Annotated in this window: 50 protein-coding genes (1 of these 50 running past the window's edge); 16 read left to right on the forward strand and 34 right to left on the reverse strand. The window is 61.5% G+C overall.

The features are described from left to right. The first annotated feature begins 55 nt into the window (after positions 1 to 55). The 6 genes from rfbA (at position 56) to ACQKRQ_RS21615 (ending at position 6,721) form a co-directional block, all read left to right on the forward strand. Positions 56 to 949: a glucose-1-phosphate thymidylyltransferase RfbA gene (gene rfbA / locus ACQKRQ_RS21590; RefSeq protein ID WP_427479790.1), complete on the forward strand. Its 894-nt coding sequence runs from the start codon at positions 56 to 58 to the stop codon at positions 947 to 949. 488 nt (positions 950 to 1,437) lie between these two features. After that, positions 1,438 to 2,928: a lipopolysaccharide biosynthesis protein gene (locus tag ACQKRQ_RS21595; RefSeq protein ID WP_342960092.1), complete on the forward strand. Its 1,491-nt coding sequence runs from the start codon at positions 1,438 to 1,440 to the stop codon at positions 2,926 to 2,928. A 9-nt stretch (positions 2,929 to 2,937) separates the two neighbouring features. Beyond that, the gene (locus ACQKRQ_RS21600; protein ID WP_427479291.1) at positions 2,938 to 3,939 is read left to right on the forward strand and encodes a glycosyltransferase family 2 protein; all 1,002 of its coding nucleotides are present in this window, start codon (positions 2,938 to 2,940) and stop codon (positions 3,937 to 3,939) included. Beyond that, a complete protein-coding gene (locus ACQKRQ_RS21605) occupies positions 3,936 to 4,586 on the forward strand; it encodes an acyltransferase (protein WP_132375822.1) in 651 nt (216 codons plus the stop codon). The genes ACQKRQ_RS21600 and ACQKRQ_RS21605 overlap by 4 nt, the downstream gene beginning before the upstream one ends. Further along, entirely contained in the window at positions 4,583 to 5,737 is a 1,155-nt protein-coding gene (locus ACQKRQ_RS21610) for an NAD-dependent epimerase/dehydratase family protein (RefSeq protein WP_427479293.1), read from the forward strand. The genes ACQKRQ_RS21605 and ACQKRQ_RS21610 overlap by 4 nt, the downstream gene beginning before the upstream one ends. 75 nt (positions 5,738 to 5,812) lie before the next feature. Continuing rightward, the gene (locus ACQKRQ_RS21615; RefSeq protein WP_427479295.1) at positions 5,813 to 6,721 is read left to right on the forward strand and encodes a glycosyltransferase family 2 protein; all 909 of its coding nucleotides are present in this window, start codon (positions 5,813 to 5,815) and stop codon (positions 6,719 to 6,721) included. Positions 6,722 to 6,962: 241 nt separating this feature from the next. Here the strand turns inward: ACQKRQ_RS21615 and rffA are convergent, their stop codons facing one another. Next, positions 6,963 to 8,135 carry a dTDP-4-amino-4,6-dideoxygalactose transaminase gene (gene rffA / locus ACQKRQ_RS21620; RefSeq protein WP_342960091.1) on the reverse strand — a complete coding sequence of 391 codons (1,173 nt, stop codon included), beginning with the start codon at positions 8,133 to 8,135 and terminating at the stop codon, positions 6,963 to 6,965. Positions 8,136 to 9,734: 1,599 nt separating this feature from the next. On the opposite strand from rffA, the gene ACQKRQ_RS21625 reads away from it, so the two are divergent. Both ACQKRQ_RS21625 and rfaE1 read left to right on the forward strand, forming a co-directional pair. Further along, complete coding sequence (locus ACQKRQ_RS21625; RefSeq protein ID WP_427479297.1) at positions 9,735 to 10,883, forward strand: glycosyltransferase family 9 protein; 1,149 nt, start codon at positions 9,735 to 9,737, stop codon at positions 10,881 to 10,883. Then, complete coding sequence (gene rfaE1, locus ACQKRQ_RS21630) at positions 10,846 to 11,907, forward strand: D-glycero-beta-D-manno-heptose-7-phosphate kinase (protein WP_116142685.1); 1,062 nt, start codon at positions 10,846 to 10,848, stop codon at positions 11,905 to 11,907. The genes ACQKRQ_RS21625 and rfaE1 overlap by 38 nt, the downstream gene beginning before the upstream one ends. Positions 11,908 to 12,070: 163 nt before the next feature. On the opposite strand, the gene ACQKRQ_RS21635 is transcribed toward rfaE1, so the two are convergent. The 11 genes from ACQKRQ_RS21635 to ACQKRQ_RS21685 all read right to left on the reverse strand — a co-directional run bounded on the left by ACQKRQ_RS21635 (position 12,071) and on the right by ACQKRQ_RS21685 (position 26,150). After that, positions 12,071 to 13,207: an AGE family epimerase/isomerase gene (locus ACQKRQ_RS21635; RefSeq protein WP_427479300.1), complete on the reverse strand. Its 1,137-nt coding sequence runs from the start codon at positions 13,205 to 13,207 to the stop codon at positions 12,071 to 12,073. A 110-nt stretch (positions 13,208 to 13,317) separates the two neighbouring features. Continuing rightward, entirely contained in the window at positions 13,318 to 14,553 is a 1,236-nt protein-coding gene (locus ACQKRQ_RS21640) for a glycosyltransferase family 4 protein (RefSeq protein ID WP_427479302.1), read from the reverse strand. 309 nt (positions 14,554 to 14,862) lie between these two features. Further along, positions 14,863 to 15,726: a sugar transferase gene (locus ACQKRQ_RS21645; protein WP_427479792.1), complete on the reverse strand. Its 864-nt coding sequence runs from the start codon at positions 15,724 to 15,726 to the stop codon at positions 14,863 to 14,865. Positions 15,727 to 16,689: 963 nt separating this feature from the next. Further along, positions 16,690 to 17,424 (reverse strand): ABC transporter ATP-binding protein, encoded by a 735-nt coding sequence (locus ACQKRQ_RS21650; RefSeq protein WP_427479304.1) that lies wholly within the window; start codon positions 17,422 to 17,424, stop codon positions 16,690 to 16,692. Positions 17,425 to 17,453: 29 nt separating this feature from the next. Next, a complete protein-coding gene (locus tag ACQKRQ_RS21655) occupies positions 17,454 to 19,394 on the reverse strand; it encodes an ABC transporter permease subunit (protein ID WP_427479306.1) in 1,941 nt (646 codons plus the stop codon). A gap of 8 nt (positions 19,395 to 19,402) precedes the next feature. Further along, the gene (locus ACQKRQ_RS21660; RefSeq protein ID WP_132375813.1) at positions 19,403 to 20,278 is read right to left on the reverse strand and encodes a branched-chain amino acid ABC transporter permease; all 876 of its coding nucleotides are present in this window, start codon (positions 20,276 to 20,278) and stop codon (positions 19,403 to 19,405) included. Between the two features lie 118 nt (positions 20,279 to 20,396). Beyond that, positions 20,397 to 21,614, reverse strand: a complete 1,218-nt coding sequence (locus tag ACQKRQ_RS21665; RefSeq protein ID WP_342960084.1) for an ABC transporter substrate-binding protein — start codon at positions 21,612 to 21,614, stop codon at positions 20,397 to 20,399. Between the two features lie 223 nt (positions 21,615 to 21,837). Then, complete coding sequence (galE, locus tag ACQKRQ_RS21670) at positions 21,838 to 22,860, reverse strand: UDP-glucose 4-epimerase GalE (RefSeq protein ID WP_132375810.1); 1,023 nt, start codon at positions 22,858 to 22,860, stop codon at positions 21,838 to 21,840. 12 nt (positions 22,861 to 22,872) lie between these two features. Beyond that, on the reverse strand, positions 22,873 to 24,021 hold the full coding sequence (locus ACQKRQ_RS21675) for a glycosyltransferase family 4 protein (RefSeq protein WP_427479309.1): 1,149 nt from the start codon (positions 24,019 to 24,021) through the stop codon (positions 22,873 to 22,875). Positions 24,022 to 24,060: 39 nt separating this feature from the next. Next, positions 24,061 to 24,891: a glycosyltransferase gene (locus tag ACQKRQ_RS21680; RefSeq protein WP_427479311.1), complete on the reverse strand. Its 831-nt coding sequence runs from the start codon at positions 24,889 to 24,891 to the stop codon at positions 24,061 to 24,063. Continuing rightward, a complete protein-coding gene (locus tag ACQKRQ_RS21685; RefSeq protein ID WP_132376960.1) occupies positions 24,888 to 26,150 on the reverse strand; it encodes an oligosaccharide flippase family protein in 1,263 nt (420 codons plus the stop codon). Before ACQKRQ_RS21685 ends, ACQKRQ_RS21680 begins: the two co-directional genes overlap by 4 nt. 292 nt (positions 26,151 to 26,442) lie before the next feature. On the opposite strand from ACQKRQ_RS21685, the gene ACQKRQ_RS21690 reads away from it, so the two are divergent. The 4 genes from ACQKRQ_RS21690 to waaA all read left to right on the forward strand — a co-directional run bounded on the left by ACQKRQ_RS21690 (position 26,443) and on the right by waaA (position 31,489). Next, the gene (locus tag ACQKRQ_RS21690; RefSeq protein ID WP_427479313.1) at positions 26,443 to 27,837 is read left to right on the forward strand and encodes a phosphomannomutase/phosphoglucomutase; all 1,395 of its coding nucleotides are present in this window, start codon (positions 26,443 to 26,445) and stop codon (positions 27,835 to 27,837) included. Between the two features lie 341 nt (positions 27,838 to 28,178). Continuing rightward, a complete protein-coding gene (gene waaC, locus ACQKRQ_RS21695) occupies positions 28,179 to 29,174 on the forward strand; it encodes a lipopolysaccharide heptosyltransferase I (RefSeq protein WP_427479315.1) in 996 nt (331 codons plus the stop codon). Positions 29,175 to 29,223: 49 nt separating this feature from the next. Then, on the forward strand, positions 29,224 to 30,108 hold the full coding sequence (locus tag ACQKRQ_RS21700) for a Kdo hydroxylase family protein (RefSeq protein ID WP_132375803.1): 885 nt from the start codon (positions 29,224 to 29,226) through the stop codon (positions 30,106 to 30,108). A gap of 70 nt (positions 30,109 to 30,178) precedes the next feature. Further along, on the forward strand, positions 30,179 to 31,489 hold the full coding sequence (gene waaA, locus ACQKRQ_RS21705) for a lipid IV(A) 3-deoxy-D-manno-octulosonic acid transferase (RefSeq protein WP_408254991.1): 1,311 nt from the start codon (positions 30,179 to 30,181) through the stop codon (positions 31,487 to 31,489). A gap of 36 nt (positions 31,490 to 31,525) precedes the next feature. Here waaA and ureG read toward each other — a convergent pair whose 3' ends face one another. From ureG to urtA, 15 genes are all read right to left on the reverse strand, one after another. Beyond that, positions 31,526 to 32,179 (reverse strand): urease accessory protein UreG, encoded by a 654-nt coding sequence (ureG, locus tag ACQKRQ_RS21710; protein WP_427479318.1) that lies wholly within the window; start codon positions 32,177 to 32,179, stop codon positions 31,526 to 31,528. A gap of 11 nt (positions 32,180 to 32,190) precedes the next feature. Then, positions 32,191 to 32,871 carry an urease accessory protein UreF gene (locus ACQKRQ_RS21715; protein ID WP_427479795.1) on the reverse strand — a complete coding sequence of 227 codons (681 nt, stop codon included), beginning with the start codon at positions 32,869 to 32,871 and terminating at the stop codon, positions 32,191 to 32,193. Further along, positions 32,858 to 33,547 carry an urease accessory protein UreE gene (gene ureE / locus ACQKRQ_RS21720; protein ID WP_427479320.1) on the reverse strand — a complete coding sequence of 230 codons (690 nt, stop codon included), beginning with the start codon at positions 33,545 to 33,547 and terminating at the stop codon, positions 32,858 to 32,860. The genes ACQKRQ_RS21715 and ureE overlap by 14 nt, the downstream gene beginning before the upstream one ends. A 3-nt stretch (positions 33,548 to 33,550) precedes the next feature. Then, positions 33,551 to 35,257, reverse strand: coding sequence for an urease subunit alpha (gene ureC / locus ACQKRQ_RS21725; RefSeq protein ID WP_427479322.1), 1,707 nt, complete (start codon positions 35,255 to 35,257; stop codon positions 33,551 to 33,553). 58 nt (positions 35,258 to 35,315) lie between these two features. Next, complete coding sequence (locus tag ACQKRQ_RS21730; protein ID WP_408179412.1) at positions 35,316 to 35,621, reverse strand: urease subunit beta; 306 nt, start codon at positions 35,619 to 35,621, stop codon at positions 35,316 to 35,318. Positions 35,622 to 35,650: 29 nt separating this feature from the next. Beyond that, positions 35,651 to 35,953, reverse strand: coding sequence for an urease subunit gamma (gene ureA, locus ACQKRQ_RS21735; protein WP_011487082.1), 303 nt, complete (start codon positions 35,951 to 35,953; stop codon positions 35,651 to 35,653). A gap of 175 nt (positions 35,954 to 36,128) precedes the next feature. Next, positions 36,129 to 36,932 carry a transporter substrate-binding domain-containing protein gene (locus ACQKRQ_RS21740; RefSeq protein ID WP_132375792.1) on the reverse strand — a complete coding sequence of 268 codons (804 nt, stop codon included), beginning with the start codon at positions 36,930 to 36,932 and terminating at the stop codon, positions 36,129 to 36,131. Positions 36,933 to 37,188: 256 nt separating this feature from the next. Beyond that, the gene (locus tag ACQKRQ_RS21745) at positions 37,189 to 38,292 is read right to left on the reverse strand and encodes an acyltransferase family protein (protein ID WP_427479325.1); all 1,104 of its coding nucleotides are present in this window, start codon (positions 38,290 to 38,292) and stop codon (positions 37,189 to 37,191) included. Between the two features lie 35 nt (positions 38,293 to 38,327). Continuing rightward, positions 38,328 to 39,797, reverse strand: coding sequence for a hypothetical protein (locus tag ACQKRQ_RS21750; RefSeq protein ID WP_427479327.1), 1,470 nt, complete (start codon positions 39,795 to 39,797; stop codon positions 38,328 to 38,330). 608 nt (positions 39,798 to 40,405) lie between these two features. Continuing rightward, entirely contained in the window at positions 40,406 to 41,287 is an 882-nt protein-coding gene (locus ACQKRQ_RS21755; protein ID WP_427479329.1) for an urease accessory protein UreD, read from the reverse strand. 116 nt (positions 41,288 to 41,403) lie between these two features. Further along, on the reverse strand, positions 41,404 to 42,096 hold the full coding sequence (gene urtE / locus ACQKRQ_RS21760) for an urea ABC transporter ATP-binding subunit UrtE (protein WP_132375787.1): 693 nt from the start codon (positions 42,094 to 42,096) through the stop codon (positions 41,404 to 41,406). A 59-nt stretch (positions 42,097 to 42,155) separates the two neighbouring features. Continuing rightward, positions 42,156 to 43,019, reverse strand: a complete 864-nt coding sequence (gene urtD, locus ACQKRQ_RS21765; RefSeq protein ID WP_132375785.1) for an urea ABC transporter ATP-binding protein UrtD — start codon at positions 43,017 to 43,019, stop codon at positions 42,156 to 42,158. Next, a complete protein-coding gene (urtC, locus tag ACQKRQ_RS21770; protein WP_342960082.1) occupies positions 43,016 to 44,200 on the reverse strand; it encodes an urea ABC transporter permease subunit UrtC in 1,185 nt (394 codons plus the stop codon). The genes urtD and urtC overlap by 4 nt, the downstream gene beginning before the upstream one ends. Position 44,201: 1 nt before the next feature. Continuing rightward, positions 44,202 to 45,863 carry an urea ABC transporter permease subunit UrtB gene (urtB, locus tag ACQKRQ_RS21775; protein WP_427479332.1) on the reverse strand — a complete coding sequence of 554 codons (1,662 nt, stop codon included), beginning with the start codon at positions 45,861 to 45,863 and terminating at the stop codon, positions 44,202 to 44,204. Between the two features lie 201 nt (positions 45,864 to 46,064). Next, positions 46,065 to 47,363: an urea ABC transporter substrate-binding protein gene (gene urtA, locus ACQKRQ_RS21780; RefSeq protein ID WP_132375782.1), complete on the reverse strand. Its 1,299-nt coding sequence runs from the start codon at positions 47,361 to 47,363 to the stop codon at positions 46,065 to 46,067. A gap of 350 nt (positions 47,364 to 47,713) precedes the next feature. Here urtA and ACQKRQ_RS21785 point away from each other — a divergent pair, with 350 nt between their 5' ends. Then, positions 47,714 to 49,045: an aspartate aminotransferase family protein gene (locus ACQKRQ_RS21785; RefSeq protein WP_427479334.1), complete on the forward strand. Its 1,332-nt coding sequence runs from the start codon at positions 47,714 to 47,716 to the stop codon at positions 49,043 to 49,045. 76 nt (positions 49,046 to 49,121) lie between these two features. Here ACQKRQ_RS21785 and ACQKRQ_RS21790 read toward each other — a convergent pair whose 3' ends face one another. Then, entirely contained in the window at positions 49,122 to 50,294 is a 1,173-nt protein-coding gene (locus ACQKRQ_RS21790) for a DUF3443 domain-containing protein (RefSeq protein ID WP_427479796.1), read from the reverse strand. Here ACQKRQ_RS21790 and ACQKRQ_RS21795 point away from each other — a divergent pair. Then, on the forward strand, positions 50,234 to 50,470 hold the full coding sequence (locus tag ACQKRQ_RS21795; protein ID WP_427479819.1) for a hypothetical protein: 237 nt from the start codon (positions 50,234 to 50,236) through the stop codon (positions 50,468 to 50,470). The genes ACQKRQ_RS21790 and ACQKRQ_RS21795 overlap by 61 nt on opposite strands. A gap of 273 nt (positions 50,471 to 50,743) precedes the next feature. Here ACQKRQ_RS21795 and ACQKRQ_RS21800 read toward each other — a convergent pair whose 3' ends face one another. The 6 genes from ACQKRQ_RS21800 to ACQKRQ_RS21825 form a co-directional block, all read right to left on the reverse strand. After that, on the reverse strand, positions 50,744 to 51,196 hold the full coding sequence (locus ACQKRQ_RS21800; protein ID WP_427479336.1) for a DUF2844 domain-containing protein: 453 nt from the start codon (positions 51,194 to 51,196) through the stop codon (positions 50,744 to 50,746). A gap of 145 nt (positions 51,197 to 51,341) precedes the next feature. Next, complete coding sequence (locus tag ACQKRQ_RS21805; RefSeq protein WP_427479338.1) at positions 51,342 to 52,661, reverse strand: DUF3443 domain-containing protein; 1,320 nt, start codon at positions 52,659 to 52,661, stop codon at positions 51,342 to 51,344. 30 nt (positions 52,662 to 52,691) lie between these two features. Beyond that, entirely contained in the window at positions 52,692 to 53,162 is a 471-nt protein-coding gene (locus ACQKRQ_RS21810; protein ID WP_427479340.1) for a DUF2844 domain-containing protein, read from the reverse strand. A gap of 331 nt (positions 53,163 to 53,493) precedes the next feature. Continuing rightward, the gene (locus ACQKRQ_RS21815) at positions 53,494 to 53,727 is read right to left on the reverse strand and encodes a hypothetical protein (protein WP_427479342.1); all 234 of its coding nucleotides are present in this window, start codon (positions 53,725 to 53,727) and stop codon (positions 53,494 to 53,496) included. Between the two features lie 13 nt (positions 53,728 to 53,740). Beyond that, positions 53,741 to 54,064, reverse strand: a complete 324-nt coding sequence (locus ACQKRQ_RS21820; protein WP_064269005.1) for a rhodanese-like domain-containing protein — start codon at positions 54,062 to 54,064, stop codon at positions 53,741 to 53,743. A 57-nt stretch (positions 54,065 to 54,121) separates the two neighbouring features. Further along, positions 54,122 to 54,775 (reverse strand): protein-L-isoaspartate O-methyltransferase family protein, encoded by a 654-nt coding sequence (locus ACQKRQ_RS21825; protein WP_132375767.1) that lies wholly within the window; start codon positions 54,773 to 54,775, stop codon positions 54,122 to 54,124. 318 nt (positions 54,776 to 55,093) lie between these two features. Here ACQKRQ_RS21825 and ACQKRQ_RS21830 point away from each other — a divergent pair, with 318 nt between their 5' ends. Both ACQKRQ_RS21830 and ACQKRQ_RS21835 read left to right on the forward strand, forming a co-directional pair. After that, entirely contained in the window at positions 55,094 to 56,173 is a 1,080-nt protein-coding gene (locus ACQKRQ_RS21830; RefSeq protein WP_408179430.1) for a LacI family DNA-binding transcriptional regulator, read from the forward strand. A gap of 3 nt (positions 56,174 to 56,176) precedes the next feature. Continuing rightward, positions 56,177 to 57,347, forward strand: partial view of a sugar ABC transporter ATP-binding protein gene (locus ACQKRQ_RS21835; RefSeq protein WP_427479345.1) — the 5' portion only. It continues 317 nt past the right edge of the window; only the first 1,171 of its 1,488 coding nucleotides appear in the window; its start codon is at positions 56,177 to 56,179; its stop codon lies beyond the right edge, outside the window.

Consider the following 57,347-nt stretch of genomic DNA (forward strand, 5'->3'; position numbering starts at 1 on the left):
GACTATCGCAAGTGGGTTGAGACCAACTACGCGCAGCGCGCGTAAAGGCACGGCAATGGCGCGCAAAGGCATTATTCTCGCGGGCGGCTCGGGCACACGCCTGTATCCGATCACGCATGTGGTCTCCAAGCAGTTGCTGCCCGTGTACGACAAGCCGATGATCTACTATCCGCTCTCCACGCTGATGGTGGCGGGCATTCGCGACGTGCTGATCATTTCGACGCCGCAGGACACGCCGCGCTTCGAAGCGATGCTGGGCGACGGCAGCCAGTGGGGCATGAACATCCAGTACGCGGTTCAGCCGTCGCCGGATGGGCTCGCGCAGGCGTTCATCATCGGCCGGGACTTTGTGGGCAACGATCCGTCGGCGCTGATTCTTGGCGACAACATTTTCTACGGCCACGATCTCGCCGCGCAGCTCGAGCGCGCAAATGTGCGTGACAGCGGCGCGACCGTGTTCGCGTATCACGTGCATGACCCGGAACGTTACGGCGTAGTCGAGTTCGATAAGAGTTTTCACGCGCTCTCCATCGAGGAGAAGCCCGAAAAGCCGCGTTCGAACTACGCCGTCACGGGTCTGTACTTCTACGACAACCAGGTCTGCCACATCGCTGCGGACATCAGACCGTCGCCACGTGGCGAACTCGAGATCACGGACGTCAACTCGTGCTATCTGCGGCGCAATGCGCTCGAAGTGGAAATCATGGGCCGTGGCTACGCGTGGCTCGACACAGGCACGCATGATTCACTGATCCAGGCGGCTACGTTTATCGAAACGCTGCAAAAGCGTCAGGGTTTGGTCGTGGCGTGTCCGGAAGAGATTGCATTCCGCCGACATTGGATCGACGAGGAGAAATTGCTCCAACTCGCTAAACCGCTCGCCAAGAATGCGTATGGCCAGTATCTGCTCAATCTTCCGAAGGATCAGGTGGCGTGGCCAAGCCGTTGACCCCGTCATGTTCGAATGGAGCGAAGCTGCTTCCGACTTCCATGCGATAGCTCATCCGCAACTTGCTGAACGTGCGCCGCCGCACATTTAAATTGAAGCTGCACAGGTACGCTTCAAGGCGTAGACCGCAGTGATGCGCATCGTAAGTTGGCTTGCGCATAAGTGTTCATATGCGCGTCTGTTCACGCAGTCGAGGGGCGTTTGCCGACAGCCAAAATACGCCGTGAGACCGCATCAAATACTTTCGTAATACATCAAGTTTCACAAGTAGTCATTTTTCCCTATCGTCGAAACGCGTTGTGGTCAGCGCGAATTGTCATTCCGGCATCGACCGGCCGGAATGGAGGTGGCATCTTTCGGTCGTTTGGCAGATCAAGCGCTCGCCCTAAGACACGTTCGCGATGAGTTGATATTAACGATGTCGATTCAGAATTCGCGGCGACTCTGGCGGTACCTTCAGCCCTTACCTAATTTACTGGCAGACCGCGATGTTGAGACGAACCCTGCTCGCAAATTTCGTTGGACAGATGGTGACCGCGTTGCTCGGCATCGTCATGGTCCCGATATACGTGCGTCATCTCGGGGTCGAAGCTTATGGACTGATTGCGATCAACGCGGTGGTTCTCGCATGGGTACTCGTTCTCGACTTCGGGCTTTCGCCCACGTTGTGCCGGGAGCTCGGCAGCCTGCGGGCCGGTACCGGTTCGAAAGCTGAAGTCGGGTTGTTGCTGGAATCACTGGAAAAGCTGATTCTCGGCACCAGCGCCATCCTGTTCGTCTTGTCGATCTTCATCGCGCCTTATTTCGCCGAACGATGGTTGAACGCGTCCACACTGCCTCCGAGCGTGATTCGTACGGCATTTGTGTTGATGATGCTGACTGCCATCGGGCGGTGGCTCGGTGCGCTATACCGTGGGGGTGTGGTCGGCATCGATCGACAGGTTGCACTCAACGGAATTGTCATCACCTTTGCCGTGATACGCACTGTGCTCGTTGTGCCGATCATCATGATCTGGCCGCGTATCGAGTTCTTCTTTGTTTGGCAACTTTTGGCGATTGTCGTAGAAGCGGCCGCGATGCGAACACTGCTCGGCCGTACGATCGACATACCGTTTCTGTCGACGCGTTTTTCATGGAAGGTACTGTCGTCGCGCGCGAAGCTGTCGCTGTCGATTGCATTGGCGACGGTGATCTGGGCCTGCACCACACAGATCGACAAGATCGCCCTTTCGAAAATTTTGCCACTGGCGGATTTTGCGGTGTTCAGCCTGGCGACTCTGTTGGCGAGCGGAATCTTGTTGTTGGCCAATCCGATTCAACAGGCGTTCATTCCACGGCTGACTACAGAAAGCTTCGGCGGCGGGGAACGAATTCGCCAGATGTATGCACTGGCCACTGAACTGACGTCATTGGCCGTGATCCCGGTTGCAGCAGTGTTCATCTGTGCGCCCGAGGCCGTGCTTCGATTCTGGTCCGCAAGCGCACCGTTGAGTCCCGACGCCTTGCGAACGATGCAATGCTATGCGGCAGGAAACGCATTTTCAGCGATCGCTTCGCTGGCGTTTATCGTGCAGTACGCGAAAGGGGACCTGTCTCTGCATCTGAAAGGCAATATCGGCTTTCTTGTCCTCTATGCGCCCGCGGTCCTATTTGGCGGCATTCATCTCGGTGCGGTCGGCGCTGCCTATGCGTGGGCGGGAATGAACTTTCTGCTCCTGTTCGGCTGGGTTGCGATCGTACATCGAAAGTTTATCCCCGGTATCAACGCCAGTTGGTATCGCGGCCTCGCTGCGCGTATCGCTGCGCTCACCCCCGTCGGACTGTTGTTGAGTTTCGCGGATCTCACAAGCTGTTCGCGTATTGGTCTGTTCTTTGTTCTATCAGGAGCGTGGCTCGCTATGGCCGCATTGACCATCGCGGTCTCGCCGATTATTCAACGAAAGGCTCGCCACCTGGCCGGGCGGCTGGTCCTCAACTGAGACAACAGCATGGATACTAACCTTTACCCTCCGGTCCAGGAGCAAGCCACGCCCGTACTATCGGTCATCGTGCTCTGCTACCGGCAAGGCGAGTATGTCGGTCCGTGCCTCCAAAGCGTACTCGACCAGAAGCTCGATGTGCCATTCGAGGTGATCGTGGGCGATGATAATTCGCCAGACAACTCCCTCGACGTCATCGAGTCGTTTCGATCGCGCTATCCGGATGTGATCAAGGTCATTTCGCACGACGCCAACGTCGGCTTCGCGGCGAACTTCGCCGATACCGTCGCGATGGCGAAGGGCGAATACATCGCGAACATCGACGGCGACGATGTCATGCTTCCTGGCAAGCTGCAGCGCCAACTCGATTTCTTAAGAGAGCATCCTGAATGCGGTCTCGTGGTCCATAGGATGCGCACGGTGGATCAGGATACGTTGGAGTCTGTGCCGTATCCACTACCCCAAAATAAGCCCGCAACGTTCGACGCCGAATTCCTCATCAAGAACGGACCGTACTTTTTTCATAGCTCGGAGATGTATCGGGCCCATCTGCGTCATCGCAGCCCCGTTGACGTAGGTCTGAAATCAGTCTGTGATGTGGCCCACCTGCTCCAGGTGGTGTTCGGCTGGCAAGGCTGCTACCTGGACGAAGAGTGGGGCCTTTACCGTGTCAACCGGACCGGCATGACCTCGACACGAATCAACAATCCCGAGCGTCATAGGGAATACATGGCCGACATGATCCAGACCTGCCAGATCGCGGCCGATCTCGGCATGGCGAGCGACACAGTCAACCGGGGGCGCGCAAAGTTCTATCTGACCTCGGCCATCTTCTATCTGGAGCATGGACACGAGGATAACTTCGAGGACTGCATCGAGTCGAGCTGGCGCGCGGCAAGAATCAGCACGAAACAGCTGGTTTTGTACTCGACGCGCCGGTGGCCACGTCTGTCACGCGCTGTCTATACGCGGCTCAAGCAAGTGACCAGACGACAGCGGGCCCACGCATGAGTACCACCGTACAGGAGAACGAGCGTCCTGCCACTAAGAGATTGAGGCTTCTCGATCTGTGTAACCGCGCGCTTCTCGCTTGGTACCGACTCAAGACGCGCCTGTGGTACGCGCATGTGTTCAAGTCGGTCGGCGCGAAAACGACGATCTTTCGTCCCATGCTACTCGTCAACGTGCATTACGCGTCGATTGGCGAGCGTGTACTGATTCGGCCTGGTGCGCGCATCGAACTCGTCGTGACGGATTCTGCTGCGCCGCCGCGGCTCACGATCGGAAGCCGGGTCAATATCGAGCAGAACGTTCACATCGTATGCGGCTCTTCAATCGAGATCGGCGACGGCGCGACCATTACCGGCAACGTTGCCATTGTCGATGTCGAGCATCCGTATGAGAACGTCAACGACACCACTCGCATTGGCGAGCGTATTCGCACGCGAGGTAATTATGTGGTGATCGGGCAGGGCGCTTTTATTGGATTTAGCGCAGTCATTCTGCCCAACGTGAAAATTGGCCGCCACGTCGTGGTCGGCGCGCATTCGGTAGTGACCCGCGACGTTCCCGACTATTGCGTGGTCGCAGGTAATCCGGCGCAAATCATCAAGCGCTACAACTTCGAAACCAGATGTTGGGAGAGGGAGAAACAATGAAAGTCCTGATTACGGGTGGCGCCGGCTTTATCGGCTCGAGTCTGGCGCGCAAGCTCTGCGCCAACAATGCGGAAGTCACGGTCCTCGATAACCTCTCCCCGCAGATTCACGGAGAGAATCCCAGCGTCACGTCTGCGATCTTCGCATCGTTGCCGGAAAGCGTGCACTTCGTGAAGGGGTCAGTGACTGATCGAGCCATGCTCGAACGTGTCATGCAGGGGCAGGACGCGATCGTTCATCTTGCGGCCGAGACGGGTACGGGCCAATCGATGTACGAGGTCGATCGCTATGTCGACGTGAACGTGCATGGCACAGCGCTAATTCTCGACATACTGGTGAAAAATAGCCGCAATTCCGTGCGCAAAGTGGTCGTTGCTTCGTCTCGCGCGATTTACGGCGAAGGCAAGTATCGTTCCCCGGCCGCCGGCATTCTGTATCCTGGTCCGCGGAAGGAAAAAGACATGCTTGAGGGCCAGTTCGAGCATCTCTGTCCGGTAAGCGGCAAAGCGATGGAATGCGTGCCCACCGACGAGGAATCGAAAATCCATCCGACCTCGCTTTATGGCATTACCAAGCAGACTCAGGAACAGATGGTGATGACGACTTGCCGTTCTATCGGCATCGATGCATCGGCGTTGCGTTATCAGAATGTCTACGGTCCGGGGCAGTCGTTATCGAACCCCTACACGGGCATTCTCTCGATCTTTTCGACGCGCATCAAAAACGGCAATCCGATCAATATTTTCGAAGATGGTCTGGAAAGCCGTGACTTCGTCTACATCGATGACGTGGTGGATGCGACCTACGCAGCGCTCACGAACGCGAACGCGGCGGACAACGTGTTCGGCATCGGTTCGGGCGTGCGCACTTCGGTCATGGACGTCGCCAAAACTTTGTGCGAGGTGTATGCCAGCGATGTCAGCGTCACCGTGACGGGCGCATTCCGCCTGGGCGATGTACGCCATGTCTACGCCGATTTGACCAAGGCAAGGGACATGCTCGGATTCGAGCCCAAGGTGTCGTTCAGCGAAGGCATCGCACGGTTTGCCCGGTGGGTCGACCAGCAGGAGGTGATGGCCGATACCTACGAGAAGAGCATCGCCGAGATGCGGGAGAAGGGTCTATACAAGGGCTGTGAACGCGCCGCATGACACATCGGTGACGCCCTCACGCTATGACGGAGGCGCAGCGACGGCCGCCTCCGCAACTCATTTGAAGGACGCGATATGTCAACGAGATATGGTTCGCCGCTGATCGGGATTGTCACCGTGCTGTATCGCTCCGATTCCGTGCTTTCTGATTTTTTCAAGAGTCTCGCGGCCCAGCGCGATGCGAACTTCAAGCTGTACGTGATCGACAACAGCGAGAAGGATACGGGGTGTGCGATATCGCGCGAGCTTGCGGCTCTCAACAATATTCACGCGGATATCGTGTTCAATAACGACAATGTCGGCGTCGCTCGCGGCAACAATCAGGGTATAGAGATGGCGCTTGCAGACGGATGCGAATACGTTCTGCTGGCCAATAACGACACCGACTTCCCGGATCCCGACGTGATCGCGGGACTTGTGCGGCACACCGAGGAGGCGGGTGCGTTGGCCTCGGTGCCCAAGATCACCTATCACGGCACCAATCGGATATGGTGTGCGGGCGGAAGATTCTCGCCGCTTACCGCCACCACGCCGCACGTGGGCGATCGGAAGGAAGATCGCGGGCAGTTCGACGAAGAAATGTTTACAGAATACGCGCCGACCTGCTTCATGTTGCTGCACAAAAGCATCTTTCAGACAGTCGGAATGATGGACGAAAAGTACTTCGTCTATTACGACGACAGCGACTTCGTCTGGCGCATGAAGAGTGCCAATATCCGCCTGCTATACGTGCCGACATCGAGCGTCGGTCACAAGGTGGCGGTGTCTACCGGCGGCAATGAAAGTCCGTTCAGCCTGTTCTATACGGCGCGCAATCGCGTTTATTTCAGCCGCAAGCACCTCGCACCTGCACACCGTGCAATTGCGATTGCCTATGCGGTCGTCACGTTGACGGTCAAATGCGTGAAGTTTTCGCCAGCGGCCAGGTCGAGCGTGTTCAAAGGACTTAGAGCCGGCTTCTCATTGTCAGTCGCCGATCATTGACTGAGAGACTGCGTGGCAGCGCTTCGTTACTCCAGCGTGTTGCCAATTTCCCGGCGTGCACCCCGGCATAAGCGATGGCGGCGAAAGTCTACCGCGCGAGATAGGAGAACTCCGGGACGGAGGTCGGCAACATCATCACCCCCCGCACCTTCCGGTGCGTGAGCACATCCGGACCGCTGCCGACGACCTCTCGTCAACGCCCGGATGCGATTCGCACAAGCACGTCCAGCGTGGGTCAGCCCTATTTCACTAGCGCGCTGAAAATGTCGACCACGCGCATTTGTTGCGTTTCGGTCAAGCCGGCCCAGAGGGGAAGGCGAATCAGGCGTTTTGACTGGTCGATGGTAACGTCCAATGGGCCGCCAGCTTTGCCGTACCGTTGCCCGCCAGGCGATGAATGAAGCGGAACATAGTGAAATACCGAACCTATTTCCTGCCTTCTATATTCATCGAGTAGACGCTGGCGCACGTGTTCGTCTTCAACCAGAACGTAATACATATGCCCATTGTGCTGGCACTCTTTCGGCACGATCGGACGACGGAGCGCGCCTCGGCGCTCGAACGGCTCGAGAAGCGCATGATATCGCTCCCAGTGCGCGAGGCGCGCCTGAGTAATCTTTTCAGCACTTTCCAGTTGAGCCCATAGATAGGCAGCGATCAACTCACTTGGCAAGAATGAAGAGCCGACTTCCTGCCAGGTGTATTTGTCGACTTCTCCGCGGAGATAGCGGCTTCGATCAGTGCCCTTCTCACGGATTATTTCCGCGCGCCTCGTGAGGGCGGGATCGTTCACGAGCAACGCGCCACCTTCGCCCGAGATGATATTTTTTGTTTCGTGAAAACTGTAGGCTCCGAGGTGGCCAATGGAGCCGAGGCCACGGCCCTTATAGGTTGCCATGACGGCCTGCGCCGCGTCTTCGACGACTTTGAGTCCGTGGCGTTGAGCGATGGATACGATCGTGTCCATTTCGCAAGCCACGCCGGCGTAATGCACCGGGACGATCGCTCGAGTTCGCGGCGTGATCGCCGCTTCGATCAATCGCTCGTCGAGATTCATAGTGTCTTCGCGGACATCCACGAAGACAGGCACGCCACCGCGCAGGACGAATGCGTTCGCCGTCGAGACGAACGTGTACGACGGCATGATGATTTCGTCGCCGGGTTGGATGTCCAGCAACAGAACCGCCATCTCAAGCGCGGCTGTGCAGGAGTGAGTCAGCAATGCCTTGCCGGCACCGCTTCTTTCCTGCAGCCACTCGTTGCAACGTCCTGTGAAGGAGCCGTCGCCAGCGAGCTTTTTACTGAAGTGAGCTTCTGCGACGTACTTCAGTTCATTACCCGTCATAGCGGGCGTATTAAAGGGAATACGATTCTCGTTTACCTCGATTCCAATTTGCGGCGTAGATCGGCTCATGAATAGTTCACCTCAACATGATCGAGAATCAATGGTTCTCGCTGCGACACATATTTGGATCTCGAAGCTGCCCGGCTTCAAGGCCCCGCGTTCCGGCGAACTCGCCAGGTGTTTCAATAAGCAAGTTGCGTGAAGTCCCTTGCTGTGGATCTCAACTGGAGATTGTTCTGTAGCGTGACACTTCGTCTGTCTAACAGATGGCGCGTGTGGACTGCGCGGCCTGCTTGTAGATCAGGCAAGGCGGAGCGTCGACTGGTACGAGATCGAACTGCTCGGTCAGTTGAGCAGCGACTTTCCTGAAGTCGTGCATGACCAAAAGCTCTGACGGCCGGGTAGGCGCCGCAAGAAAATAGGAGAAGCTGCGAACGTCGCAAAGGCGATAAATGCCAGCAGTGTCCAGACAGAGTCTCGCAATAGATGAAGCATGTCGCGCAACGAAAAGTTACCCGCTTCGTTGTCTGCGCGAGACGATCCAAAACTGAGAATATGCGTGTTCAAAGGCACCATCTCCAAGATCCGGGTAGCAAGCTTCTCGATGGAGCGACAAGCTTCGCCGCGTCCATCGCGACTTTGCGCAAATGTGATAGGAATACCTCCTTTGCCACGTCGGAGTCTGTGGTTTAGCGCACGTTGCGCGGCGCCGATTCAGTTTAGGTAGGTGGATAGCCGACAGGCGGGCAAACTATTTGTTTCGCAAATAGTGGTGTGGCAGGATTGATTACAGTTGCATTAATAGGTGGTATGAAGTTTCGCCCGATATGAACCACGAAAGCCTGCATAAATTACTGAAGTGGCGTTTCCCGACTAGGCGGCGCCCCTGCACGATGCGGGGTTCAAGTCGTGTCGCCATGCCTGAATCCTCGTGAGGCGGTGTCGCAGTGATTCGCATAAGCGCGGAGAAACAGATAGGCGGCTTCGCGCAGACCGAGTGTCCGTCACGGAACAATTCTACGGACTGGATATGGAAGTAGTACTTAGTATATCGATCGACCTTCCTGTGCCGGTCGTTCTGCGGCAAAAGCTTTCCGCAATGGGTGCCCCACATGCACTCGGGCATTCGAACGTTCGGCGCCGCACAGACAGCGCGCGTTCCAGCACGGATCATGCAGTTGCATCATCGGCCATTGCAGACTTTCGGCGCTCGATGCCGCCGACTGCTGTGATCTTCTGCTTCGGAGTGTGAGCCCTCAAAGGTATCGTCGGACCCGGTGTATGGCCTGACGCGGGGCGGTCGAATGGCAGCGGCGGTAAGCCGAGCACGGTGCCTGTCGAGAGTCACGACCAGCTAACGGGAATCCACCGTCAAGGCACAAATTGACGGGATCAGCGAACAACGGTACAGCGGCGACGTTGGGTAGCCTGGATGACCTGATCCAGCGCGGTGCCTGTCAGATCATCCCCCCAGACGACCGAGGCGGAATTGGCGACATTGCTCGAACAGTACGACAACGTGAAGACCTGTGGTGACAAGCGCACGGGGGCATGCCAAGACCATTCGCCCGGGCGCACGGTCGTCACGCCTATCGCACCCCGGCCGGCGAAGGTATGCAGCCGCTCGGGTTCTAGCTCGACGTTCAACTCGATGTTGCTGGACCTGAAATGAAAAATGAGCGCGGACAGAACCTTCTCAAGCGCGTCGACCTTATTATCGGCGGCGCTTTCTTGTACATATTAGGGGCGCTTCGCAAAAAACGACGCCTGCCGGCTGAGTGCACGACAGCAGGCATTTTTGCCTTCGCTGCGATTGGCGACTCGATCTTGTCGTCGATAATTATTTCTGAGTTGAGGAAAGTCAAAAAGATTTCCAGAATAGTGGTATTTGCATCACGAAGCAACGCGCGTATCTATGATCTGTTCGACGGGCTCGACGAAGTTGTCGTAGTCCCTTTGACCAGCCCGTTGAACGCGCTCAAGGAAATAAAGAAATACGAGGTCGATGTCTTAATCGACACTTCGCAATGGCCAAGGATTTCGGCCATATTGGCAGCTTTCACGAAGACGAAGTTTACGATTGGTTTTAAGACCAGGAATCAATTCCGCCATTATGCTTATGATGCCAGCGTTGAGCATTGCGAAGGCCTTCATGAGCTCGATAATTTCAGAAGGCTATTGCGCCCCCTAGGCATCGAGTCGACGGAACATCCGAAAATCACCAAGGCTATTCGTCCTTCCAATTTGCCGTTCGTCATTGACGATAAATATGTTGTTTTTCACCCGTGGGCCTCTGGAACAAATTTCGCCATGCGCGAATGGCCCATGGAGTGCTGGCGCGATCTTGCGCATGTTTTGATTGATAACGGGCACGCCATTGTCATCACGGGCGGTCCTGAAGATGCCACACGGGCTCAACAATTGGTTGAGCTGATCGGCAGCCAGAAGGTCGTAAGCGTGGCAGCCAAGGTGAGCCTGACTGAAGTGGTCGGAATAGTAAGGCGGGCGGAATGCATAGTTTGTGTGAACACCGGAATCATGCATTTGTCCGCAATGCTGGATACGCCGATGATTAGTCTGCATGGTCCTACCAATCCGTTTCGATGGGGCCCTGTCGGCAAAGAGCGTGGAGTCCTTGCTGTGTCTAAGCGAGAAGGCGGAATGTTCCTGAGCCTCGGATTTGAATATCCGAGAAATGCGAAGTACGTGATGGAAAAAATAAGCGTCGCTTCTGTCGCCGACGTTCTGAGTGAAGTTTATTCGATCAATTTAGGCCGCCATGACAAGAAACCCGCCGGTGAAGCTTTCGCCTCCTGATTTCGACTGCGCTCAACTAATGGTCGTAGGCGACGTCATGCTCGATTGGTATTGGCACGGTTCGACCTCGCGGATCTCGCCGGAGGCGCCCGTTCCCGTCGTCCATGTGCAAGCTGAAGAGACGCGTGTCGGTGGGGCGGGAAACGTCGCGCTGAACGCGGCAGCACTTGGAGCTCGTGTTCGTCTTCTCGGCTTGGCCGGGCAGGATGCGCACGCCGATCGGATCGAAGAGTTGCTGCGCGAAGGCGGGGTTGATTGCGTTCTCCAACGCGTCGCGGGCAGCAAGACGATCACCAAGCTTCGGATTCTTTCCCGCCATCAGCAGATGATCAGGGCGGACTTTGAGGACCATTTTCCCGAACGCAATGGAGATGAGCTGATTTTCAGCTTTGAGCGGCAGTTGCACGAAGTCGATGCGGTGGTCTTATCCGACTACGCGAAAGGGTCACTGCACGATTCGAAGAACCTCATCTCCGCCGCTCGCCGTGCAGGAAAACCCGTCATCGTCGATCCGAAAGGAACGGATTTCGAGCGTTATCGCGGCGCCACCGTCATTACGCCCAACCTGTCCGAATTCGAGGCTGTCGTTGGGCGGTGCGAGAGTGATGCCACGATCGAGCAGAAGGGTGCGGCCCTTTGCGATGCGTTTGAATTCGAAGCGGCGCTCGTCACACGCAGCGAGAAAGGCATGACGTTAATTTCTCGCGGCCACGCCCCTTTGCATTTGCCAACGCGCGCGCGCGAGGTGTTCGATGTGACCGGGGCCGGAGACACTGTCGTTGCCACGCTTAGTGCCGCGCTCGGCGCGGGCATGCCGCTGGACGAAGCAGTCGTGCTTTCCAATGTCGCGGCAGGCATCGTCGTGGCTAAATTGGGAACCGCGACGGTCCGTCGCCCCGAACTCCAGCAGGCACTGCAGCTTGACTTGCATTCCGCACGTCGAGGTAATATTCTCGCGCGAATTTCCCTATTACCTTGGCGAGCGAAACCCCGCTCTGAAAAGCCGAGTAACGTGAGCACCTGACGCGCAGACGTGAGCGGGACGTCGAGAGCCGACACGGTGTGGACTCGTTGTGCCGGCTGGTGGCCCGCTCCTTCGATGCCCACATCGATTGGCATGCCGAAATGAACGAGTTCAGTCCCGCGAGCCGAACGATCGAGCGGACCTTGTCCTTCTCAGGCTGCAATCACGCCGCAGCAATGCTGCGAGGAGCGTCGCGAACTTCAGCCGGTAGCGCCGCGTAAGCGGTGGCGAGATGATAGGGCGTAGTCGACGGCATGTCGGCGCGCGACACGTCGCCCGCGGCCGTCTTGCATTCGAACCAGCCTTGCGCGTGCAGAAACCGCTCGCGGAAGCGCTCGATCTGCCCGGGCAACACCGCACGCGCCGCGTCATCGTTGCGGGTGGCGAGTGCGCGCAGATATTCGCTTTGCGCCCAGATCCGCTGCGTGGCGTCCTTTACTCGACCGGCTTCATCAAGCGACGCGCACACGCCGCCCGTGACCGGATCCACGCCATGTTGCTGCGCAAACTCAAACGCGCGCGAGAGCGAGTCGTCGAGTCCTGATCCGCCCAATAGCGTGCCCGCTTGCCTGATCAGCCAGAACCATTCGAACTGATGGCCGGGCTCCAGACGGTTGTCGTCGACACCCAGCGGCAGTTCCGCGATGCAGCCGGTCGGCGCATGCACGAAGGTGCGTTCGATGGCGTCTGCCAGCTTGCGCAACGCGGAATCGAACACACTGTCCTGGGTCACCTCGCGCGCGGCGAGCCAGGCTTCGGTGAGATGCATCAACGGGTTTTGCACCGGCGTGCCGGTCACCGTCGAAAAATCTGCCTCGAGCGCTGCATTGAACAACCCATGTTGCGCGGCGAAACGCGTTTCGATTAGCGCCGAGGTGCTATGGACGAGCTCAAGTGCATCGCGATTATCGAAGCTTGCGGCATATTCAGCGCACGCGAAGACCAGGAACGCGTGCGTATAGAGATCTTTCGTCGTATCGAGCGGCGCTCCTTGTGCATCAACGCTGTAGAACCAGCCGCCGCGCTGCTTGTCCTGGAAGTAGTGCAGCAGGGCTTCGAACAGCACATGGGCATGGGCTGCTTCGCCGGCTTGCGAGAAGACGAACAACTGCCGCGCGCACGCCATCGCGCGATAGCGTTCAACCGGCATCGGAACGTGGCCCGCGTCGGCGCTGACGGCCTCGTAAGGCAGATGCATCGCGGTATTGAAGCCGGGCCCGCGCCAGATCGGCAGGACGACGCGTGCGAAGTGATCTCGTAGCGTGGCGGCAAGATCGATCGTGGAGGCGGGCGTATTCATGCTGCGAAGCTCCTTCGAATAGGTCGTAAAAAAGGTCTTGCCGCAGTGAGGCGCGACGAGCTTGCAGATCTTTGGACCGGCGCATCGCTATAGGTGTTGCGCGATCCGCGCTAAACGCGCGAAGGCGCGGATCGCGCGTGAACCGGGCGAGCCACTCCGCCCGCGAGCTCACGCTCGAGAACGTCGAGCAATTGATGTGCAGATCGTTCCCACCGGAAGCCACGAGCATGCTCCCTTCCGCGTTCGCGCCAGGTTTCGCGCACCGCGGCGTCCTCCATCATCTGCGTCACTTTGTCGACGATGTCGTCGACCGAATGCGCGTCACAGTACATCGCAGCATTGCCGCATACCTCAGGAAGCGAAGCTTCACGTGACACGATGACAGGACATCCACAAGACATCGCTTCAAGCGGCGGCAATCCGAAGCCCTCATATAAGGACGGAAACAGAAAGCAGCCTGCGTTTTCGTACAGCGCTCTCAATTCGCCGTCCGATACGAATCCTGCGGGGATGATGTTTTTCGACAAGTCGTACCCTACCTTCGCCTGTGAACTGAAGACCCGCAAATCGCATCCGCCAACGACAACAAACTTCAAGTCATGGCGGTCACTCAGCCGCTCCATCGCGGCAACTATGCGTGGAAGGTTCTTTCCCACCGAGAGATTTCCGACAGCGAGTACGTAGCCATCGTTCTGCAGGTTCAACCGCGACAGAATCGCCGTGTCCGGTGCGATCTTTTCAAAGTGGTCCACGCCATTCAGGACCACCGAAATGCGTGATGCGTCGATGCCAAGGCGCTCCATGATTCGTGTCTTCGAGAATTCCGACACCGTCACGATGTGACTAGCGTTGCGCTTCAGCAGAGAAAACGCAACGCGATACCAGAGCTTGTACTTCCACGAGTAATTTTCCGGCAGATCGTAGATCGCAACGTCGTGCATCATCACGACCTGCCGGCGAGCAAATAAGGGGCCCATATTGCAAAGGCTGAGAAGCGTTCGGTCGCCAATCGCGAATGGCAGTGCCAGTTGCTCCCATAGAGAACCCTTCAGCCACCGCCCGATCATTTTTGCTTTCGGCAAGACAACGTCAGTTCGTGCGTTAGAGGGAATCAACAAGGGCAGGTCGGCTTCCTCAGGAAACAGACGCCGGAACGCCATCGCCAGTTCATAGCCGACACGTTGCACTCCTGTTATGCGTTGAGACGCAAACTTGCCATTGATTGCAAACCCAGCAGACGGACCCCGCCAATGAGAGTCTCGCGCCGAGCTAGCGTCGGCTGGCAACGCAGTCTGAACGGGGGCCTCTTCCCGGTGCACGTTGGACCGCTCCGCTAATTGTTTCATCAGATATCGCTCCGGTATGCCAGTCGATGTAAGCATCGAGAAGGCGCTGTCAGCCAGCACAAACGTTCACCGCTCGGCCTTCATATGAAATTGCCGCGACAGAACGTTCGAGGGGAGAGAGAAGGTAAGTTGTCGGGTGTTTCGCTACGCCGTGAGAATTCAACGTAGTCTTCGTGACTTTCACTGGCGAGACGATTCGAGATCATGCACGCCACGGAGAGCGTGCCTGTAGAAGCCGATTCGACGACGTGAACAATTTGCATAGGCACTCCATACGGATTACTTTGCTGTGCCGGGCGTACACGATGTTCAATACGCCCCGCTTCCGTCGAAGACCACTTTGAATGTTCTCAGCAGAATGCTGATGTCGAGCAGGGTCGAGCGTTCCTTCACGTACGAGACGTCCAGTGCGACTCTCGTTGCGTAGTCAACGTTATTTCGTCCGCTGACTTGCCACAATCCTGTCACGCCGGGCCTGACGGACAGGTAATAGTGGGCGTCGGAGCCATAGCGTTCCAGTTCCTTGGTGATGATGGGGCGAGGACCGACGAGACTCATGTCGCCCCGAAGAACATTCCAAAGCTGTGGCAGTTCATCCAGGCTTGTCTTGCGCAGAAACCGGCCGACGGTAGTGATGCGTACATCGTTCTTCAGTTTGAAATCGCGATTCCATTCCTCGCGCGCATTGGCGTCGGTGGCAAGGAGCTCGGCAAGAACGACATCGGCCTTCGGCACCATGGAGCGGAATTTCAGACAGCGAAACGATCGTCCGCCTCTTCCAACGCGCGGATGGCCAAAGAAAGCCGACCCGCCGTCGCTCAGCACGACGCAAGCTATGACGAGAAAAATCGGCAGCAGCACAAGGAGCAAGGCGGATGCGCCGAGAATGTCGAAAGTGCGTTTCGTGAAGTCACCTTTTCTCGACGGGATGTCAGAGTCATTAGCCGCCGACAACGTACGGCGAGCCACGGGGCCTGCAGCGGTATCCGCGGACACGTCCGCAGAAAGGGACTCATCGGGGCGGTTCAATTCCGAGGTGCTATCCACATGTGAAGCTGAAAAGCCGCGGCCGCCCAATTCAGGATGATCGGCGTGTGCACGACTTTCGTAGCGGGCATCGAAAGGATTGACGTCCTTTGACACTGATTCCGATACCTTGCCGACTAAAGCCATTGCTGCCCCCGGTGCGAAGTTCGTTGACGAGTACATCAGTGTTTCGGCATTGCAGTCGTACCGGTTATTTCAACCGTTGAGGCAAACCATTTGCAGCATCAGACAAAAACGGGCCATCGGACGATTGCGGCGGACAACGCGAGATAGGAAAATAGGGATATAGCAATCTGTAATTGCTATAAAAAGTACTTCAGATAATTAAGAAGAAAAGCTCAATAAAAATTAATAAAAAGACTTCTCCTACGAAGCAGGGGCGCACGCTAGAAGCATGCGAAGCATCGCATTCCCCGGCAACATAAATCCTAATTATTTCAGTAGAAAGTATAGCTTGGCAATTCGGCGTCCGTTTGCGGACAAGTCGTAAAATGCCGATGTCTTGGCCGACTCAGAAAGATATGCCAATCAGTGTTGCGGTACATTCGACGGCCACCGTTGGCACTACGAAAATGTTGATCGTTATCAAAATTCCAATTGTCGCAGCCGAAGCCGGATGCGATAGGTAAACCGGTTTCACGTGGGCGGCCGCCTCTGGCCATTCCCGCATTGACCCACGACGGCGATCAATTCAATAAATACGCGCCTGCTCCGTGTTTGGTCGAGCATGTGTAGACGTAGAGTATCTGTACGAATGCCGCTACTCCGTTCGGTACAGCACACAAAGCTCGGTTAGGGCATGCGTCAATCGCCGCGTCCATGTGTATGATGAAAGCGGCTCGCCGCGCAGACGCCGGTCTCCGACGAGATGAGTGTGGATGGCCGTCGCAACGTATTGCGCGTTCATGTTCCAGATTTCAGCCACGCCTGTGGCGAGAATTCCGTTGGCTTAAGTGTGCTGGCCAGGCCGCCAGAAGAGTGTTCGATCTCGCACGGAATATGCTAAGTCTTTCATCTGGCTTGTCGAGTTGAAAGAGAAGGTTGCGCGCGCAACCTGCACGGTTCGTGCCACGAACTAGCCGATGCACCTCAGTGACTGGCCCCCAGGTACGCCGCCTTCACCGAGGGATCGTTGCGCAACTCCGCCGCGGGCCCATGCGCCGCGATCTTGCCGTTCTCAAGCACATAGCCATAATCGGCCACATTGAGCGCCGCGGCGGCGAACTGCTCGACCAGTAACATGGTGGCGCCCTGACTCTTCAGATTCCCGATGATGCGAAACACCTCTTCGACCAGAATGGGCGCGAGTCCCATCGACGGTTCGTCGAGCAAGACCAACTCCGGGTTCATCATGATCGCGCGCGCCATGGCCAGCATCTGTTGCTCACCGCCGGAAAGCGTGCCCGCCAGTTGGTGACGCCGCTCCTTGAGCCGCGGAAACATCTCGATCGCGCGCTCCAGATCGGCCTTCACGTCGCCGCGCGGCCGCGCCGATGTCAGGCGCGGAAACGCGCCGAGCATCAGGTTGTCGGTCACGCTCATGGTCGCGAACACGCGCCGGCCTTCCGGTGAATGCGCGAGCCCGAGCCGTGCGATGCGATGTGACTCCAACGCGTCGATGCGCTTCGCGTTCGCGCCGATGCCCATCGTAATCTCGCCGGCACTCGGCCGGATCATGCCGGAGATCGCCCGCATCGTCGTCGTTTTGCCCGCGCCGTTCGAGCCGATCAGCGTGACAACCGACGCCTTCGGCACATCGATCGAAATGCCGTGCAGCACTTTGACCTTGCCGTAGCCCGCATGCAGATTTCTAATCGATAACATGTCTGTTCCTGTAGGCGCGTTGGGTCGGTTCACGCCGCTTGGCCGGCAGGCTGGCCGCCGAGATAAGCTTCGATGACTTTATCGTTGGACTGAATATCGGCAGGCTTGCCTTCGGCGATTTTCTGCCCGAAATCCAGCACCGAAACCCGGTCGCAGACGCTCATCACCACGTCCATGTGGTGCTCGATCAGCACGACAGTAATGCCGTGATCGCGCACTTTGCGAATGATCGCGACCAGTTCCTTGATATCCGGCGCAGTGAGTCCCGCAGCGGGTTCGTCGAGGAGCAGCAGTTGCGGATCGAGCGCGAGCGCCCGCGCGATTTCGAGCAGCCGCTGTTTGCCGTACGGCAGGTTGCGTGCTTCTTCGGCGGCGACATTGTCCAGACCGACGAAGCGCAGCATGCCGAACGCACGCTCGCGGGCGGCGCGTTCCTCGCGTCGATAGCGCGACGACATTAGCCCGACATCCGCGAGATTGGCGTTGAACGTGTGATGCAGGCCGACCAGCACATTCTCGAGTGCGGTCATCTCACCGAACAACTGCACGTTCTGGAACGTGCGCGCGATACCGGACAGCGCAATCTGCGCCGAGGTCTTGCCCGCGAGCGACGCGCCGCGATAGTCGAGCGTGCCAGCGGTCGGCACATAGATACCGGTCAGTACGTTCATCATCGTGCTTTTGCCCGATCCGTTCGGGCCGATCAGGCCGTGAATCGTGCCACGCCGCACGGTCAGATCGACGTTGTTGAGCGCCTTCAGTCCGCTGAACTGCATCAGGATGCCGCGCAATTGCAGAATGTCTTCCGTACCGCTCGCCTGCACCGCCTGAATCGCATCGCCACCGATCGTGGCCGGTTTCGTGGTGTCGACAGTCACCGTGCGGACGCGGCCATGCATCACGATCTTGCGTACGAAACCGACCACGCCGTCCTGCAAGTAATACACCACCAGCAGAATCATCAGCCCGAAGATCGTCAACCGCCAGTCGGCAAGCGTGTCGATCCGGTAGGAAAACGCGGCGAGACCCACCGTGCCCAAAACCGGAATCGCGACCTTGCGCGGCGTGGACACCTGGCGCGCCAGCGCGACACCCGCGCCGATCACGACGACCGCTGCCAGCACCGAGGCGACGGTGCGGAACATGTCGATGTCGTCGAGCAGTTTGGGCAGCAGCACGATGATCGCCGAGCCGAGCAGCGCGCCGGTGCGGGTCTTGCGGCCGCCCATGATGATCGCAAGCAGGAACAGGATGGTGAGTTCGAAGTTATACGTATTCGGCGAGATGTACTGCTCCGAATACGAATAGAGGCAGCCCGCCAGGCCGGCGAACCCCGCGCTGATCACGAACGCGTAGACCTTGTAGCGGTACACCGAGACACCCATGCAGTCCGACGCGATCGGACTGTCGCGCAGCGCCTCGAACGCGCGGCCCAGATGCGATCTGAGCACGCGGTGCACGACGATCAGCGAGGCGACCAGCAGTGCCGCGACGAGCCAGTAGTACTCGACCTCGTTCATCGGCCGGCCGCCGATCGAAGGTTTCGGGATCTTCACGCCCATCGGTCCGTTGGTCAGAAAATCCATCTCGTTGATGAGAATCTGGAGGATCGTGCCGAACGCCAGCGTCACCATCGCGAGGTAGGGACCGGACACGCGCAAGGCCGGCAGCGCGAGAATCGCGCCGAAGCCCGCGGTGATGAGAATCGCCAGCGGCGCGGTGACGATGAACGGCATGCCGAGCTTGAAGAACAACACACCGGCCGTGTAAGCGCCCACGCCGAACAACCCGGCATGCCCGAGCGACACTTGCCCCGTATAGCCGACCACGATGTCGAGACCGAAGAGCAGGATCGCGTAGATCATGATCGTCTCGAGCAGGTGGATGTAATACGGGTTCCCAGACAGCACGGGAAACACCGCGAGCGCGATCAGCGCCAGTGCGGACACAATGAGTTTCTTCGGATTCACGGCGGTCCTCACACTTTCTTGATCGACGTCTTGCCGAACAGGCCGGCAGGTTTCAACGCGAGCACGATCAGCAGCAGGACGAGCCCGGGTACGTCCTTGTAACCGGTGGAGAGGTAGAAGCCGGTCGTGGTCTCCGCAATCCCGAGAATCACCCCGCCCACCACGATACCCAGCCCGCTCGATAGCCCGCCGATGATCGCCACCGCGAACGCCTTGAGCCCGAGTACCGCGCCCATCGTCGCGCCGGTGAGCGTGAGCGGCGCGATCAGCACGCCGGCAAAGGCCGCGGTCAGCGACGACAGCGCATACGAAAACGTGATGACGAGACCGGTGTTGATGCCCATCAGCGCCGCGGCATCGCGGTCGTTCGCGGTGGCCACCACCGCCTTGCCGAAGATCGTCTTGCGGTTGAAGAACTCGACCGCCAGCATCATCACGAGGGCGCCGCCGACCACCAGCAATTCCATCGGCAGCACATTGGCGCCGAACACTTTTAGCGGTGCTTCCGGCAGCGGGGAGGGGAAGCGCAGATCGTCGCGGCCCCAGAGATTCTCCGCGACGTTCTTGAAGATGATGCCGAGTGCGATGGTCGACATGATCCAGCCGAACTCGGATTTGATCTTGATCGCCGGCCGCACCCCGATCCGTTCGACGAACGCGCCCTGCAGCAGACCGAACACGCACACGAGCGGAATCATCAGCCAGTAATTGACGCCGAGCGTGACGAGCGTGAGACCGACCAGCGCGCCGAGCATCAGCGCGTCGCCCTGGCCGAAGTTCAGCGTGCCCGAGGTAGCGAATGTGAGTTGATAGCCGAACGCGATCACGGCGTAGATCATGCCGAGCGCAATGCCGCTATAAATGAGCTGCAGAAGAATGGCCATCGTCGACCGCCTTGGAGTTCACCGGATATGAAGCGAAGCCGCGCCCGCCTCGAGGCGGGTGCGGCTTCGTAACATGCCGCCGCGCTTGCTTAGCGCTTGTTCCGCGCTTATTCCACGCTCAGTTCGCGGAGCTCGCCTGCTTGCTGCGCAACTGGCTGCCGCCTTTCTTGTCGGCTTCGTACGCATAGACCACGCGGCCGCCCTTGACCTCGCCGACCACCGGCACATTCGGGCTGATCGCTTCGTGGTCGTCATGCGTGAACGGCTTGTCGTAGACCATCACGACGCCTTCCACCTTGGTGTTGAGGTTTTCGAGCGCGGCGCGCACTTTCGGGCCGTCGGTCGAGCCGGCCTGGGTGATCGCGGCGGCCAGCAGATAGACCGAGTCGTAGCCCTGCGCGGCGGACACCGGCGAGTCGATGCGGTTGTTCTTCGGCTTGAATTCCTTCAGGTACGCTTCGATAAAGGCTTTGCGCTTCGGCGTGTTCGCTTCCTGAATGAAGGTCTGCGGCATGCGCGCGCCTTCGCCGTTGGTGCTCGCGTTGTCGATATAGTTCGCCATCGACAGGGTCCAGCTGCCGATCAGGGGCACTTTCCAGCCGAGCTTGGCCATGCCGTTGGCGATCTGCGCGAGTTCCGGTCCGATCCCGTACGTCAGTACCGCTTCCGCGCCGGCCTCTTTGGCCTTCAGCAGTTGCGCGGTCATGTCGACGTCCTTGATATTGAATTTCTCGACGGCGACGGGTTTCACGCCTTTGGCGGCGAGCGCTTTTTCGAGGTCTTCGCGGCCGAGCTGACCGTAGTTGGTCGAGTCGGCGAGAATCGCGACCTTCTTGAAGCCGCGTTTGGTCACAGCCTCTTCGACGATCATCGGCGCCTGGATGCGATCCGCGGCGGCGTTGCGGAACACGTAGTTATCCGGCTGATCGGTGAACTGCTTCGTCACGATGCTGCCTGTGGCGACGTTGTTGAACACGGGAATCTTCGCTTCCTGGAAGAAGCGCTGCGAAGCGAGCGCGACGCCGGTATTGATGTAGCCGACCACCGCCACGACTTTTTCCTTGTTGATCAGCTCTTGCGCGATCTGCACGCCGCGTTCGTTCTTTGCTTCGTCGTCGCGTTCCACGAGCACGATCTGGCGGCCCAGCACGCCACCGGCTTTATTGATCTCCGCGGTCGCGAGGCGCACGCCGTCACGCATGCTCACGCCCATCGAAGACGAGCCACCGGTGAAAGGGCCGTCGACGCCGATCTTGATCGGATCTGCCGCATAGCTGACATTGGCGAGGGCGCAAAGGGCGAGCGCACCCACAACGCTTTTCAAGCGAATTCCCATAGCTGTCTCCGTAGCATGTCTTTTCTTGCATGCAGCCTCGATGCGGGCTCATGCGCGCCGATTCACGCGTTCTTAGGAAGCCTGACCGTCAATCGGTAAGTCAGTATAGAAATCGTAAAGTATTAGTAATATGCGGAATTACCCGTGTGGTGCAATCCCTCAATCGACGGCGGCGGAACCCCTGCCTGGCGGCTCCTTCGCGCCGCCGTCGACTTCATTCAACTTACGCGAATCCTTGCGGATTCGTGGATTGCCAGCGCCAGTGGTCCTCGCACATCCGCTCGATGCCGAACTGAGCGCGCCAGCCGATGATCTTCTCGGCCGCGGCCGGATCGGCGAAACACGAGGCGACGTCGCCGGGGCGGCGCGCCACGATTTCATACGGCACCGGCCGGCCGGCGGCTTTCTCGAATGCCTTGACCACATCGATCACGCTATAGCCCTGGCCCGTGCCGAGGTTCACGACGAAGCTGGCGTCGCGTTTGACCAGCGCGTCGAGCGCGGCCAGATGTCCGCGCGCCAGATCGACGACGTGGATATAGTCGCGCACGCCGGTGCCGTCGGGCGTGTCGTAGTCGCCGCCGAACACGCGCAGCTTCTCGAGCTTGCCGACCGCGACCTGCGCGACATACGGCATCAGGTTGTTCGGAATGCCGGCGGGATCTTCGCCGATCAGGCCGCTCTCGTGCGCGCCGACCGGATTGAAGTAGCGCAGCGTGGCAATGCGCCACGACGGATCCGCGAGTTCCAGATCGCGCAGCACCTGCTCGGCGATCAGCTTCGACTGGCCGTAGGGATTGGTGGCCGACAGCGGGAACGACTCGTCGATCGGCGAGCTCTTCGGCACGCCGTAGACGGTGGCCGACGAACTGAACACGAACTGCTTGACGTTACGGTCGCGCATCACGCCGAGCAAGGTCAGCAGGCTGCCGACGTTGTTGCTGTAGTACTCGATCGGCTTGGCCACCGACTCGCCCACCGCCTTCAGCGCGGCAAAGTGAATCGCGCCCGTGATCGGGTGGGCGTCGAAAATACGGTTGAGCGCCGCTTCGTCGCGCGCATCGGCTTCGTAGAAGGTCACCGCCTTGCCAGCGATCTTTTCCACGCGCCGCAGCGATTCGCGGTTGCTGTTCACGAGATTGTCGATTACCACGACGTCGTAACCGCCGTTCAGCAGCTCGACACAGGTGTGCGAGCCAATAAAGCCCGCGCCGCCCGTTACCAGAATCGTGCCCTTCGTGGTCATGCTGTTGCTCCGTTAAAGTAAAACGCCCGTCATTTTCTGCACCAGGTCCTTATACGTTTCGACGACCACGCGCTCGTCGAATTCTTCCGCGACTTTCTTCCGGCCGCGTTCTGCCATGGCCCGCCGGTCCGCGCCGCTCATGTCGAGCATGCGCGCCAGCGTGGCCGCCAGGCTTTCTGCATTGCGCACTTCGCACAGCAATCCGTTGACGCCGTCCGCCACCACCTCGCGGCAGCCCGGCACGTCGGTCGCGACGATCGGCCGGCCCATGGCCGAGGCTTCCATCAGCGTGCGCGGCACGCCTTCGCGATACGACGGCAGGACCACGCAATCCGCCTCGGCGATGAGAGGCCGCACGTCGTGCGCCTCACCAAGATACTCGATGATGCCTTCCTGTTCCCACGCCGCCACTTCCTCGCGTGTAATCGCGCTGGGATTGTCGACGCCCACCGGACCGAGCAATTGGAACCGTGCGTGCGGGTAACGTTCATGCAAACGCCGCGCGGCTTCGACATATTCGCCCACGCCCTTGTCCCACAGCAGCCGCCCGATCAGCACGAAGCGGTAATCGGTCCGCTCGGGCAACGGCGTAAAGGCGAACTGCGCGAGGTCGACGCCTTCGCCATGCAGCAACCTCGCGCGCTCAGGATGCACCAACAAATTCCGTTCGACAAACGCGGCCTGATCGTCGCGATTCAAAAACCATATTTCGCGCGGAAAACGGAACGCAAAACGATACAGTTTTTTGGCCACTTGCGCGGCGCGGCTGTGCTGGATGAACACGTAGCCCAATCCGGTTGTGACCGCAACCGACTGCACGCCCGCCAGCTTCGCGGCGATCGAACCGTAGATATTCGGCTTGATCGTGTAATGGAACACCACGTGCGGGCGGATGGTCCTGTATTGCCGGTAGAGCGCGTACAGCGTGCGCAGGTCGTCGCGTGGACTGGTGCTTTTGGAGGCGACCGGCAATTCGATGCAGCGGCAGCCCATGGCCGTGAGCAGTTCGAACGTGCGGTCGCGCGGCGCAAGCACCGTCACGTCGACGCCGCGTCCAACCAGCATACGGATCAGCCCTTGCCGATAGGTATAGATTGCCCAGGCGGTGTTACAGACGAGTGTAATGCGCAACGCGGGCGTCGACTTCAAGGCAGGCTTCATGCGGGAACGAGCTCGGCGGTGAATGGGGTGGTGAATGATTTAATGGCTCGCGCGCGGCGTGAGCAGGCTGCGTTTGATCCGCTGCAGCGCGCGGTAAGGCGTCACCAGATGCAGCAGATTTTTGGCGAGGCCTAGCCAATCGTACAGATTGGCGGCGTTGAAGTAGCGCAGTTGCAGCCGCAGCGTCGAACTCACCTGGCGGCGCCGTTTGGTCGCGCTGATGCCGCCTTCGTTCAGTTCGTAGTACAGCCCGAGCTCAGGCAGGTTCGCGCAGTCGTAGCGCTCCATCAGCCGCACGAACAGATCGAGGTCCTCGGCGGAGGGGTACTCGGCGCGGTAGTTGCCGACCGCGCGCACGGCGTCGATGCGCAGCATCATCGAAGGATGCGCGAGGCATGAACGGAAGAAGCGCAAGCGACGGATCGCGTCCGGTTCGGCGGGCGGCGTCAGCATGAAGAGCGGCTTGCCTTCGCGGGTGACGACTTGCGTCCACATGCCGAGGCCGGCCACGCGCGGATGCAATTCCATGAACACGCGTTGTTTGGCGAGCCGCTGCGGCACGCTGCGGTCGCCCGCGTCGATGCGCGCCGCATAGCGAAAGCCGCGCTGCGCAAGGGCGTCGATGCCGGTTTGCAATGCGCGTTCGATCCCGCCGTTGCGCGCCATGCGCAGCATTTCGATCTTCATATTGGCGATGACCGGCGCGACGATCGGCGGCGAGCTGCCGTCATCGACGATCAACACGTGCACCGGCGCGCTTTCACTGAACGACGCGAGGGTGAGGTCGACGTCGGCCTGGCCGTTGTAGGCGGGAATCAGGACCGCGACGTCGTCGAGAGTCATTTGCGCGGTGGCGGATGCGTTCGTCATGGGCGCAATTTGAAACGAATGTAATAAAGATTAACCGACGCGGCCGCCAGATAGCCGGCCGCGAGGCCCACCAGCGCGCCGTACGCGCCAAGTCGCGGAATGGCCAGCAGATTGACTACGAACGCGACGGCCAGCGCCAGCAGCCACTTCGCGAGCAACACGAACTTGGCCTGATATTTCAGCACGATCAGATTGCCGATCGCCTCGATGCCGGCGGGTACCGACAGCCACACGGCCCAGCGGAAAATCTCGATCGCGCCTTCGAACTGCGGCCCGAACACACGGCGGATGATCAGTCCGGCGAGCAGATCCAGCACGATCGCGCCGCTCACCATCAGCGCCGCGGTCATGGCGGTGAGCCGCCACATGTTGCGGCGCAACTGGGCGGCTTCCTGCACACGATAGACGAAGGCGGGCGCAATGGTCTGCGCGAGCATCAAGGCGAGCGTGATCCAGTTTTCATTCAACTGCTGGGCGGCGGAATAGCGTCCGAGATCAGCGAATGAAATTGCCCGTTCGAGCATCAGCCGGTCCAGTTTCAGGAACAGATACATACAGATCAGGCCAAGCCAGAACACGGTGCCGGCGCTCGCGAAGTGCTTGAACAGAGAACGGTCGAGATGCCAGCCAAGCTTGCCGCCATGCCGGCGCATGTAATAGATCAGAAGGACCGCGCCGATCGCCGCCGATTCGAGCGCCCACAGCCAGCCGAAGCGCGCGGGCGTGGCCGCCGCGCGCACCAGCAGATAGACCAGAGCGGCCTTGAGCACCGCGGTGCTCATGCTGGTGAGCAACTGCGGCTTGCTGTAGGTCATGCTTTGCAGCCACGCGTTGATCACGCCGACGAACGGTTCGCGAAACAGCATGGTCACGGCGAGGCCGGCGAGCATGGCGCCGACCAGCGGCTCGAAGAAGTGCAGGGCGATGCCGAGCCAGGTCAACAGCAAGGCCGCGACCGACACGGAAATGCGCAGCGCGAAGGCGCTGCCGAGCACCGTGCCGAGCTGCGCCGGCGGCCGGTTGACGATGGTGGGCACCAGAATCTCGGCGCCGCACACCCAGGTAATGGGCGAGAGCACCAGCAGCAGCGTGTTCGCGTATTGCCATTTGCCGAACGTGTCCGGCCCGAAGTAGCGCGCCAGCATGCCGCTGATCACGATCGCCACGCCGATCTGCGTGAGCCGCTCCAGCCCGAGCCAGACGATATTCGTGAAGGCGCGCGTGACGTCCGGATTGGCGAAGCGTTTGAGCGTCAGCATCCTCTGGCCGCTCGCCGGTCCGCTTGCGCCGGGCATGCCGGCGGCGCCGTGAGCGCGAGCGGCGCGCATGACCCGAGTGGCGCAGTGCGCGCGTTTGCCCACCCAGCCGACTGTCGCGGCAACTTTACATTTGGAGGGCGTCTAAGCATTAGAATGGTGCTATAAGGCTGGTCCGAAAAGCGCAATTATAAGTTGGAACCGGATCGCTTCCGGCAAGGGCGCATCGCTGCGTTTTACCGATTCATCAGCGGTGCGCTGGTCAAAATTTTCCATTGCACGCAAGTGAGCCAACATGATCTCCAAATCTATTTTCAAGGCGTATGACATTCGCGGTGTAATCGGCAAGACGCTCGACGCCGATGCAGCGCGTTCGATCGGCCGCGCGTTTGGCAGCGAAGTGCGGGCGCAAGGCGGCGACGCCGTGGTGGTCGCGCGCGACGGTCGCCTGTCGGGCCCCGAACTGGTCCAGGCGTTGTCGGACGGCCTGCGTGCGGCCGGCGTCGACGTGGTCAACGTGGGCATGGTGCCCACGCCGGTCGGCTACTTCGCGGCCAGCGTACCGTTGCAGCTCGACGGCGGCGAGCGCCGCGTCGATTCGTGCATCGTCGTGACGGGTAGTCATAATCCGCCGGACTACAACGGCTTCAAGATGGTCCTGCGCGGCGCGGCGATTTACGGCGAACAGATTCTCGCGCTGCATCAGCGCATCGTCGACGAGAACTTCTCCGAAGGCAGCGGTACGTACACGGAGTACGACATCGCCGACGCCTATCTCGAGCGTATTGCCGGCGACATCAAGCTCGCGCGTCCCATCAAGATCGTGGTGGATACCGGCAACGGCGTGGCCGGTGGCCTCGCACCCCTGCTGTTCAAGAAGCTCGGCTGCGAACTGGTCGAACTGTTCACCGAGATCGACGGCAACTTCCCGAACCATCATCCGGACCCGGCTCACCCGGAAAACCTTCAGGACATGATCCGCGCGCTGAAGGAAACGGACGCTGAAATCGGCTTCGCGTTCGACGGCGACGGCGACCGCCTCGGTGTGGTCACCAAAGACGGCCAGATCATCTATCCGGACCGCCAACTCATGCTGTTCGCCGAAGAAGTGCTGTCGCGCAACAAGGGCGCGCAGATCATTTACGACGTGAAGTGCACGCGCAACCTCGCCAAGTGGGTGAAGGACAAGGGCGGCGAGCCGCTCATGTGGAAGACCGGCCACTCCCTCGTCAAGGCGAAGCTGCGTGAAACCGGCGCGCCGCTGGCGGGTGAAATGAGCGGCCACGTGTTCTTCAAGGACCGCTGGTACGGTTTCGACGACGGCCTGTACACGGGCGCGCGTCTGCTCGAAATCCTCACGCGTGTGGAAGACCCGAGCAAGCTGCTGAACTCGCTGCCGAACTCGAACTCCACGCCGGAACTGCAACTGAAGCTCGAAGAAGGCGAAAACTTCGAACTGATCGCGCGCCTGCAGCAAAACGCCAAGTTCACCGGCGCGGACGACGTCGTGAAGATCGACGGCCTGCGCGTCGAGTATCCGGACGGCTTCGGCCTCGCGCGTTCGTCGAACACCACGCCGGTCGTGGTGATGCGTTTCGAAGCCGATAACGACGCGGCGCTCAAGCGCATCCAGGAAGATTTCCGCCGTGTGATCATGGCGGAGAAGCCGGACGCGAAGCTGCCGTTCTAAACGCATGAGCGGCGCCGCGGTTCGGTTCGAACCGCGGTGGCCGTCGAACGCGGCGCGGGTTGCTCTTACCGCGCCGCGTTTTTTCATGCCATTTACATGTAACGCGCTAGAATTGCCGTCCTCGCGAGAAAACGCCGGGCCGCCCCAAGTTTTCTCACCCCTCGGGGGTGGGGGGCACTTTTAACAGAACGCCGGGCCGCCCCAAGTTTTCTCACCCCTCGGGGGCGGGGGCACTTTTAACAAAACGCCGGGCCGCCCCAGGTTTTCTCATCGCCCACCGGGGTTCGGGGGCTCTCTCAACGCATCTTCGGGCCGGATAGCCGGTTTTCCCACTCTTGAGCGTGCAAAAGATACTGATCGTGAGGGTGTCGTCATTGGGCGACGTCGTTCACAACATGCCGGTGATCGCCGACATCCGACGCCGCCATCCCGAGGCCCAGATCGACTGGCTGGTCGAAGAAAGCTTCGTGGGCCTCGTGCAACTCGTGAACGGCGTGCGGCGGGCGATTCCCGTGTCCCTGCGGCGCTGGCGCAAGCGCATTCTGTCGGTCGACAACTGGCGCGAGATCGGCGCTTTCCGCCGCGCGCTTGCCGCCGAGCACTACGACCTCGTGATCGACTGCCAGGGGCTCATCAAGACCGCGTGGGTCGCGAGCATGGCGCGCGGGCCGCTGGCCGGCCTTGCGAACCGCACCGACGGCGCGGGCTTCGAATGGCCGGTGCGCTTCTTCTACGACAAGCGCGTGCCGATCGCGCCGCGCACCCATGTGGTCGAGCGCACGCGCCAACTGGTGGCCGCGGCGCTGGACGACCCGCCGCCGCAACCCACCGACGACATCGACTTCGGCATCGACACCGGGCGCGCCGCGCTGGCTTTGTCGGAGGCGAATCTGAATCTGCCGGTGCCGTACGTCGTGTTCGTGCACGCCACGTCGCGCGCCGACAAGCAGTGGCCCGACACCGCCTGGATCGAACTGGGGCAGTCGCTGGTGCGGCGCGGCGCGTCGATCGTGCTGCCGTGGGGTAGCGAGGAGGAGCGCGCCACCAGCGAGCGCCTCGCCAGGGAATTCGGTGCGGCGGCCATCGTGCCGCCAAAGCTCTCGTTGCCGGCGGTGGTCGGGTTGATCGAAGGCGCGGCCGCCACGGTGGGTGTTGACACAGGTCTGGTTCACATCGCCGCGGCGCTGAAGGGGCCCACGGTCGAGTTGTACAATTTCGCCACTGCGTGGCGTACTGGCGGCTACTGGTCGCCGAACGTCGTCAATCTCGGCACGGCCGGACAGCCGCCCACGCTGCAACAGGTGAAGTCGGCACTCGCGGGCTTCGGCCTGCTATGACACGTCCGGGGCGCTTCGCCTTGCGCTCCAACCGTTTTCAAGGGCGACCATGAACGAAACCCAGATCATCGAAGTAGCGAACGCCGACTGGCACGGACGCAATCTGTCCGTGCCGCGCGAGACGCTGCTTGCCGGCGTCGAACGCGGCAAAGTGCTGTATTTCCCCAATCTGCGCTTCGCGATCGAAGGCGGCGAACAGGCGCTGCTCGACCCCGCGCTCGCCGATCCGAGCCGCAAGAACATCAGCCTCGAACCGAATGGCGGCGCGTTGCACGGCGTGGCCGGCGACGCCGTTACGCAATCCGCCGTGCGCGCGTTGATCGCGCGTTATCAGACCAATGCGCGCACGCTGGTCGACGGGCTTTTTCCCGAATACAACGGCAGGCTGCGCGTGGCGCCGACCAGCCTGCGGCTGCATCAGGTGGAAACGCGCGAGACGTCGTGGCGCAAAGACGATAGCCGTCTGCATGTGGACGCCTTTCCTTCGCGGCCGAACTACGGCGAGCGCATTCTGCGCGTGTTCACCAACGTCAATCCGCATGGCGCGCCGCGCGTATGGCGTGTCGGCGAACCGTTCGAGGACATGGCCAAACGCTTCCTGCCGCGCATCAAGCCGCAGATGCCGGGCGCGGCATGGCTGTTGAACCTGCTGCACGTGACCAAGTCGCCGCGCAGCGAATACGACCATCTGATGCTGCATCTGCACGACGGCATGAAGGCCGACCTCGATTATCAGAAGTCGAGCCCGCAGGAGACCATGCCGTTTCCGCCCGGCAGCGTGTGGGTGTGTTTCTCGGATCAGACTTCGCACGCGGTGATGTCCGGCCAGTTCATGCTGGAGCAGACTTTCTTCCTGCCGGTCAAGTCGATGGCGCAACCGGAATGCGCGCCGCTCGGCATTCTCGAGCGCCTGAAGGGCAGGGCGCTGGTTTGAGCGCCGCGCTCCTCTATCTGCCGGTTCCGCTCTGCGCGTTGGCTGGTTCCTTCGGTCGGACGGAGCGCCGATGCTGAGGGCGATCTATCACGCGCTCTGGTGGATCATCGCGCCGTTGGCGGTATTGCGCCTGTTGATCCGCTCGCGCAAGGAACGCGGCTATCGCGAGCATATCGGCGAGCGGTTCGGTTACTCGCGCGGCCGGTTGCCTGAAGACGACGCCCCGCTGATCTGGGTGCACGCGGTGTCCGTGGGCGAGACGCGCGCCGCGCAACCGCTGATCGACGCGTTGATGAAGGCGCGTCCCGACGCACGCATTCTGCTGACGCACATGACGCCGAGCGGGCGCGCCACCGGCGAGCAGATTTTCGGCGACCGCGTGTTGCGCAGCTATCTGCCGTACGACATGCCGCATGCCGTGCGGCGGTTTTTGCGGACGTGGCGGCCGTCGCTCGGTCTGGTGATGGAAACCGAAGTGTGGCCGACGCTGATCGACGAATGCCGTCGCGCGGATGTGCCGCTGGTGCTCACGAATGCGCGGATGTCGGCGCGCTCGTACAAGCGCGCGGCCAAGTTCGGCAGTGCGACCAAGGACGTGTTCGGCGGCTTTGCGCGCGTGCTGGCGCAGAGTCCATCGGATGCCGAGCGGCTGACCGCGCTCGGCGCGCGCAACGCCGCCGTGCTCGGCAATCTGAAATTCGACATGAGCACGCCGCCGGAGCTGGCGGCGCGCGGGCATGCATGGCGCGCGGCGATCGGCGCGCGTCCGGTGTGGGTCGCGGCGAGCACGCGCGAAGGCGAAGAGGAACTGGTGCTGCAGGCGTTCGCGGCGCTCGGTATCGACAACGCGCTGCTGATTCTCGTGCCGCGTCATCCGCAACGTTTCAACGAGGTGGCGGGGCTGGTCGAGAAGGCCGGGCTACGGCTCGAGCGCCGCTCGGCGTGGGCGCCGGATGCGAACGTGGCATCGGCGGCAAGCAGCGGCGTGCCTGCGCTGCCTGCGCGCGTGAACGTGCTGCTGGGCGATTCGATGGGCGAATTGGGCGCTTACTATGCCGCTTCGGATCTCGCGTTCATCGGCGGCAGTCTGTTGCCGTTGGGCGGGCAGAATCTGATCGAGGCGTGCGCGGTCGGCGTGCCGGTGCTGATCGGCCCGCACGTATTCAACTTTACGCAAGCCACCGCGGATGCCGTGGCGGCGGGCGCCGCCGTGCAGGTGAAAGATCCGGCCGATCTGGGGCGCGCGTTGCGTGAACTGTTTGGCGACAAGGCGCGCAGGCTGGCTATGGGCGGCGCAGCGTCGGCGTTCGCGGCGCGCCATCGCGGCGCGACGGCGCGGACCGTGGATGTGTTGATGGCGTTGTTGCCGGAGGGGGAGTGAGAGCGTGGGCGCAAACGCGGCACGCGCGCCCGCGCCTCACACCTTCAACAACCCCTTCTCCTCGATAAACTTCACCACCACATCCAGGCCGTCGAGCGCCTTCAGATTGCACATCACGAAGGGCCGTTCGCCGCGCATCTTCTTGGCGTCCGACGCCATCACCTCGAGATTCGCGCCGACCATCGGCGCGAGGTCCGTCTTGTTGATCACCAGCAGATCGGACTTCGTGATGCCGGGGCCGCCTTTACGCGGAATCTTCTCGCCACCCGCAACGTCGATCACGTAGATCGTCAGGTCCGACAGTTCCGGACTGAACGTCGCCGCGAGGTTGTCGCCGCCCGATTCGATGAACACGATGTCCGCATCGGGAAAACGCGTCAGCATGCGGTCGACGGCTTCGAGATTGATCGACGCGTCCTCGCGAATCGCCGTGTGCGGACAGCCGCCTGTTTCGACACCCATGATCCGTTCAGCCGGCAACGCGCCCGCTACCGTCAACAGACGCTGGTCCTCTTTCGTATAGATGTCGTTGGTGATGGCGACGAGGTCGTACTGTTCGCGCATCGCCTTGCAGAGCATTTCGAGCAGCGTGGTCTTGCCCGAGCCGACCGGGCCGCCGACGCCCACGCGCAGCGGCGGCAGTTTCTTCGTGCGGACGGACGAGTGGGCGGGTTGATGAGGTGCGTTCATGATAGTTCGTGTTATGAGCGAAAGAGCCGCGAATACTGCGACTCGTGACGCGCCGAGAGAATGCCGAGTTGCGGCGCGAAGGTGTTGATGTTTTCGGGCGACGTGGCCATGGCGCGCGTGACGGCGGCATCGATCGGCTCGCGCAACGCGACGATGATGCGTTGACCGGCGAGCTGGCCCAACGGCACGGCCTTCAACGCGGCGGCCGCCTGGTTTTCCACCCAGCTGAAGGCGTAGGCGGCGAGGGCGGCGTCGACGGCTGCGTCGTGGGCGTAGGCGGCGAAGGCAAACGCCGAGGGTTGAGCGAGCGGCGTCATCGAGGCGAGCGTCGCGCGCCGCTCGGCGTCGCCCCATTCGAGCGATACGCACAGCTGCCGCAACGACCAGCCCATTTGTTCCGTTTCGCGGCGCAATTCCGCGGATTCACGGCTCGCCAGGAATTCGCTGTTGGCGTGCGCGAGGGCCGAGGCGTCATGCGTGCGCCAACGTTCCATCTGATGCGCGAGGAACGGCAGTTCGCCGTGCGCGAGCACGTCGGTCAAGCCGCTGGAGATCCACTCGCGGGCGGAGTCGGCATCCGTGATCAGTTGTGCTTCGATGGCGGCTTCGAGACCCTGCGAGTAGCTGAAAGCGCCAATCGGCAGCGCCGGCGACGCAAGATGCAGCAGCGCTGTCAGTTCAGCGATGCGCATGATGGTGGTGATGCCCGTGACCGCACGATTCGTCGTGGACGTGATCGCCGTGATCGTGGTCATGATCGTGCGCGTGCTCATGGCCGTGCTCATGCCCGTGCGAATGCGCATGCCCCTGCGCTGCGTGGCCATGCTCATGGTCATGCGAATGCTCATGCCCATGATGCTCGCCGAACACCCGCTGCGCGAGCGCATAGTCTTCGGCGAAGGTTTCGTCGTGACCATGCTTATGGCCGCCGCCATACGCGCCGGATTCCGGCTGGAACGGCATCGAGACCTGATCGACCGTCGCGCCGATGCGCTTGAGCATGTCGGCCAGCACCGGATCGTATTCGAGCTTCAGATAATCCGCACCGACTTCCACCGGCGTGTGGCGATTGCCGAGGTGATAGGCGGCGCGCGTGAGCGTCAACGCATCTTTCGCGCGCACGTAGAGCACCGTTTCCGGCGCGGCGACGACGCGCACGAGGCCGCCGTCGTCGGCGACCAGGACGTCGCCCTCGCGCAGCACAGTGCCGCGCGGCAGCAGCAGCGCGACTTCTTCGCCGCTATCGAGCGTGGCCGCGAGCCGGCTCTTGCGCCGGTCGTCGAACGCCAGCGTCAGGGTCGGTGCGCGCTTGACCAGCACGGGTGCGAGCTTCAGATGCGGCGCGATGAGTTTGTCGATGGTGCGCATGATTTAGAACAGAAAGTAGCGTTGCGCCATCGGCAGCACGGTGGCCGGTTCGCAGGTCAGCAACTGACCGTCGGCGATCACCTGATAGGTTTCCGGATCGACGCTGATCGCCGGGCGCCACGCATTGTGGATCATGTCTGCCTTCGAGATGTTGCGGCAGTTCCTGACCGCAACGATACGCTTGTTCAGGCCGTAGCGTTCGCCGACGCCGGCATCGGCGGCGATCTGCGAGACGAAGGTCAGCGACGTGCGTCCCAATGCGCCGCCGCGCGTCGCGAACATCTCGCGATAATGCACCGGCTGCGGCGTCGGAATCGACGCGTTGGGATCGCCCATCTGCGCCATGGCGATCATGCCGCCCTTGAGGATCAGCGACGGCTTGATGCCGAAGAACGCCGGTTCCCAGAACACCAGGTCAGCCCACTTGCCCGGCTCGATCGAGCCGACTTCATGCGCGATGCCGTGCGTGATCGCCGGGTTGATCGTGTACTTGGCGACGTAGCGCTTCGCACGGAAATTGTCGTGGTGCGCGTTGTCCTCAGGCAGCGCGCCGCGTTGCACCTTCATCTTGTGCGCCGTCTGCCACGTGCGGATGATCACTTCGCCGACCCGGCCCATGGCCTGCGAATCCGACGACAGCATCGACAGCGCGCCGAGATCGTGCAGGATGTCTTCGGCGGCAATCGTTTCGCGGCGAATGCGCGATTCGGCGAACGCGATGTCTTCCGCAATCGACGGATCGAGGTGATGGCACACCATCAGCATGTCGAGGTGCTCTTCGAGCGTGTTGACGGTGTACGGGCGCGTCGGATTGGTCGAGGAGGGCAGCACGTTCGCTTCGCCGCATACCTTGATGATGTCCGGCGCGTGGCCGCCTCCCGCGCCTTCCGTGTGATACGTGTGGATCGTGCGGCCCTTGAACGCGGCCACGGTCGCTTCGACGAAACCCGCTTCGTTCAGCGTGTCCGTGTGAATTGCGACCTGCGTGTCGGTGTCGTCGGCGACGGAGAGACAGTTGTCGATCGCCGCTGGCGTGGTGCCCCAGTCCTCATGCAACTTCAAACCGATTGCGCCCGCGGCGATCTGCTCCAGCGCGGGCTGCGGCTGGCTCACGTTGCCCTTGCCGAGAAAGCCGAGATTCATCGGATAACCGTCGGCCGCTTGCAGCATGCGTTCGAGATGCCACGGACCCGGCGTGCAGGTGGTCGCGTTCGTGCCCGTGGCCGGACCGGTGCCGCCGCCGAGCATGGTGGTCACACCGCTCGCGAGCGCTTCTTCGATCTGCTGCGGGCTGATGAAGTGAATATGCGTGTCGATGCCGCCCGCCGTCACGATCAGGCCTTCGCCCGCGATCACTTCGGTGGAGGCGCCGATCGCGATCGTCACGTTCGGCTGGATGTCGGGATTGCCCGCTTTGCCGATCGCGGCGATGCGGCCGTTCTTGATGCCGATGTCGGCCTTGACGATGCCCCAGTGATCCAGAATCACGGCATTCGTCACGACGGTATCGACCACGTCGGCATGCACGCGTTGCGACTGGCCCATGCCGTCGCGAATCACTTTGCCGCCGCCGAATTTCACTTCTTCGCCGTAGGTGGTGAAGTCACGCTCGACTTCGATCAGCAATTCGGTGTCGGCGAGGCGCACGCGGTCGCCGGTGGTGGGGCCGAACATTTCCGCGTACGCGCGGCGGCCAATGCGTAAGGTCATGGTGTGGGTCCGGAAATGAACAGGGCGATCTGGGCTCGTGACGAGAGAGGGCGGGGCCTCACAGCTTGCCCATCACCTTGCCGTTGAAGCCGTAGACGACGCGATCGCCCGCCAATGCAACCAGTTCGACGGTGCGCTCCTGGCCGGGTTCGAAGCGCACGGCGGTGCCCGCCGCGATGTTCAGCCGGAAGCCACGCGCGGCTTCGCGATCGAACGCGAGCGCCTCGTTCACTTCATAGAAGTGATAGTGCGAGCCGATTTGCACCGGACGGTCGCCGGTATTCGACACGACCACCGTGACGGTGGCGCGGCCCGCGTTGAGTTCGTGTTCGCCATCGTCGATGAGGAGTTCGCCGGGAATCATCTGGGGGCTGCCTTATGTGATTTCGGTGATTAGGGAATCGGATGGTGAACGGTGACGAGCTTGGTGCCGTCGGGGAACGTGGCTTCGACCTGAATGTCGGGAATCATCTCCGGCACGCCTTCCATGACGTCGTCGCGGGTGAGCAGAGTGGTGCCGTAGTGCATCACCTCGGCGACGGTCTTGCCGTCGCGAGCCGCTTCCATCAGCGCGGCGGTGATGAAGGCGATCGCTTCCGGATAGTTCAGTTTGAGGCCGCGCGCACGGCGCCGTTCGGCAAGCAGCGCGGCGGTGAAGATCAGCAGCTTGTCCTTCTCGCGAGGTGTCAGCTTCATCGAATGAGTGCGTAGGGTTGCAACGGTCGTTGTGACGATCCCGGGCGGGACCGGCCGCGACAATGATAGACGCTGCGCGTCATGGCCGCGATCGCGTGCGCTGCACGGGATGTGTCCATGACGAGTGCAATGCCGGATAAGCCAGTCACGGTATCAAGTTCGGCTAACGGCGCGCTTACAGATCGGCCGGCAGCGGCGCGCTGAACCACTTCTTCGACATCGTGTTGAGCGTGCCGTCCTGCTTCGCTTGCACGATGGCGGCGTTCACTTTTTGCTGCAGGCGTGGCTCGTTCTTGTTCATGCCAACGAAGCACGGCGAATTCTTGATGACAAACTTCGGTTCCGGACGGCGCGGCGGATTCTTCGCGAGGATCGCGGCCGCGACGATGTTGCCCGCGGCGATCAACTGCACCTGGCCCGACAGGAACGCGGCGATAGTCGCGTTGTTGTCCTCGAAGCGCTTGATGGTCGCGTTCGGCGCCATTTGCGTGAGACCGATTTCCTCCAGCGCGCCGCGGGTTGCGCCGACCGTCTTGCCGGTCAGATCCGCGGGGCCGCTGACCTTGATATCGGCGGGACCGAACACGCCCTGGTAATACGGCGCATAGGCGGTCGAAAAATCGATCACCTTCTCGCGATCCGGCGTCTTGCCGAGCGACGAGATCACCAGATCGACCTTGCCGGTTTGCAGATAGGGGATGCGATTGGCGCTATTGACCGGCACGAGTTCGAGCTTCACGTTCATCGACTTCGCGAGCAGGGCGGCGGTGTCGATGTCGTAGCCTTGCGGCTTCATGTCCGCGCCAACCGAACCGAACGGCGGATAGTCTTCCGGCACGGCGACTTTGAGCACACCGGCCTTGGCGATGTTATCGAGCGTATCCGCGTGAGCGGCGGGCGCATTGACGGCGAGGACGGGCGAGAGCAGCAGTGCGGCGAGCCAGGCGCGACGCGCGGGGCGAAGAGTCGATCGAGTCATGTTCTGTGAGCGGTGGTGGCGACAAGCCGGTCGGCTGCCGTCAGGACGCGGCAGCATCATGGGGAATGGCGATGCAAGGTATGTGCCATGGCGGTGCAGCATGGGCTGGCGGCGCGGAAGGACGAGCGATGCACTCAGTTGAGGCGTCGACATGCGCCGGATTGGTGCACGCCCTGTCTTACGCCGGTGAAAGGCCACACCGTGCCAGTGAAGCAGCGCTCATGCTTGACGCCGACACGACTCCCGATGGCCAAAGTCACGCACGTGACTTTGCGGCCTTGTCAGGACTCCGCGGAGCGGCGCCTGAAAACGGCGTGCCTTCGCTCCGCACTGCCGCAAGCTCATCGAAGCCTGCCCAACTCGCGATTCCAAGGCGCTTCGTTATCAGATAGATCGCTATCGGTAATGCCAAACCGGCCGCACTTCCGAGCACGAAGTGGACAAGTGGCTGACCGATGCCGCGGGCCAGCAACGCGTTCCAGACCAATGCGGTTGCGAACACATGCAGGAGGTAGACCGGCTTCCACGAGGAGCCGATCGACGCGATCCAGCGCGACGTTCGCCATATCGGTAGGCACCGTCCAACCGAAAGGGCCGCCGCGATACCCAGAAAACTTGTCAGTAGAGAATATAAGTCCAGATAGTGGCCTGAACGTTGCCCCACGATCGCGGCGGCTGCAAACGCGATTCCCGCTACCAACGCGACGCGAAGGCCAGAGGCGTTGCCGCTTTGCCGGTCCGACCGGGAGGCGAGCAGCACGCCGGACAGAAAGAAGACAAGGCCCCAACACGTCATCGTGACGACGCCCCAATGGCTTCGTATCGCGACGGCGGCGCTGACGAGGATCATCGCGACAAGCAGGCCGCGATTTGCCACCGTCAACGCGCATCGGACCTTTGTGGGCCGTGGCCATACGGTGAGGCACGCGACGATCTGACAGATGAACAGCGCGTAAAGAAACCAGAATTGCCCAACGGGTGCCGATGCCAGACGAGTCAATTCGAACTGCTCGGCGGCGTAGTCTTTATAGTCCGCGACGAGCCACTGCACAGCCATCTGCAAGATCGACCACAGCAGATAGGGATAGAGCACGGCCAGGGCGATTGATTTCAGCAGCGCGGCGCGAGAGCGTTGCAAATACGTTAGCGCACTCATGCCGAGAAGGAAGAAGACAGTCGGGTATCCCAACGTGCTTGCGGCGTACTGAACAATCTTCAGGGCGCGAGACACGTGACCATCTTGCAGGAAACCGGCGTCGCTGATCCGGTGCAGCACTTCGGCGCACACGATCGCAATGATGGAAATTGCCAGGCCGCCTCTGATGCGCTCTTCTTTCACCATTCCCTCGTTCGGGTTCATGTTGCCATGCGATGCGGCCGGGCCTTCATGCAGTGCTAAAGCTGCACATCGAAAATCACGCACCAGTTGTCGAGGCGCATCGATTCGCGTCCGTCATTGAAGCGGATCACGTCGCCCTGTGAATCCCGCAGATTGCCACGCGGACCATAACGGCTTCCCGCGACGCCAACGCCGTTGAATGCGTACTCGATGTGCGTACCGGCAGGGATAGGCGATTTAGCCATAATGCTCACCTCGTCGGGTCCGGTGATCGATACCGACTGGATCGGCAGCAAGTCGCCGGACGGCAGGCGCAACGAGAAACCATAGTCCGAATTGCCGGCAACCTGCGTCGTGTCCCATCTGAGAGGCGGGGCGGGGACATTGAAGCGCAGCACGGCCGTCGTGCCCTCGCGTCGCCAGTTCAACGGCTCGAGAGGCGTCCACGTCTGTTTGTCGATCAGAATCCTCTTCAGGACCAGCCCATAGTAGGCGCCCATCCATTCGGTGCTGCGATTGTCGGTATGTCCACCGTCCAAGTAACGAAAGAGATACATCGGCACAGCCAGATGAATGTGTGGATCTTCGTGGCTGGCTTCCAGCAGCGCGAGCGCGATGTGCGGATACTGCTGATCGAAATGGCGATGCGTGGCCACCTGATAGGTGATCATCTCGACGTCCTGTTTCTGTCCCGTCAATGCCTTGGCATCGCGATCGACGTCGGCCCGCAAGCTCCTTAGCTTCGCAATGTAAGTCGGAATCGATGTCTGGCTGGAATCGTCGGCTTCCCCTTGCGTCCACGTGATTGCGCCGACGCCGTAAGTCTTGCCTTGGGCGTCCGCGAGCCGTTTTCCCTGGGCGATGTCTCGCAGCAGCTGTGAGTAATAGCGCCCCGGCGCTGACAGCGTCGCGATGTCCATCGATCCTTCACCCGGTGCCGATCCAATGAACCGGTAGGGGAGATCCGCATGACTTTGCAGGTTCTCCTGCTCGATCAATTGCATGGCCATATTCAGCGTCCCGCTGGTCGGCGTCTCGGCCTTGTCCCCCCATTGAGTCTCGACTAACGGTACGAACTGCTTGTACGCCACTTCGACGCCTTCGCTTTGCACGCCGTCTTGAGCCCGCACGCCGCCGTTGAATCGCAACGAGGAATAACGTTGACGGGTGGACAGCACGGGTTTGTTAAAAAACCCCTGGCTGAGCGATTGGCCGTAGCTAATGACGTGAGTGATGTCCCAAGGCGCTGCGCCGTGCGGAATCCATGCCGAATAAGCCGGCTCGATGCGCCCATCGCCAGAACCTGCCTGTGATGCGTCGAAGATAGTCGTCGCGGACAGCGCGCTTGCCGCCGACACTTTCTGCACCGCCCAGCCGCCGGCCGACGAAGCAAGAACGAACTGGATCCGACTACCCGGCCGGCCGTCGACGTTTTGCACCACCACGCTCGCGTGGTTGCCGTCGACTTGCGTGTTGTAGGTTTCAGGCAGCGCCGTCAGGCGATCGCAGGCAGTCGCCGTCGACACATGCAAGAGCTGCTGGACCAGACTTTTAACATCAGCGAGCGCGACGCTCCCGGCTCCGCACGTTGTGCGGTTATATCGCCACAGCGGGTCGAACTTGTCTCTCCATTCGTGCACAGCGCTTTCGATACCGCGATCCTCTGGAGAAAAGGCCGCGCGACTATCATGCTGCGAGCACGCGCAGCATACGATGGCCGGTAAGACGAGGTATACGAAACGCATTCGGTGATCCTTAGCGTTCATCTGCGCTGGACGATTGTAAGGGGATCGCGGAATGCGTTATGTGCGACCTCGCACGTAAATGGCCGCACGGACCCAGGCTAGGCCATACGATCTAAATGTCCAGACGTTTCAAGACATGCATGTACGAAGACCGCGACGGCGCGCGCAGCGCCGCCGGAAGAATGACGGCTGTGTCACGAACGCGGAATGTGCGAGAGCACGGATTCCAGATGGACCACTACCGCGACTGCGCGGGGGACCCGCTTAAGGGCTAGCGGTGTGAAGCCGCTTTCTTTGCCCACTTTCTTTGCGGCATGCAAAGAAAGTAGGTGCCGCCCCGCACAGGGGCAACGCCAATAGACCACCGTGACTTCAAGGAAAGGCCAACCTCAAGTAGCCCAAATCCGCAAAGGCACCCCCTCAACCCCATGCACAACCGGCCGCAACTGAATCCAGCATTTGATAAGCGCCCGCTGCAACATCTCCATCGACCTCGCAACCCCGCGCACGACGAGCACTCGCGAAGTCACACAAGAAGCGGCAACCCGAACAGAATCATCAAACGGCAGTTGAGCAGTCAGCGCTTCAGCAAGCGCATCATCACAAGCATCCCCAACGGCCCAAAGCGTCCCATAGGCAGGAAACCCGGCCAACCCTTGAGCAGCATCGCGCAGCGAATCATTTGCCGAGAGACTGGCCCGTTCAAACCAGAGCAACTCCCCGTTAGCCCCAACGATCCGAGACACCGCACACAAACGACCATCGGACCACCGTTCACCAGCAGCCTGCCGCCCAAGCTGCGTCGCATCCCACCCGATCGCAGTCGCGCCTTCACCAAGCGTCAACGAAAAATCGAGCTTCGCATTCGCCTGATCGAAAACGATATTATTCTGCGGCAGCCAATCGAGCTTAGCCCGCTCACCGACGCGCACGGCGATATGCTGCTGCGCTTCACGTCCATTGGACTTGTACCACTTGGTCGCCCCCGGCGTGGTAATAACAGCATGCGCCCCGTCACCGACATCGACATCAATAGCAAGGCGATCACCACCCGCGATCCCTCCAGGCGGATGCACGATCACCGCATGACAGACGCCATGTCCTTCAGGATAAAGCGGCCTTTGAACCCGCAACGGCCCATCATGCAACCGGTGCTTGAGCGTAGTCCGTTCGCCATCCTTGACGAACCCAAGTTCAAGACGCGCGCGCCATAGCGAATGCGCACCGGCCTGAGCGGCAGCGAGCGTAACGTGATTTTCGTGAAGCGACATGCGAATGGAATGCGACCAGACGGAGAAAAGCAAATCGTGCCTGCGCACGTCAGGCAACGCTCAACGGCGTTGCCACAGGATGCGGCGAGAATAGCACGCCAGCTTGCAGGTGCCGCTTACACGGCGATCAACGTCCGCACGCCATCCGCATCCATATTGGCGCCTTCTCCGCCCGCGATGATCTCGCCGCGGCTCATCACCCAATACCGATCGGCGATGTCCTTGGCGAAGTCGTAGTACTGCTCGACGAGCAGCACCGTCATGCCCATTTCCTCGACCAGTTGACGCAGCGTGCGGCCGATATCCTGAATGATCGACGGCTGGATACCCTCAGTGGGTTCATCGAGAATCAGCAATTGCGGATCGCTCATCAGCGCCCGCCCAATGGCAAGCTGCTGCTGCTGACCGCCGGAAAGATCCCCGCCGCGGCGGCTGCGCATATCCTTCAGTACCGGAAACAGTTCATAGATACGATCCGGGATCTTCTTGGGCGCTTTCTTGCTGGCGGCGCCCACCAGCAGATTTTCTTCGACGGTCAAGCGCGGAAAGATATCGCGCCCCTGCGGCACATAAGCGAGGCCTTTTTCCACGCGAGAGTAGGTGGGCAGTTTGGTGATCGGCGCACCGCGCCAGGCGATGGACCCGCTCTTCGTTTGCACGACGCCCATCAGGCAGCGTAGCAGCGTGGTCTTGCCCACGCCGTTTCGGCCGAGCAGAACGGTGAGTTTGCCGTCGGGCACGGTGAGCTTCACATCGCGCAGAATGTGGCTGCCGCCGTAATACTGGTTCAGGTTTTCTACTTCTAGCATGTCCGTTCGACCCTTTTGTTACACCGACCCGTTTCATCGGCCCGTTGCACCGCCCCGTTTCACCGGCCCAGATAAGACTCGATGACCGTCTCGTCGCGCTTCACTTCGTCGAGCGTGCCGTGAGCGAGTACGCGTCCTTCGGCCATCACCGTGACCTTGCCGGCTTCGCCTGATAGCGCCGCGACGAACTCCATATCGTGCTCGACGACCATCATCGAACACGTGCCGCGCAGATGATTGAGCAACTCGGCGAGCTGCATGGTTTCGTCGTCGGTCATGCCGGCGGCCGGTTCGTCGAGCAGCAGCAACGCCGGCTGCTGCATCAGCAACATGCCGATTTCGAGCCGTTGCTTCTGACCGTGCGACAGCTCGCCGGCAAGGCGCCGCGCTTCGCTCTCCAGACCGATCAGCGCCAGCGTCTCTTCAATGCGTGCTTGCGCCTCGCGATCCAGACGCGCGCGTAACGAGGCCCACCAGCCCTTGTCGGCCTTCATCGCCAGTTCGAGGTTTTCCCACACGGGATGCTGCTCGAACACCGTGGGCTTCTGAAACTTGCGGCCGATGCCCGCACGCGCAATCGACGGCTCGTTCATGCGCGTCAGGTCGATCGACTGGCCGAGATACACCTTGCCGGAATCCGGCTCCGTCTTGCCGGTGATAACGTCCATCATCGTCGTTTTGCCGGCGCCGTTCGGACCGATGATGCAACGCAATTCGCCGGCATCGATCTGCAGGGTCAGCGCATTCAGCGCGCGAAAGCCGTCGAAGCTCACGGTCACGTCTTCGAGGTACAGGATCGTGCCGTGCGACACGTCGATCTCGCCGGGCACGACCGCATGCCCCATGCTCGCGACACCGCTCAACGAAGTTTCAGCGGGTTCTTCCGGTAAAGCCAGATCAGGAACCATCGGGTTTTCGTTCATGAGCGGTTCCTCTTGCGCGTCACGAGTTCGATCAGTCCCATGATGCCGTTCGGCAGGAACAGCGGGACCAGCACGAAAATCAGACCGAGAAAGAACAGCCAGTATTCAGGGAAGTTCGCCGTGAAGAAGCTCTTTGCACCATTCACCGCGAAGGCGCCGATGATCGGGCCGATCAAGGTGCCGCGTCCACCCACGGCGACCCAGATCGCCATTTCGATCGAGTTGCCCGGCGACATCTCGCCCGGATTGATGATGCCGACCTGCGGCACGTACAGCGCGCCGGCGATGCCGCACAACACGGCGGACACGGTCCACACGAAAAGCTTGTACGCGAGCGGGCTGTAACCGAGGAACATCAAACGCGTTTCGCCGTCGCGCACCGCGGTCACGACGCGGCCGAGCTTCGAAGTGACGATCGCCCGCGCGCCGAGGAAGGCGAGGATCAGCACCGCGAAGGTGATCAGCAAGAGGGCGGTGCGCGTGCCCGGATGCGTGATCGGAAAGCCGCCGATGCGCTTGAAGTCGGTAAAGCCGTTATTGCCGCCGAAGCCCGTTTCGTTGCGATAGAACAGCAGCATCGCGGCGAAGGTCATGGCTTGCGTGATGATCGACAGATAGACGCCCTTCACCCGCGAGCGGAACGTGAAGAAGCCGAACACCCACGCCACCACGGCCGGCACCAGCACCACCAGCAGCAGTGCGTAACCGAGATGCTGCGTGCCTTGCCAGTACCACGGCAGTTGATGCCAGTCGAGAAACACCATGAAGTCGGGCAGGTCGCTGCCGTATTTGCCTTCGTGACCGATCGAGCGCATCAGATACATGCCGATCGCGTAGCCGCCGAGCGCGAAGAACAGTGCGTGGCCGAGGCTCAGAATGCCGCAGTAGCCCCACACGAGATCGAGCGCGAGCGCCGCGATCGCGTAGCACATGAATTTGCCGGTGATCGTCGTCGCGTAGGCGGACAGATGCAGCGCGCTCGTCTCCGGCACCACCAGCGTGGCGAACGGCACGCCCAGGCCGAAGACGATGATCAACGCGATCAGCGCGAGCCATGCGCGCCGCGACAACAGCGCGGGGCGCGGCGGCAGGCCGAGTGCGAAACCTGCTTGCGGGTCGCGGCCGGCCAGTGCGCCGCCGCTCGTTGCGCCGACGTGAGCTGATGAAGTTGCCGATGTCATCTCATGCCTCCGCGCTGCGGCCCTTGAGGGCGAACATGCCCTGCGGACGCTTCTGGATGAACAACACGATCAGCACGAGCACGGCGATCTTCGCGAGCACCGCGCCCCAGAACGGTTCGATCGCTTTGCTGATGAGCCCGAGCCCGAAGCCGCCGATCACCGTGCCGGCCAGTTGACCGACACCGCCCAGCACCACGGCCATGAACGAATCGATGATGTAGCTCTGACCGAGGTCCGGTCCGACGTTGCCGATCTGCGAGAGCGCACAGCCGCCCAGACCCGCGATGCCCGCGCCGAACGCGAACGCATACGAATCGACCCGCGCGGTCTTCACGCCGACGCAGGCCGCCATGCGCCGGTTCTGCGTGACGGCGCGCACGAAGAGACCGAGACGCGTCTTCGTGAGCACGGCCCATGCGATCCCGACCACGATCAGCGAGAACGCGAGAATCGCAAGCCGGTTGTACGGCAGGATCAGATTGGGCAAGACGGTGACGCCGCCGCTCATCCACGCCGGGTTGACCACCTGCACGTTCTGCGCGCCGAACAGCATGCGCGTTGCCTGAATCAGGATCAGGCTGATGCCGAAGGTGGTCAGCAGCGTTTCGAGCGGACGGCCGTACAGATGCTTGAGCACCAGCCGTTCGAGCACGATGCCCACTAGTCCCGCGGCGACGAACGAGGCTGGAATGGCGAGCAGCGGATACCAGTCGAATGCGCCGGGCGCGAAGCGCTGAAACAGATTCTGCACGACATAGGTCGCGTACGCGCCGATCATCAGGAATTCGCCGTGCGCCATGTTGATCACGCCGATCAGCCCGTACGTGATAGCGAGACCCAGCGCGGCGAGCAGCAGTACGCTGCCGAGCGACAGGCCCGCGAACAGCGTGCCAGCAATCTGGCTGCGGCGCTGGATCGCATCGAGTTCGTCGATGCCGCTTTGCGCGGCGGCGCGCACGCGGTCGTCGGCTTCCACGAAGGTGCCGTCGGGCTTCTTCGCGACGAGCGGCCGCAGCAGTTCGTTCATGTCGAGGTCGTGCCGCGCGGCGACCAGTTGCACGGCTTCGAGGCGCTTGGCCGGATCGGCGTCGTGCAGGGCCGTCATCGCCCACAGCGTGTCGAGGCGCTTCTTCAACGCGGGATCGGTTTCCTTCGCGCGAGCCGCGTCGACGAGCGGTTTGATCGACGGATCGGGGTTCTGCAGCAGCGCCGTGACTGCGGCGGCACGCGTCGCCACGTCCGGCGCATCGAGTTGCAGGCCGGACAACGCGCCGGCGACTTTCGAGCGCAGCAGGTTGTTTAGCGTGATCGGCTGGGCGTCGCCCGCGGCGATGGTCTTGCCGGTGACGGCGTCGTGCGCGGCGTCGCCGTCCTGCAGCAGCACGGCGCCCGCGTCGGTGGCGAGCGCGCTGTCTTCGGATAGCGCTTTGAGCACCGCCATCGATTCCTTGTCGTGATTGGCGATCAGTTTGTCGATGGCCGCGGATTTCGCATCGAAGTCGTCGCCGGCGAGCGGCGCGACATCGGCTTGCGTCAGCGCGAAGGCGGCCAGCGGCGCGCCGGCGAGCAGCACGAGCGCGACGCCGGCGACGCCGCGCCGCGCGAGTCGTCGTGCCAGTGTTCGTGCGCGTTGTCGTGTGAAGGTGAGGATCGAAAACGCCATGGTGGCCTTTGAAGAAAATCCGGCGGAGCGGCGCGGCATGTGGGCAAGCGCCGTTGCCGCGCCGTCGGGTTGCTGCGCGCGAAGGCCGTGCCGCCGGGACGCCGGATCACGGCGCGAAAGCGGGCGCGGTGGGCACGCCCGTCGCGGGATGGCATCGGCGTGTCACGGCGGCTAGCTTTGCCGCCGCGGCACGCCTTCCTGTCAGGCGACGCGCGAGCGCTTCAGGAACGCCGGGATCGAGCTGACCACATCCGGCTTGCTCGAATTGCCGGCAATGAACGGGCTCCACGGCTGCGCGCGGATCGCGGTCTTGGTCCGCCACACCACGTTGAACTGACCGTCGGCACGCACTTCGCCGATCATCACCGGTTTGTGCAGGTGGTGATTGCCGTCCATTTCCAGCGTGAAGCCCGACGGCGCTGCGAAACTTTGACCGACCATCGCCACGCGCACCTTGTCGACGTCCGTGCTCTTCGCTTTCTCGACCGCCTGCTTCCACAAATGAATGCCGACGAAGGTCGCTTCCATCGGGTCGTTGGTCACGCGCTTGGTGCCGCCCGGCAGGTTGTTCTGCGCGACCCATGCGGCCCATTGCTTCTTGAACTTCTCGTTGGCCGGGTTGCGCAGCGACATGAAGTAATTCCATGCGGCCAGGTTGCCGACCAGCGGCTTCGTATCGATACCGCGCAGTTCTTCCTCGCCGACCGAGAACGCGACGACCGGCACGTCCGACGCCTTCAGTCCCTGGTTGCCCAGCTCCTTGTAGAACGGCACATTCGAGTCGCCGTTCACCGTCGAGATCACCGCGGTCTTGCCGCCTTGCGAGAACGTCTTGATGTTCGCGACGATGGTCTGATAGTCGCTATGGCCGAACGGCGTGTAGACCTCCTGGATATCGGCTTCCTGCACGCCCTTCGACTTGAGGAACGCGCGCAGGATCTTATTGGTCGTGCGGGGGTACACATAGTCGGTGCCCAACAGGAAGAAGCGCTTGGCGCCGCCGCCTTCCGCGCTCATCAGGTATTCGGTCGCAGGAATCGCCTGCTGATTCGGCGCCGCGCCCGTGTAGAACACGTTGCGCGACATTTCCTCGCCTTCGTATTGCACCGGGTAGAACAGCAGGCCGTTCAGTTCCTCGAACACCGGCAGCACCGATTTACGCGACACCGAGGTCCAGCAGCCGAACACCACGGCGCACTTGTCCTGGGTGATCAGTTGACGCGCTTTTTCAGCGAAGAGCGGCCAGTTCGACGCCGGGTCGACCACCACCGGCTCCAGTTGACGGCCCATCACGCCGCCGTTCTTGTTGATGTCCGCAATGGTCATCAACGCGGTGTCCTTGAGCGAGGTCTCCGAGATCGCCATCGTGCCCGATAGCGAATGCAGAATACCCACCTTGATCGGACCGCTGCCGGACTGCGCCTGCGCAAAAGGAACCTGACCTGCAAGCGCCAGCGCGCCCGACATGGAGCCGAACTTCAACAGACTGCGACGTTTCATGTATATCCCCTTGCCATTGATGGTGACTGTTTATGGGCGTCGATTTCGGTCAGCAGGGCTTATCCCGCATGACTTGCCGCTTGTGTACTGCAAGGCACATGCCATGCAGTAAATTCGACGTGAACGGCGTGCAGTGCATGCTGCAGCGCGGCTGCCCGCCGGCCTGCTTATGCGTAATGCGGCGCAGAATTGGTGCAGGACCGGCCGCTTCGCCTCGTTCAGGTGCGTGCCGCGCCGCAACGAAGCGCGCGTGTCCGCCAGCGGGCATCAGCGGTGCATGGCCGCCGCCCCTTTGTGCATGGGCCGCGCTGTGCCTACACTGAAAGTCCACTCACGCGAGGAGACACGACATGAATGAGCGCGCCGGCGTCAAGCCACCCGATATGTCCGCGTTCTGGATGCCTTTCACGGCGAACCGCCAGTTCAAGAGCGCGCCACGGTTGCTGGCGAGCGCGAAGGGGATGTACTACACGTCGCACGATGGGCGGCGCATCCTCGATGGCACGGCGGGGCTGTGGTGCGTCAACGCGGGCCATTGCCGCGACGAGATCGTGGCCGCCGTGCAGGCGCAGGCGGCTGAAATGGACTTCGCGCCGACCTTTCAGATGGGGCATCCGAAGGCCTTCGAGGCCGCGACAAAAATCGCGCGGCATACGCCGGGCGATCTCAAGCACATCTTCTTCGTGAACTCGGGCTCGGAAGCCGTCGATACCGCGCTGAAGATCGCGCTGGCGTATCACCGTTCGCGTGGCGAAGGGCAGCGCACGCGGTTCATCGGACGCGAGCGCGGTTATCACGGCGTGGGCTTCGGCGGCATTTCGGTGGGCGGCATCGCACCGAACCGCAAGGCGTTTTCGGGCGGCCTGCTGCCATCGGTCGATCATCTCCCGCATACCCTGAACATCAAGGAAGCGGCGTTTTCGAAAGGACAGCCACGTTGGGGCGCGCATCTCGCCGATGAACTCGAGCGGCTCGTCACGCTGCACGATGCTTCGACGATTGCCGCGGTGATCGTCGAGCCGGTGGCCGGTTCCACCGGCGTGCTGATTCCGCCGCAAGGCTATTTGCAGCGGCTGCGGGAAATCTGCGACAAGCACGGCATCCTGCTGATCTTCGATGAAGTGATCACCGGTTGGGGACGGCTGGGTGCGCCGTTCGCCGCGCAGTACTTCGGCGTCACGCCCGACATGCTGACCATGGCCAAGGGCACCAACAATGCGGCCGCGCCGATGGGCGCGGTGGCGGCGAGCGCGAAGATTCACGATTCGATCGTGAACGGCGCGCCGGCCGGCATCGAGCTGTTTCACGGCTACACGTACTCAGGGCACCCGATCGCCGCGGCTGCGGCGTGCGCGACGATCGATCTGTATGAGCGTGATCAATTGTTCGAACAGGCCGCGCGGATGGCGCCAGTGTTTGAGAAGGCGATCCATAAGCTGCAAGGCGAGCGTCATGTGATCGATGTGCGCAATCTTGGGCTCGTGGGTGGGGTGGAGTTGGCGTCGCGTTCAGGTGCGCCTGGGGCTCGCGCCTATGATGTCTTCGTGCGCTGCTTTGAGAAGGGCGTGTTGACGCGTTATACGGGCGACATTCTGGCGTTCTCGCCGCCGCTGATCGTCGATGAAGCGCAGATCGAGGAGATCTTTGGGACGGTGGCGGAGGTGTTGAAAGAGGTGGAGTAAATAGCAGCGCTTTTGTTCGGCACGCAAAAAGGCCGACGTCGTGAGACGCCGGCCTTTTTGCTGAGCGTGCGTTCGATCAGAAAGCGATGAATGGCCCCGGTTGCTTGCCGATCATCACGTTGTTGATCGCGGTGTATACGCTGCGGCCGAAGAAGAACGGCAAGCCCCAGATGAACATGCCGGCCGATGGCGAACCGAGGCTGTCGTAGGCCGCGTACTGATTTGCCATCAGATTCCAGCCGTTAGCCAGTGAGAATGGCACGTTGACGGACGGGGCGGCCTTGTCGACGCCTGTCAAGATCGCCGACAGGCTGAGCGTGGTGGCCGGCACATACCAGTGGCCGGAAAAGGGAACCGTATAGTCCGCGAAGATGTTCGCGTTCGACCCGCTGTCGATGGCGCTGCTAAACGTGTTGCCCTTGTACGTGGTCGAGAAATAGCCGTACTGGTCGAGCGCGAGAATGTTCGGCTGCGAGGGCATGGCGTTGTTCTTCTGCGTGCCGATGCCGAACACCAGTTCACCCGTGACGCTTGCCTGGCCGCCCGCGGGTAGCGCAGGCAGACGGATGATCGTGCCGTTGTTGTCGGACGTGAAATCGGCGACTGGATTCATGACCTGCGTGTCGAGCGGAACACGTGTATTCGCGCATGACGTCGCCGACGTGCAGTAGTAGTAAGCCGATGGCAGTACGGTCTGCGCCGCCGCGGGGAAATCGCGCTGTGCAGGGCCAATGCCGATCACGCCGTTGGCGCCGAGTGCCGTTGCCGAACCGAGGTTATAGACGCCGCGCGACTGGCAGTCCGACGGCGTCGAGTACTGGCCGTCGGCAATCACTTGCAGCGGCATGTTGCCTGCTGTCTTGCCGCCGATCGTGACGTCGGCGCGCTTGATGGATCCCCACGTGTAGCCCGAGCCGAACACGGCGCATTCGGCGATCGACGCGTTGCCGGTTGGGTCGTCGGTGGCGCCTGTTTGCGTCGGCAGGCGGGCAGCAAGTGCGGAACCCAACGCGCTGCCGAGCACGCGCACGCCGACCGAGCCGGTGTCGAGTTGCATGTGATCGACCGTCGCGCATTGATTGCTGCCCTGAACGCCGGGGAAGCAGATCGTGGCGGTTACGTACGGCATGTTCGCGTTGTTGCCCGTCCATCGTTCGATGGTGATGGGGACGGTGTTGGAGGTGGGGGGTGGAGTCGGTGCTGGAGTTGGAGTCGGTGCAGGAGTTGGTGTTGGGGTTGGGGTTGGAATCGGTGTTGGCGTCGGTGTCGGTGTCGGTGTCGGTGTCGGAGTCGGTGCAGGAGTTGGTGTTGGTGTTGGAATCGGTGTCGGTGTCGGTGTCGGTGTCGGTGTCGGTATCGGAGTCGGAGTCGGAGTCGGAGTCGGCGTTGGAATTGGCGTCGCTGCAGGATTCAAAGCAGGTGTAGGCGCAGGCGTCGGAGCCGTCGTTGGCGCCGGAGTTGGAGTAGGCGTAGGAGTAGACGTAGTCGCACCACTCGCGCCCGACGGAGAAGCCGGCGGTATCCCTATCGACCCCGCTGCCGGCTTATCGCTATTCTTCGCCGCATTGGCGCTGCCATCATCGCCACTACCACCGCCACCACAAGCAGACAGCACCACGCTGGCACCCAGAAGCGCGCAGCAAAGCGTCTTGTTCAAAGTTGTCATGTTTAGTGAGTTGGATAAATCCGCGCGCCGCTTCATTGCAGTTGCTCCACGCGAACGGTGACGGGAACCAGGCGTGGCAGATACGCCTTGCCGAAAAAGCGGCCGGCTCGGCCAGCCGACTCGATATGAAAATCGCCGTTGTGTTCGATCATCGGGCCGACACCGCGCGCATGCTCAGCCGCGGCATTCGTGAAATTGGGAAAGTAGCTGCCGAGCAGCGCGCTCATGTCCGGGCGCACCGGACCTTGCCAGGTGACGGCAAACACCACATTGCTGGGCAGGACGTATTCATGAATCGTGACGCCGCCTGCGCCATACGTCGCGCGCAGCGTATACGGCGTGGCAGCTGCGGGCGTGTCGAGAGAAACCGCCGATCGCAGCAACGACTGCGAGGCCGCGCCCATACCCGGCGCACCGCCCAATGCCGCATAAGAAGCGAGTGGCAACACGCTCGCAATGCCCAACGCGACCTTCACAAAATTCATCACCATGCTCCAGAAAACAGGTCGGAACATGGTGCCAGCGGGGCTTTATTGGGAGTGCCGGAAAAGTCTCAATGAAAAATCGGAAATGGCTTGAGGAGACGCTGCTGGTGTGCAGCGTCTCCTGGCCCGGCCATGCGGCCAGTCGTCAGAACGCGACGAATGGTCCGGTTAGTTTGCCGACCTTGGCATTGCCAATCACGTTGTAGACATCGCGGCCATAGAAGAACGGCAGTCCCCACAGGAACATGTTGTCGTCACCATTCGAAAAGTACTGGCCGATGTTGATGAACGCGGCATTTCCGCTTGCCATCAGCGTGTTGGCGTTGTCGATCGAAAAGGGCATCTGCAGCGGCGCGTTTGATCCGTTGTTCGGCTCGATCGTCGCGCTCAGATTCAACGAGCTCGCCGGCGTGTACAGGTCGAGAACGGAATATGGAATCGTGTTATCCGGGAACGCGTAGCTGAGGGTGCCGCTATCGATCACGCTTTGGTTGAACACCTGCCCCTTGTACTGAGTCGTGAACGTACCGTACTTGTCCAACGCAATGACAGTGGCATTTGCCGGCAAGGTATTGTTCTGCTGGGTGCCGACGCCAAACACCAACTGGCCCGTCACGCTTGCCTGGCCAGCGGCCGGCACGGCCGGCAGACGGATGACCATGCCGTTGTTGTCCGTGGCGAATGCGGCGACCGGATTCATAACCTCTTTGCTAGCGAGCATGCGCGTGCTGACGCAGCTATTTTGCGAAGGGCAATAGTAGTAAAGACCGGGTACCGCCTTGGTCAGGGCATCCAGGGAGTCGCCCGTGAAGTTGTCGATGCCGAGAATGCCGCTCACTCCCATCACATCAAGGGATCTGCCCAGGTCGCCGCCGTTGTGCGCAATGCAGTCGGGCGGCGTGGAGAAAGCGCCATCGGAAACCACCTGGATCGGAATATTGCTCGCTGTCTTGCTGCCGATCGTGATATCGGCGCGCTTGACCGAACCCCACGTATAGCCCGATGCGAACGGCGCGCACTCGGCAATCGGCACCGAGCCGACCTTGTCGTCTACCGCCCCGGCCTGGGTAAGCAGCAGAGGGGCCAGCGTTGGCATCGCTCGGGCTGCAATACGCACGCCGGTCGAACCGGTGTCCACCAGCATGTTGTCGACGGTCACGCACTGGGGCGCGCCTTGTGTGCCCGGCACGCAAACCTTGATTGACGCGAGAAGCCGGTTGACGTTGCCCGTCGACTTATCGACGCGGACCGGCACGGTGTTCTCGCCGGTAGCCGGAGTGGATGAATTGGTCGAGCTACCGGAATCGCCGGAACCACCCGGCGGCGGGATCCAGTCTGGCGTGGCGTTCCAGCCGATGGAGTTGCCGCCCTGGTTGCCGCTCGAGCCTCCGCCACCGCCGCATGCGGAAAGCGCGATGCCCGCAATGGCCGCGGCGACCCATAGCGTCTTTTTCAATGTCTTCATGTTCCGTTGTCTCATCGCTCGACGCAGGCCTTATTTCAGATCGCCAGGCCGCACGCCGGCGGGCATCAGGCGCGGCAGCCATGCCATGCCGCTGAAGCGTCCCATGCGGCCGGCAGACTCGATGCGAAAGTCGTCGTTGCCGTCGATAAGCGGCCCTGTACCGGCTGTATGGCTCTGCCCGGCGTTCACGAAGTTGGGAAAGTAGCTGCCGAGCAGCGCCGTCATGTCCGGACGGATCGGTCCGTTCCACTTGACCGCGAACACGACGTTCTGAGGCAGCACGTATTCGCGGATGGTGACGCCGTTGGCGTCGACCGACTGGCGCATGGAGTAGGGCGCTGCGTTCGCGGGTTGAGCCGCGGGCGTCGCGGCGGCGGATTGCGGCGTGGCGCGCAGCAGGGTCGCCGACGATGCGCCTGTGGACGGCGCACGGCCCAGGGTTGCATGCGACGCGAGCGGCAACAAGGTTGCGGCCAGCATCGCGATCTTCAAAAATCTCATCACATGGCTCCCCAAAAGGTCGGAAGCATGGTGCCTGTGCGATGCGCAGCAAACCGTATGAAATTTCGGAAGCGAAGGCGAGAAGCGGCGCAACGAAAGCTGGCCGTTAGTGTTCTGCTGAAGGGCGTGGAGAGGCGCTAGCTGAACTGGGTGCGAGCCGCGCGGCAACCTGGCGCCGGAGCGTCACGGAGCGAAAAAAAGCGCCTGAGAGCCAAAGGACGGGAAGCAGGGAAGAAAAGCCAGGAAGAGAAGCGAAGGCCGCAAGCGCACAGCATCTGCCGCACGCCCCCCATCCGACATCACTCGCCGCCCAACCTTGCCGGCAGCGCCTTTAGCCGCAACACCCGGATGACGCCGAGACTTGCGGCAGCAGTTTGACGCGCGCGAGCGACAACTCTTCGCTGTTGGCGGCGAGCGAAGCGCGTGCGCTTTGCAGTTGGGCGTCGTTGGAGAAGGCTTCGTCGTAGAGCTGACGGAAGCCCGCGGCCTGCGCGGCTAGTGTGCGAAGCGCGCGGCAGGCAAACGCCAGAGCGGCCATGAGGACCAGCGCCTGCTGGCCCGTCATTGCCGCCGTGCGATCAGTAGGTCGGAACGGACGGATCGACCTGACGAGACCACGCGTCGATCCCGCCTTGCAGATTGAAGACGTTGGTATGGCCGCGCGACTCGAGAAACATCGCGACCTGGGCGCTGCGCGCGCCGTGATGGCAGACGCAGACGATTTGCGCGTCGTCGTCGAGTTCTTCGCTGCGCGCGGGAATCTCACGCATCGGAATCAACACGGCGCCGGCGATCGACGCCGTCTGGATTTCCCACGGCTCGCGCACGTCGAGCAGCACGGGCGCGGGACGCGAAGTATCGGCAAGCCATTCGGCAAGTGCCGGAGCGGTCAGATTTTGCATCAGCAGAACATCCAGTTCAGAGGACGGCGGGCGTGCCGCCCGTCCGGAGCGTGTGAATCAGAACTTGAAACGCGACGGCTGCACGGCGTTGATGAGCGGCTCGACATACGTTTCGAACACGTCGGCAATGCGGTATTGCTTCTCGTCGATACGCGTGATGATCTGCGCCTTCATGACCGGCGCGGTGCCGACGAACGCCGCCAGACGGCCGCCGATTTTCAGATGGTCGAGCATTTCCTGCGGCAGCACCGGCAGGCCGCCCGACACGCAGATCACGTCGTACGGCGCGGCGCCGGCCCAGCCGCGCGCGGCGTCGCCGGTGGTCACTTCGGCGTTCAGCACGCCGTTGGCGATCAGGTTGGTCTTCGCCAGTTCCGCCAGTTCCGGTTCGATGTCGACCGTCAGCACGTGCTGTGCGCGGTGCGCGAGCAACGCGGCCATGTAACCCGAACCCGCGCCGATTTCGAGCACGCTTTCGTGTTTCTTCACCGCCAGTTCCTGCAGCACGCGCGCTTCGACACGCGGGGCCAGCATGTGCTGGCCGGCCGGCAGCGGCACTTCGAAGTCGACGAAGGCCAGCTCGCGATACACGGCGGGGACGAAGTTTTCACGCTTGACGATCGAGAGCAGATTCAGCACGTCCTGGTCGAGCACTTCCCAGGGGCGGATCTGCTGTTCGATCATGTTGAAACGCGCTTGCTCGATGTTCATGGTGGGTTCGGCTGTATGGTTTGGCGAGTTTTGCGGGGTTTTGCTGGGTTTGCTGGGTTTGCTGGGTTTGCTATCAGCCACTGACCACCGGCCTCGCAGCGCGACTCGGCGCGCAAGGCCCGTCAGGGTAACTGCGGGATTGTACCAAATGACGGTGCCGATCCGCGCCCTCGCGGGCAGGGAAGACCATCCCCAGGCCGGAGCGTGTCACCAGCCGGATCACGTCGCCCCCCGTGTTAATCCCTAGCGATATGTCCTTGCACTTCCGGTGCCTATCGCTCAAAAATGTAATCGATTACATTTTTGAGGCGAGTTCACTTGTCCAGATCGTCGTCCACCAAGGCTCCGTCAGCGGTGTCCGCGGCGCATCCCCAGCCCGGCGTCAAGCCGTTGCGCGGCGCGGCCGATGGCATTTCGATTGCCGGCGTGGCCGAGCAGGCGGGCGTCTCGGTGGCCACGGTATCGCGCGTGCTGAACGGCCACGAGAACGTGCGGCCCGCCACGCGCGACAAGGTGCTGGCCGCCATCGATGCGAGCGGCTATCGCGTCAACGAACTCGCGCGCAACCTGCGCACCGCCGAGAGCCGGCTGCTGCTGACCATGGTCCCGGACGTGGGCAATCCTTTCTATGCGGAAATCGTGCGCGGCATCGACAGCGTGGCGCGCCAGCACGGCTACTTCATGCTGCTGTGCGACACCGGCGCCGATCCGGGCCGCGAGCGCAGCTATTTCGATCTGCTGCGGCGGCGCCGCGCGGACGGCGCCATCTGTCTCGACCCGGCCACCATCCAGCAGGCGCTCGGCGAGGCCTCCAGCGCGCTGCCGTGGGTCGCGTGCTGCGAGTTCGACCCGGCGATGGGCGTGCCGTACGTGGGCATCGACAACTACCGCGCCGCGGGCGACGCCGTCCGGCATCTGCTCGCGCGCGGCCACCGCCGCATCGGCCTCATCAATTCCGATGTCGACTACCTCTATGCGCGGCAGCGTCAGCAGGGCTATCTGGACGCATTGACCGAAGCGGGCATCACGCCGGACGAACGCTGGCGCATGAACCTGAACAGCCTCGACTATGAAGCGGGCGCGTCGGCCGCGGCCACGCTGATGAATCAGCCGCAGGCGCCGAGCGCGATCTTCGCGGTCTCCGATACGCTCGCGATCGGCGTGATCCACGGCTTGCGCAGCGTCGGCAAGCGCGTGCCGGACGACATCGCGGTGGTCGGCTTCGACGATATCTCGCTCGCCGCGCAGATCGATCCGCCGCTCACCACGATCGCGCAGCCCATGCGCGAGCTGGGCGAAACCGCCGCGCGCCTGCTGCTGCAGCGGCTCGCCAATCCGTTGGCGAACGTGCCGGGCGTGCTCTTGCCGCATCGGCTCGTGATTCGCGGGAGCGCCTGAACCATGAGCCTCGCGATCCGTTTCGACGACATCCGCAAAGACTTCGGGCCCGTGCGTGTGCTGCACGGCGTGAGCTTCGAGCTGGCGCCGGGGCGCATCTACGGTCTGCTGGGCGAGAACGGCGCCGGCAAATCCACGCTGATGAAAATCCTCGCCGGCTACGAAACCGCCACCTCGGGCACCTTGCTGGTCGATGGCCGCGCGCATCAGTTCATCGGTTCGCGCGACGCCGAAGCGCAAGGCATCGTGCTGATCCACCAGGAGTTCAATCTCGCCGAGCATCTGACGATCGCGCAGAACATGTATCTCGGTCATGAAAAAAAGCGCGGCTGGTTCGTCGACGACGCCGCGATGAATACCGAGGCCGCGCGTTTTCTTGCGCAAGTCGGTCTGGAAAAAGCGCCGGACAGGAAGGTGCGCGAATTGATCGTCGCGGAAAAGCAGATGGTGGAGATCGCCAAGGCGCTGTCGCGCCGCGCGCGGCTGCTCATCATGGACGAGCCGACGGCCACGCTCACGCCGTCCGAGACCGAACGCCTCTTCACGCTGATGGCCAAGCTCAAATCCGACGGCGTGACCATCATCTACATCTCGCACAAGCTGGACGAAGTGGAGCGCATCACCGACGAGGTGATCGTGATGCGCGACGGCCGCTTCGTCGCTCGCGGTGAAACCGCGGGACTCGCGCGCCAGCAGATGGCGAACCTGATGGTCGGGCGCGAGCTTTCGGACATGTTCCCCGAGAAGATCACCGTGTCCGCCGACGCGCCGCTCGCGTTGAAGGTGGACGGGCTCGCCGTGCCGGATTGGGTGGAAGACCTGAGCTTCGACGTGCGCGCTGGCGAAGTGCTCGGCTTCGCGGGACTGGTAGGCGCGGGCCGCACCGAGGCGTTCGAAGCGATCATCGGTTTGCGCAAGCGCACGGCGGGCCACATTGAAGTTGCCGGCCGTCCCGCCGATCTGAAAAGCCCGCGCGACGCAATGCGCCACGGCATCACGTATCTCAGCGAGGACCGCAAGGGCAAAGGCCTGCACGTGAACCTGAGCCTGCAGGACAACGTCACGCTGATGACGCTCGAACGTTACACGCATCCGTTGCTCGACATGAAAGCGGGACGCGCCGCGCTGACCAAAGCCGTGAGCGAATTCGGCATCCGCACCGGCGACCTGTCAA

The organism is Paraburkholderia sp. NPDC080076, from assembly GCF_050281145.1.
GTDB lineage: Bacteria > Pseudomonadota > Gammaproteobacteria > Burkholderiales > Burkholderiaceae > Paraburkholderia.

Excerpts from the sequence above, each read along its gene's own strand:
- rfbA (WP_427479790.1), top strand. The coding sequence starts at position 56 with ATGGCGCGCAAAGGCATTATTCTCGCGGGCGGCTCGGGCACACGCCTG.
- ACQKRQ_RS21595 (WP_342960092.1), top strand. The coding sequence starts at position 1,438 with ATGTTGAGACGAACCCTGCTCGCAAATTTCGTTGGACAGATGGTGACC.
- ACQKRQ_RS21600 (WP_427479291.1), top strand. The coding sequence starts at position 2,938 with ATGGATACTAACCTTTACCCTCCGGTCCAGGAGCAAGCCACGCCCGTA.
- ACQKRQ_RS21605 (WP_132375822.1), top strand. The coding sequence starts at position 3,936 with ATGAGTACCACCGTACAGGAGAACGAGCGTCCTGCCACTAAGAGATTG.
- ACQKRQ_RS21610 (WP_427479293.1), top strand. The coding sequence starts at position 4,583 with ATGAAAGTCCTGATTACGGGTGGCGCCGGCTTTATCGGCTCGAGTCTG.
- ACQKRQ_RS21615 (WP_427479295.1), top strand. The coding sequence starts at position 5,813 with ATGTCAACGAGATATGGTTCGCCGCTGATCGGGATTGTCACCGTGCTG.
- rffA (WP_342960091.1), bottom strand. The coding sequence starts at position 8,135 with ATGAGCCGATCTACGCCGCAAATTGGAATCGAGGTAAACGAGAATCGT.
- ACQKRQ_RS21625 (WP_427479297.1), top strand. The coding sequence starts at position 9,735 with ATGAAAAATGAGCGCGGACAGAACCTTCTCAAGCGCGTCGACCTTATT.
- rfaE1 (WP_116142685.1), top strand. The coding sequence starts at position 10,846 with ATGACAAGAAACCCGCCGGTGAAGCTTTCGCCTCCTGATTTCGACTGC.
- ACQKRQ_RS21635 (WP_427479300.1), bottom strand. The coding sequence starts at position 13,207 with ATGAATACGCCCGCCTCCACGATCGATCTTGCCGCCACGCTACGAGAT.
- ACQKRQ_RS21640 (WP_427479302.1), bottom strand. The coding sequence starts at position 14,553 with ATGAAACAATTAGCGGAGCGGTCCAACGTGCACCGGGAAGAGGCCCCC.
- ACQKRQ_RS21645 (WP_427479792.1), bottom strand. The coding sequence starts at position 15,726 with ATGGCTTTAGTCGGCAAGGTATCGGAATCAGTGTCAAAGGACGTCAAT.
- ACQKRQ_RS21650 (WP_427479304.1), bottom strand. The coding sequence starts at position 17,424 with ATGTTATCGATTAGAAATCTGCATGCGGGCTACGGCAAGGTCAAAGTG.
- ACQKRQ_RS21660 (WP_132375813.1), bottom strand. The coding sequence starts at position 20,278 with ATGGCCATTCTTCTGCAGCTCATTTATAGCGGCATTGCGCTCGGCATG.
- ACQKRQ_RS21665 (WP_342960084.1), bottom strand. The coding sequence starts at position 21,614 with ATGGGAATTCGCTTGAAAAGCGTTGTGGGTGCGCTCGCCCTTTGCGCC.
- galE (WP_132375810.1), bottom strand. The coding sequence starts at position 22,860 with ATGACCACGAAGGGCACGATTCTGGTAACGGGCGGCGCGGGCTTTATT.
- ACQKRQ_RS21675 (WP_427479309.1), bottom strand. The coding sequence starts at position 24,021 with ATGAAGCCTGCCTTGAAGTCGACGCCCGCGTTGCGCATTACACTCGTC.
- ACQKRQ_RS21680 (WP_427479311.1), bottom strand. The coding sequence starts at position 24,891 with ATGACGAACGCATCCGCCACCGCGCAAATGACTCTCGACGACGTCGCG.
- ACQKRQ_RS21685 (WP_132376960.1), bottom strand. The coding sequence starts at position 26,150 with ATGCTGACGCTCAAACGCTTCGCCAATCCGGACGTCACGCGCGCCTTC.
- ACQKRQ_RS21690 (WP_427479313.1), top strand. The coding sequence starts at position 26,443 with ATGATCTCCAAATCTATTTTCAAGGCGTATGACATTCGCGGTGTAATC.
- ACQKRQ_RS21700 (WP_132375803.1), top strand. The coding sequence starts at position 29,224 with ATGAACGAAACCCAGATCATCGAAGTAGCGAACGCCGACTGGCACGGA.
- waaA (WP_408254991.1), top strand. The coding sequence starts at position 30,179 with ATGCTGAGGGCGATCTATCACGCGCTCTGGTGGATCATCGCGCCGTTG.
- ureG (WP_427479318.1), bottom strand. The coding sequence starts at position 32,179 with ATGAACGCACCTCATCAACCCGCCCACTCGTCCGTCCGCACGAAGAAA.
- ACQKRQ_RS21715 (WP_427479795.1), bottom strand. The coding sequence starts at position 32,871 with ATGCGCATCGCTGAACTGACAGCGCTGCTGCATCTTGCGTCGCCGGCG.
- ureE (WP_427479320.1), bottom strand. The coding sequence starts at position 33,547 with ATGCGCACCATCGACAAACTCATCGCGCCGCATCTGAAGCTCGCACCC.
- ureC (WP_427479322.1), bottom strand. The coding sequence starts at position 35,257 with ATGACCTTACGCATTGGCCGCCGCGCGTACGCGGAAATGTTCGGCCCC.
- ACQKRQ_RS21730 (WP_408179412.1), bottom strand. The coding sequence starts at position 35,621 with ATGATTCCCGGCGAACTCCTCATCGACGATGGCGAACACGAACTCAAC.
- ureA (WP_011487082.1), bottom strand. The coding sequence starts at position 35,953 with ATGAAGCTGACACCTCGCGAGAAGGACAAGCTGCTGATCTTCACCGCC.
- ACQKRQ_RS21740 (WP_132375792.1), bottom strand. The coding sequence starts at position 36,932 with ATGACTCGATCGACTCTTCGCCCCGCGCGTCGCGCCTGGCTCGCCGCA.
- ACQKRQ_RS21745 (WP_427479325.1), bottom strand. The coding sequence starts at position 38,292 with ATGAACCCGAACGAGGGAATGGTGAAAGAAGAGCGCATCAGAGGCGGC.
- ACQKRQ_RS21755 (WP_427479329.1), bottom strand. The coding sequence starts at position 41,287 with ATGTCGCTTCACGAAAATCACGTTACGCTCGCTGCCGCTCAGGCCGGT.
- urtE (WP_132375787.1), bottom strand. The coding sequence starts at position 42,096 with ATGCTAGAAGTAGAAAACCTGAACCAGTATTACGGCGGCAGCCACATT.
- urtD (WP_132375785.1), bottom strand. The coding sequence starts at position 43,019 with ATGAACGAAAACCCGATGGTTCCTGATCTGGCTTTACCGGAAGAACCC.
- urtC (WP_342960082.1), bottom strand. The coding sequence starts at position 44,200 with ATGACATCGGCAACTTCATCAGCTCACGTCGGCGCAACGAGCGGCGGC.
- urtB (WP_427479332.1), bottom strand. The coding sequence starts at position 45,863 with ATGGCGTTTTCGATCCTCACCTTCACACGACAACGCGCACGAACACTG.
- urtA (WP_132375782.1), bottom strand. The coding sequence starts at position 47,363 with ATGAAACGTCGCAGTCTGTTGAAGTTCGGCTCCATGTCGGGCGCGCTG.
- ACQKRQ_RS21785 (WP_427479334.1), top strand. The coding sequence starts at position 47,714 with ATGAATGAGCGCGCCGGCGTCAAGCCACCCGATATGTCCGCGTTCTGG.
- ACQKRQ_RS21800 (WP_427479336.1), bottom strand. The coding sequence starts at position 51,196 with ATGAATTTTGTGAAGGTCGCGTTGGGCATTGCGAGCGTGTTGCCACTC.
- ACQKRQ_RS21805 (WP_427479338.1), bottom strand. The coding sequence starts at position 52,661 with ATGAAGACATTGAAAAAGACGCTATGGGTCGCCGCGGCCATTGCGGGC.
- ACQKRQ_RS21810 (WP_427479340.1), bottom strand. The coding sequence starts at position 53,162 with ATGAGATTTTTGAAGATCGCGATGCTGGCCGCAACCTTGTTGCCGCTC.
- ACQKRQ_RS21815 (WP_427479342.1), bottom strand. The coding sequence starts at position 53,727 with ATGACGGGCCAGCAGGCGCTGGTCCTCATGGCCGCTCTGGCGTTTGCC.
- ACQKRQ_RS21820 (WP_064269005.1), bottom strand. The coding sequence starts at position 54,064 with ATGCAAAATCTGACCGCTCCGGCACTTGCCGAATGGCTTGCCGATACT.
- ACQKRQ_RS21825 (WP_132375767.1), bottom strand. The coding sequence starts at position 54,775 with ATGAACATCGAGCAAGCGCGTTTCAACATGATCGAACAGCAGATCCGC.